Here is a 41,758-nt window from a genome sequence, read left to right on the forward strand (position 1 = left end):
CGCCGGATCAGTTCCTCGAAGATGTACCCCATCTGGTGGTTGGAGACGATGACCTTCGGCTGGCCATCGTCGCCGAGCACCGGCTTGCCGTCCTTGAGCTCGATCGGCCGCAAGTCAAGGTCGGCAAACCGGCCGACGACCTGGTGGAGCAGGTTGGCGTTATCAAGGCGCCGGATCTGCTGGGGAAAATCGTACTTGTCCAGCACCTCTTGGGCGTTGTCAGAGAAGGCGCCGATGTACGCGAGGAGGTGTTTGGCGGTCTGGCCCGAGTCCTTCGTGATCGCTTCGAGTGTGTAGCCGCTGGTGTTGTAGAAGCTGCGGCCAGCCGCGCGGCGTAGCCACCGGGCCGCGTCAGGGTTCCCCTCACGCCGCAGCCGTTCGTATTCCGCGACGACCTTTGCCTTCGTGGGCTCGAGGACGCATTCCAGGCGCCGGAGCACCGTGAACGGCAGGATGACCTTGCCGTAGTCGGACTGCTTATAGTCGCCGCGCAGGAGGTCGGCCACCGACCAGGCGTGGTTCGCCAGTTCGGTGTGTTTGTTGCTGTTCAACGGGTTCCTTCCGTCAATACCAGAGCCGTAGGTTTCGGTCATCGGTGGTGCTCAGGTAGCGATGTCGGGTGGGAGTAGCGCTCCCTCGGTGAGGCCAGCGCTCAGGACACGGGCGGTTTCATCGGCGAGCCGGTTCGTGAGGTCGGCGGCGACGCGCAGCGTGTGCAGGCGGCGGAACGCCAGCGCGTATCGGTGCTGCTCTGCCAGTGGGAGCAGCGGTATCCGCAGGCGGCGCACGTCGACCCGGATGACGCTGGTGCCGCTCGCCGCGGCGTTGAGGTTGCCCTCGGCGGCGAGGAACCCGGCGAGAAACCACGGATCGAATCGGGCGGCATCTGGGCGCAGTAGATACAGCAGGCGGCCTAGGAGGTGACCGGCGTCGGTGGCGTCGGCGACTCGGGCGACGCTGGTGCCGGAGTGCAACATCTCAGGCAAGATGACATCGCCCACCTCGATGGTCAGTTCCTCGACTGTGTGTTCAGGCGGTCCCGAGGGCGGTCGACGGGTGAGCACGTCCTGGACGGTCAGCGTTCTGGCAGATGTCGTGTCGTCGATGTCCACGTCAGCTCGCCGATTGAGCATCGGGGCGCGGACCAGGTCCAGTGCGTCGCCACGTAGCAGATCGGCGACGGTGGCGTGCCGCCATGAACGGGCCTCGGCGCCGGCGGGTGGCCAGGGCTCGCCGCCGCTGAGTGCGGTCAACCCGGCAGCCGCTCGCCGCAACCGGTCGCGTACCGCGTGTGCGGTGGCAGCCAACTCGTCAGGTTGGGCGGGTGCCGGAGTCACTCGGACGTGGCGTGCCGGAGTGAGGTCCACGGCGTCGTCGAGCAGGTCGACAACCGAGATTGTGCTGGCCGTACCGGGGATGGTGTCGAACGCGTCGGGATGAAGGTCGTAGTCGTTCCAGACTTTGAGCACCACGTCGCGGAGGGCATCCCAATCTACGGCTGAGCGCCGGGTCGGTGTCCCTTTCGTGCGGTGAGTATCGATGCCGGCCATGTCGACGAACAGGACATGTTGCGATGGACTCGGCTGCTCGTGTTGAAGTAGCCAGAGGTGCAGCCCGATGTGCAGCGGTGGCGCGGCCCCGACCGGTAGGGCGATCACGGCACGTAGTGTGCCGCTTCGGACCAGGTCTGCTCGGATGCGGCGACCGGCGAGTCGCTCGGCGGTGGCCGGTGGCATGAGCATGACGACCCATCCGCCCTGCTTCGTGTGGCTTAGACAGTGCTGCACCCAGGCCAGTTCCGATTCGCTCTTCGGGGGCAGCGCGAACATCCACCGCGGATCGTAGGCGAGCTCTTCATGACCCCAGTCCCGGTCCCCGTACGGCGGCGCGCACAGCACCGCATCGGCCAGCAATCCGGGGAACGCGTCGGAGCGCAGGCTGTCGCCGGTGCGCACGGTCACCTGCGCCTCCGTAGTCATGACCGTGATGCGGACTGCTGCCTGGGCGGCCTGGCCGAGGACGACGTCCTGGCCGTAAAGCTTGGTCGAACCACGGCGGCTGGCTGCGACCAAGAAGCCGCCGCTGCCACACGCCGGGTCGAAGACAGTAGTGGGGTGGGGCTTGCCGGGGGCGGACAGCAGGTCAGCCATCAGCTCAGCCAATGGGACGGGAGTCTGATAGTTGCCGCTGGCGGTGTCGTCCAGGTCACCTTCGGTCAAGATTCCGGCGGTCGCCACGGCTCCCGCCTCGGCGACGGAGCGCAGCAGCGTGCGTAACGAGTCGGCGCTCATGTCGTCGTAGCGTGGGTTTCCGGCTCCCGGTACGACTTCGCGGTATGGCTTGATCGCTGACACCAGGCGGGGGACGAGCAAATCGTCGGGCAAGGCGATCAGGTCTTTGAGTTGGCTGGCGTCCATCCTCCCGGCGGCGATGACCAAGGTGAGCAACTCCAGCGGTGCCGAGGCCATTCGGTCGCTGCGCAATGCCGCGCGTAGATCCTCGGTTGCGGAGACGGCTGGGAGTTGGCCGCGGGCGGCCAGCCAGGCGCGCACCGCAGTTAGGTCGTACGCCGGGCTGGCCTCCGTCCCGCCGGAGGGCGTGGGGAAGTCCGCGTGTCGCCGGCGCCAGTTGCTTACCGTCGCCCGCGTGACCCCGGCCAGCCGGGAGATCTCGGCTGCGGTGATCAGGGCGAGGTCCGGCATGTGAGGTCCTGTCGGTCGGTACGGGGGAGGTTTCACCACGCACCTTACACGATGGGATGAGCATGTAAACGGTTTGACAGTGCTTTCATTGACGCGCATGCTACGGTCGCTTTCAGTTCGAGACGGCGTGCTGCCGTCAAGCTCCACCGAACCCCGGGTCGGCCAGGTCGCCCGGAGGGCGCCCCTCCCATTCGTACCTTTCACAGTGGAAAGTGGAGAATGTTCGTCGAGAAGCTCGTTGTGGAGAACTTTCAGTGTTTTGGGCCGTCGCGTACCACGATCAACTTGGGCCCGGACCTGACCGCCTTCATCGGCACCAACGGCACCGGCAAGACCGCCGCCTGCCAGGCGCTGCTGCGCCTGTTCGGGATCACCGGGCCCGAGCGCGCGGTGCGCGCGTCGGACTTTCACGTTCCGGTCGACGAGACTGAGGTTCCGGCCAGCCGGCACCTGACGATCGAGGCGGTGATCGCCTTTCCGGAACTCGATGAAGACGACCATCTTGTCGCTGGCGTCGGAGTCGCCGACGTCGGCGGTCAGGGCGCGGAGGGCCCGGCCTCGCGACGGCAGATCGGTCACCGGCGGGTGGTGCCTGAGTTCTTCATTCGGATGGCCGCAGGCGATGACGGCGACCTGAAGGTCCGGATCGTACTGAAAGCCACCTGGGAGGACGACGGCACCATCGACGGCGCGATCACGGACACCCGCATCGTGGTCCGCACGCTGGCCGAGGCGTACGACGACGGGGACTACATCTTGCTCCCGGCGGCCGAGCGTGGCCGCATCCAGGTGGTCTACCTTCCGGCTTCGCGTGACGGTGCCCGCGAGCTGACCGGCTTCTTGCGCAGCCGACTGTGGCGGGCCGCGAGGTGGTCACCGGATCTCCGCGAGCTGGTCAGCAAGAACGCCGCCGGCATCGCGTCGCAGTTCTCCGGTGAGCCGGCGGTTCGAGCCATTGAGGGAACTCTGAGCAGGCGGTGGCGGGAACTGCACGACGCGGGGACCAACGCCACCCCGAAGCTGCGCCTGCTCGACGACGACTTAGACGAGCTCGTACGGGAGACCGAACTGGTTTTCGAGCCGGATCCCACGGGTCGTGCCCGGCCTGCCCGCCAGCTCAGCGATGGGCAGCGATCGCTGTTGCACCTGGCGCTGGTGGCCACGACCCTCGACGTCGAGGCCGCGGTCTACGACGAGCAGCACCAGACGGACTTCGTCCTGGACGCGGCCCAGTTGCCGAGTCTGACCCTGGTCCTGGTCGAAGAGCCCGAGAACAGTGTCTCGCCGTTCTACCTCTCCAGGATCGTCAACCAGCTGACGGAGCTCTCCAGGGATACGGCGGCCCAGGCGCTGCTGTCCAGCCACTGCGCCAGCGTGCTCACGCGCATCGAGCCCACGGATCTCCGGTACTTCCGGGTCAACCCGCGCACCGCCACCTCCTCGGTACGCGCGATCCTGCTCCCCGACAACGGAAGCGAAGCAGGCAAGTACGTTCGTGAAGCCGTCCAGGCCCATCCCGAGCTGTACTTCGCCAAGTTCGTCGTGCTTGGTGAAGGCGACACCGAACAACTGGTCATCCCACGCGTCGCCCAAGCCCGGGGCGTCGACCTCGACCCGTCCTTCGTGGCGGTCGTCCCGCTCGGCGGTCGGCACACCAACCACATGTGGCGGCTGCTCGACGACCTCGGCATCCCGCATGCGACCCTGCTGGACCTCGACTACGGCCGCGAAGGAGCCGGTCCGGCCCGGCTTCGCGATGCGTGCCGCCGACTCGGCAACATCAACGTTCTGGCGCTCGACGGCCTGGACGGCTACGCCGATGTGGACGACATTGTCAACGGGCACAAGCTCAACGAGCTGGAGCCGATCATTGAGCACCTGCGCCGGCATGGAGTTTTCTTCGCCGGGCCGCTCGACCTCGACTACGTCATGCTGTCGCACTTTCCCGACGCCTACACCCAGCTGGAACCGGGCGACCACGGTCCCAGGGAGGACGACGCACTGGTGTCCGTGATCGGCAAGAAGTGCACCGACGAGGCGTACTGGAACGAGCAGCCCCATCCCGAACTGCTGCGCTGGTACCGCTACCTGTTCCTAAACCGGTCGAAGCCGAGCAGTCATCTGCTGGCCCTCAGCCGTCTCACCGACGGCCAGCTACGGGCTCGCACGCCTGAGGTTCTCGCCGCGCTCATCGATCACATCCGCAAGCAGGTGGGACTGTGAGCCATTCAGACGCTACGTACGGATACCACACTCCTGCGTCCCGTCCACCCGCTTTGATTCGGCCCGAGGATTGGCGGCCCATCGGCGTCGAGGACCTCGAAGCGAACGCGTGGCGGGCGTTGCGTGACTCAGGGAACACCGCGGTTGTAGCCGGGCCGGGAGCCGGGAAAACCGAGTTCCTCGCCCAGCGGGCCAGCTACCTGCTGCAAACCGGCATCTGCCCATGGCCGCAGCGCATCCTGGCGATCTCGTTCAAGCGTGACGCTGCCGCCAACCTTGCCCGGAGGGTCAGCGACCGCGTCCCCGAACACGCCGACCGATTCGCGTCCATGACGTTCGACGCCTACACAAAAGGCCTGGTCGACCGGTTCGCCTCGGCCCTGCCGAAGGACTGGCAGATGGCCAACGGATACGACGTCAAATTCCCCTCGAAGCGTGACGTGGGGTCCTTCCTCGACTACATCATCGCCACCGCGCCCACCCCGTTCCGTCCCCAGGCCACGCGCTTTCGCGCAGACGCCTTCCTACCCGACACCGTCGGCGGTTGGAATCTTCCGATCAACCTTTCCTCCGACGGTCCGGACGACGCAACCGCCTACGCAGTCCTGCAATGGTGGCAGCGGCGCTACCTGCGGCCCGGCCCGGCGGAGGTCGACTTCGTCATGCTCAACCGGCTGGCCGAACTCCTCGTGCGCTCCGCACCGAAGCTGCGGCGAGCTCTCCGTCAGACCTACCCGTTCGTGTTCGTCGACGAGTTCCAGGACACCACCAGTGCCCAGTTCTCCCTACTCGCATCGGTGTTCACCGACGGGCCGACGGTCACTGCCGTCGGCGACAGCAAGCAGAACATCATGGGGTGGGCCGGCGCGATATCACAAGCCCTCGAACGCTTCACCGCCGCTTTCGGCGCGACCCGCTACGACTTAGAGCTGAACTTCCGCTCCAGCCCCAAGCTGACGCGTATGCAGCACGTCATCGCCACCCGGCTCGACCCGCGCGCGAGGCCCGCAGTCTCGAGGGTCGCCGCCACCAGCGACGACAACCCGGCCGAACTGTGGCAGTTCTCAAGCCCCGCTCGGGAAGCCACCGTCATTGCCCACCGCATCGCCCAGGACATCGCCACCTCCGGCCGGGTGCCGGCTAATTTCGCCCTCCTCGCCCGGCAGAAGGTCGGCGACTACGAAAGCCGGTTCAGCCAGGCACTGGCCCGATACGGCATCAAGGTACGCAACGACGACCAACTGGTCGGCGAGATGCGCCTACAGGACCTGCTCAAACACGAGATCGCCCGGCTGTTGCTCGGCCTGCTACAACTGGGGGACCAGCCGCGTGGCCTGCACCAGGTATGGCGCGAGGTCCAATCAACCCTCGCCCGGATCCACAGCGCCGCCGGCGATGACGTGGCACTGCGGCGCGTCGGGGACGACCTGTCCATACTGACCCGCGCCCTGCGCTCCTGGATGCGAGCCAATCCGCCGCACACCATCGCAGCCGGGGACTGCGTCGCACACCTGCTGGGACTGGTGGACGCCGAAGCCTTGCATCGATACATGAAGTCGGCGACACCAGGCGATCAGCTGGACCTGATCACCGAAGCGTTTCGGGTCCGGCTCGCTGCCGTCACTCCAGCGGACGCCAGTTGGACGAACGCGCTGGAGCGGTTCGAATGCGCCGACGCGGTCGCCCTGCTCACCGCGCATCGCAGCAAGGGTCTCGAGTATCACACGGTGTTCTTCCTCGGTCTCGACGACGAGCAATGGTGGGCGTACGACCGAGATCCCGTCGAGTCGACCTCAACGTTCTTCGTAGGGCTCTCCCGCGCCGCCCAACGCATCATCTTCACCACCACAAGCCCGAATGCTCGCCGGGGTCGAATCGCGGACTTCTTCACCATGCTCGACGAGGCCGGCGTACCCGAGATTAACCAAGGCTGATCGCATCGGTCGGGCGGTGACGACCATGCCCCGTTCGGGCGCGACAGCCAGCTCGCGCTCGGTGTTGCGTGTACCGCAAAGATCCGGCATGCCCGCGATCTGCTCCAGACAGCCGCCGAGTGTCAGAAGGGTTCAGTTCTCTCTGATTCGGCGGCCCCGGATTATTGGGAGTCGAGGAGCCCCCTCGCGCCAACGCTGCCGACCGTTGACAACGTCGAACAGGGCGACGACGCTTGCCCTCCCGGCGAACCTTCCAGTAGCCCCAGCCGTTCATGGTCGATTTGCCTGTCACCGCCGCACCCGCCGGTGACGGGGAGTCGAAGTGTGACGCCATCTTGGCCCTCTGGCCTGGTACTGCAGCCTCCGAGCAGGCAGGCGCCGAGCGCAAGCCAGGCTATTGGGCTGGCCGGCTCTTCCGTGAACTGGTCAAACGCCCTGATAGCGCTTCGCCGGTGACGATGGTCGGGCGGTTCGCATGGTGCAACGTCCGGCCCACGTTGATCTTGCGCGAACCGCTGGCCCTGATGTCGGGTCGGCGGTTCGTTGGTGTACGCACACTGCTGACACCTTGCTGGTTCCGCATGCCACGTGGCGCGGGCCGGCCCCCGTGAACCGGCCCGCACCAGCGGACCTGCACTGAACTGCCCAACACCCGTTTAGCGAAGGATGCGTGCTCTCAACGGGCGTTTCTCGGCGGGAGCGAGCATACCCCTGCTCTGAGTAACGGTGTCAACTATGCTTGTGAATGTGTTGCCGAGGCGGTGATGGTGCTTGCCGCAGGCAGGGGGAGGGGCGGGCAATGGTCTCGGATGGGCCGGGTGAGCACGATCTACCGCCGCTCGACACGCTCGCTGCCAGGCTGGAATACCTGTTCGACCACATCCGGCCGACGCCGGAAGAGCTCGGCGACGGCGACGAACCGGGCCGGAGGTACACCAACAAGGAGATCGCCGACAAGATCAATACCCTGTCGGCGCAGACCGGCGTCTCGATTAGCGCCGCCTACATCGGCGAGCTGCGCCGCGGTGTGGCCAGCGATCCCCGTACCTCCCATGTGCGCGCTCTGGCGCGGGCGTTCGACGTCAACACCGGATATTTCGTGGAGGACGACGCCGCGAGCCGGGTGATGGAGCAGATCGCGATTCTGAGTGAGCTTCGCCGCATCGATGTCAAACAGGTCGCGTTGCGCCAGGTTCTCGCCGACACCGGCTTGTCCGCCACCGACACCCTGCTTGTGGAGCAGATGGTTCTCCGGCTGCGCGAGGCGACCGAGTCGACGGCCCGTGCGGAAGCGAGAACCCCACCGCGCGGTCTCATTTAGAGGCGCCGGCAGTATGTAGGACGGGGGTCATGGCGTGCACGATGATCAATTACGGCGACGGTGTGAACAGCTCGTCGCCGAGATCGATGTGCCTGAGCCGTTCGACATCCACGAGCTGTGCCGGGTCCTCGGTGACCAGCGTCAGGGCCGTCCCATCGTGCTGATTCCGATCGCCCTGCCGGCCCGCACGGTGTGCGGGATGTATGTGCCGACGGGGAAGTTCGACGCGATCTTCTACGAGCAGGACACGTCACCCCTGCATCAGATGCTGATCATCGGGCACGAGATCGGTCACCTGCTCGCCGGCCACCGGGCCTCCGCGTCGCTCGATCCGGACACGTTCCGGCTGTTGCTGCCAGACCTGGACCCGCGACTCGTGCAGCGTTTCCTCGGCCGCAGCAACTATGACGCGGCCGAGGAGCGCGAGGCGGAGATGATCGGCTCGTTACTGCTGCGCCGCGCCCGTCGTGGTGGCGAGGAGCCGACCGGGCCGTTGGATGACCGCCAGGCGGAGCTGCGCCAGCGGCTGCGGCTGGCACTCGAAGATCCCACCAGCTGAAGGTCGTTGGTGGATACCGTCCTCTATGCAGCGTGCGCGGCCACCGGCTGGCTGACCTTCGGGTACATCCTTCGCCTTCAGCGCCGTCGCCCCAGCCCGGCCCGGCGCGCGGTCACGGTGACCTTCGGGGCGTTCGCCGCCGGCATCACGCTCGCCATCCCGCCGCTGGCGGCCGCCGTCGACGGCCTGACCGGCATGCCCAATCTGGCGAAAGTCTTCTCCCACGGCTGCGTGATGGCCATCGTCGTCGGCTCGGAGAGCTGGCTGCTGTTCCTCGCGCTACCGCCGGAACAGGCGGCCCGGCGGACCCTTCGGTGGATGCTGGTCACCGCCGGGGCGTACCTGGCGATGCTGGGACTGTTCGGCTACACCCTGGTCCGCGAGTCGCCGGTGCGGCTGACCGTGGAGTACGCCGACGATCCGATCGTGACCGCCTACCTGCTGATCTTCCTGGTGGTCGGCTTCTTCGCGTCCTTCATCGACATCGCTCGCCTCTGCTGGCAGTACGCCAGAGCGTGCGGCCGCACCTGGCTACGGCGTGGGCTTCGCACCACGGCTGTCGGTGCGGTCTTCGCTCTGCTCTACGCCCTCAACAAGATCATCTACCTGTTGGCGTACTGGTCCGGATCGCAGCCCGACGGCGAACGCCAGATCGCCGCGGTCCTGGTGACCCTCAGCGCGTTGCTCATGTCGATCGGCCTGACCATGCCGGCCTGGGGCCCTCGACTACCACGCTGGAGCGACCTGCGCTCCTACCGGCGTCTCGCGCCGCTGTGGCACGATCTCGTCACCGAGTTGCCCCACCTCGAGCTCGACCCGACACTGCGACGCGCCCGGACGGCGATCCGCGACCTCGACTACGCCCTGATCCGCCGACTGGCCGAGATCCGGGACGCACGTCTCGCTCTGCGACCGTTCATGGGCGCCCGGGTGACCGCCGTCGCCGAGCACCACGCCGACCTGGCCGGCCTGACCGGCGAGGCCCGCCAGGCCACCGTCGAAGCGGCCCAGCTGGCATATGCCATCCACATGCACCGTGCCGGGAACGTCGCCGACAACCCGCAGCCGGCCGACACTCTGCACCTGCCCGGCGACGGCTACGGCGGCGAGGTCGCCTGGCTGGTGGCGGTTGCCGGCGCCTACGCCGACTCGGAGGTGGTGGCTCGCACTCTCACCTCCGTCACAGCGCCCACCCACCCCTGACCCCTCGGGAGAAAATCGTCAATGACCGCCCGATACGACAACCTCACCCGGACTCGTTCGCTGGACCCGGAGCGCGACTACCTGTCCATCTACCAGACGATGTTGCGCTACGAGTTCCCGTGGGACATGAAGCTCGGCCTCAACCTGGCGTTCAACAGGTCCTTCTCGCTGCCGGAGATCGCCGCTGTGCACACCGCGACCGGCGAGCTGACCGAGCGCACCCAGAAACGCATCGACGACACCGGCCTGCTGATGTACGAGATGGTGCTCAACGGTTTCGACCAGGTCCGCGGGCGTGAGGCGCTGCGGCGGATCAACCAGATCCACCGGCCCTACGGCATCTCCAACGACCACTACCTGTACGTCCTGGCCTGTCTCGTGATCATTCCGACCAGGTGGCTGGACCGATACGCCTGGCGGCGGCTCTGCTGCCATGAGCGCCGCGCCACCTACCTGTTCTACCGCGAACTGGGCCAGCGCATGGCCATCACCGACATCCCTGGCTCCTACGACGAGCTCGAGGCCTGGTTCGACGCCTACGACGCCATTCACCTGCAGCCCAACGACGACGCCGCGGCCATCGAACGCGCCACCCGCCAGCTGATGCTCAACCGCATCCCACCCGTGCTCGCCCCACTGGGGAACACGCTCGTCAGTGCCATGTACGACGACACGCTCAGGGCCGCCACCCGGGCGACCCCGGCAGCATGGCCGGTGCGCGCCGGACTGCACGCCGGGCTCCGGACGAGGGCCCACCTGCTGCGCTGGTTCGGCAAGCCGCGGGCCACCCCGATGTTCAGCGACGGGCTCAAGGCCAAGACCTACCCCGACGGGTACGAGATCGGCGAACTCGGCCCGGAGCCGAGCGCCGCGCCCGGTCGCCCGAGCCCGGACACCGTGCCGCCCGATCCGCGTGGCGCGGGTGGCAGCCGCTGAGCACGCCGACGCTGTTGCGTCGAGCCATCGGGTGTCGTCTCGGCAAGACGAGATCAGGCGCGGTCGGGCGGTGAGGACCGCTGCCCGTGCCCGACGACCGGCACAGTTGCTCTCCAGCAGTCGGCGGGCGTTCGAGGCGGAACCGAGAACATGGCGTTCCACTCGTCGAGCGAAACCGTGACAACGGCCTTGCCATCGCTGCGGTGAGCAGGAGAGGGCCAGTGCCTTCGTGCTCACGGAGCAGGTCGAGGTGCCCTGGCGGAGGGCGACTATGCAGCGAGCCTGCGGCGTAAATTCCCCATCAAAACGGTATTCCCTACCAGCTGGTAAAGCTATATAACGGTGCCTGGCGCCGAAATGGCTCCCTGCTTGTTCTTAAGGGACTAGCAGGAGAGATCGGGCTTATGGGCTATTGGGTCACGGCGCTGCTGTGTGCGGGCACGCTTACCGGCGTTGCTGCTGTGTTGCGCGTGTATCTGATCTTCAAAGTGGCTGTCTGGTCCCTGACCGCTGACGACGCTGGTCGGCGGCACGCGCTGGCGCTGCTGCGAGCCCTACGACTCCACCTGTCCAAAGCCCCTGAGGTCATGGATCCGGCGAATGGAAGCGGGACTGCCGACAATTCGGATGGCCCGCCGTCGGTAACAGGCGCCTCCAACCCGTCGTAGTCCTCGCCGTGGCCAGGCTGTGAAGGGGCGGCGCGGGGTCTGACCCGCCGGGGCCTCTGCAAGGTGGCTGTGCAGCCTGTTTTCCGTTTCTTGCAGGGGGTCCTGGAATCCGTAGCTTGCAGATTGCGGATTCCGCGTTGGGGTCCTGCCGGGTCCGTGTGGGGCTCGCGCGGCGGATCAGGCGTGCGACGATCATTTCGGCGCCAGGGTGGCCGCCGGGACCAGGTAGGAAAGGTGTTTCATGCCGTTGATCTCCGTCCTCACGCCTGTTCATGCGGAGCGGGCGGAGTTTCTCGCTGCGGCTGGGGAAAGCCTTGCCGGGCAGCGGCTGCCGGCCGGGTGGGAGCTGGAATGGCTTGTTCAGGAGGATGGGCCCAGGTCGGCGGTTGCTGACGTGGCGGAGCGGTTCTCGTTCGTTCGGTATCAGGCCAACGGTGAGACGCTCGGGGTCAACATCGCCCGCAATGTTGCGCTGTCCCGGGCCGGTGGCTCGCTCGTGCACGTGCTCGACTCCGATGATCTGCTGCTGCCCGGCGCGTTGCGGACCGCGGTCGAGGCGTTCGACGCCCATCCGCGGATCCACTGGGTCACCGGGCAGGCGCACGATCTGCTGCCGGACGAGACCCGGCTGTCGTTCGCCTCGCCCCTCGAACCCGGAATGATCGAGCCTGGCGTGCTTACCCAGCTGATCCTCGACAGTGGCCGGCCGGCCGCGCCCTGCGCCGGGCTCACCGCCCGGACCGAGACGGTGCGTGCGTTCGGCGGCTGGGTGGCCACACCCCGCGGCGGTGATCTGGCGCTGGTCGTTGCGCTGGCCGAGACCACGCCCGGGTTTCTGCCGTCCGAGGTCACCTGGCTCTACCGGCGGCATCCCGGCCAGATCACCGGGCAGGCCGGCTGGACCCGGCTCCAGGACGAGTCGATGGCGCTGATCCGGCAGCGCATCGCGGCGTTGCGCCGGCTCGGGGTCCGCGTCGGCGCGGCCTGACGTCAGGCGTTTTGCGCTCCGCTACGGCGGGAGTCCACAATGTAACCGTCGGTCGGCGCGGGGTGGCTGAGATCGATGGCGTTGCACCCCGTAACGGGGAGGTGCTGGGCATGCTCGACGTCTTGGCTGACGAGGCGCTCAAAGCGTTGCAGATGGCCACCGAGGAGACGACGAAACTCGTGGTCCCAGCCGCGGTCGGCGCCGCCTTCGCCGGGGCGACCAGCCTGCGACAGCTGATGTTCCGGCGGATCACCACCCTTCCCAGGGATCCGGTCGCCCGTACCGCAAAGATCGTGAAGCTTTTGGAGAGCGACCCGGAGTTCCGGGCGGAGCTGTTCGCCGCCGTGGCCGAGATGCGCTCGACCGGCACGGACCTGGTGGCGCCGCCCGGCCCGGAAGGATTCCGGGACCGGGTCGCGGTGCTCGCCCGGCTGGGCGAGCCCGGGACGCGTGTCGTCGTCGGGCGTTCCGGGTGGGGCAAGACGTATGTGGTTCAGCAGGTCCGGCACCTTCGCGCCGAGGAGTATGCCGACGGGAACGCGGTCGTCGACTGTGCCCAGTTCCGGACCGGCGGCGCCCTGCGGTACACGGAGGTGTTCGACTCGGTCCTGCGGCAGGTCGGCCTGAGCATGGACGAGACCAGCGACGCGGCGGTGTTCGCGCGTTACGAGCGGGCCCTGCTGCACGGCCGGTTCCTGCTGGTCTTCGACAACGTCGAGAGCGCCGCCGAGGCACGTGTGCTGGCGCGCAACTGGCCGTTGAGTCTTGTGCTGCTGACCGTGCGGGAGCTCACCGACGATCTGGATGTGTGGTGCCCGACACCGCCGGTCATGCTCGGCGGGCTGGACGGCACGGCGGCCCGGGAACTGCTCGAACAGCAGGCCACCAGCGAGATCCTCGACGCCGAGCCGGACGCCACCGGGCAGCTTCTGGAGCTCTGCGACGACATTCCGGACTTCCTGCGCCGGGCCGGGGCGACACTCCGGCTGCGGCGCGCCGACGTCCGGCCGGTCGCCCGGCTCGTCGCGGAGCTCCGTGCCGGCCATGATCCGCGCGGGTTCGACGGGGTGCTCACCAGCCTCGGCCTGAGCAGCCTGCCGGAAGCAGTTGTCACCGACCTCGCGCTGCTCGCCGGGCATCCGGGCGGATCGTTCACCCGCGACAGCGCCGACTCGTTGCTCGCCCACCCGGCTGGCACCACGATCGACACGCTGCTGGGGGCCGGTCTCGCGGTCGACGGCGCGAACGGCCAGATCCGGCTGCTGCGCTTGGTGCGGCAGCGTGCCGTACCGTCGCCGGAAGATCTTGATCTTGCGTTGCGCCGGCTCCTAGCTGACGTGACCCGGTGCGCGATGGCGGCTGATCAGGTGCTCGAAGGGGACCGGCTGCGGCCCGCGGAACTGACCGGGGACCTCGGCTGGCGGCTCACGCATCTGAGCCCGATCGAATATCTGGACATGCACGCGATCCTGATCGTGGACCTCGTGCAGTTCGCCCATCACTCGGGGCTGCATGACCAGGCGATCCGGCTCTGCGGCGCGCTGGAGATCGTTCTGACCTATCGCGGGCGTCATCACCTGATCGCCACCGGGATCGGATGGGGTATCAAGAGCGCTCAGGCGCTCGGCGACGACCTGGCCTGCGCCCGCCTCCACAGCACCCGCGGGCGGATCGAGACGGCGCTGGCCGAGTTCGGCCGGGCGGAGACCAGCCTCCAGATCGCCGGGGAACACGCGGCCCGGGTTTGTTATCCGCGGCTCGACTCGTCGCTGCTCGAGTTCCGGTCCCGGCTGGCACGGGAACGGGTCCGGCACGACATCGACCTCGGCGGCGAGGAGACGAAGGACTCGTTCCGGCAGGCGGCTGACCTGGTCCGGCAGGCTCTGGAAATCGATCGGGCGCACGGCCTCGGCCGGGCCCGTGGCATCCACGCCCGCGAGTTGGCCAACCTGGAGGTTCGCGCCGGCCGGCCCGACCGGGCGATGGCCCTGCTCGACGAGGCGGCCGAGTTCACCGACCCCACCCGCCCGCGGAACGTGTCGCGTAATCACCTGGTCCGCGCCCGGGTCCATGACCTGCTCGGGGAGTGGGCGCAGACCGACGCGGAGATCGCCCGGGTCCGCGAGCTCGCCGGCACGAGCGGCGCCACCACCTACGACCTGGAGATCGACGACCTGGCGGCGGAGAGCGCCTGGCGTCGCGGTGACGTCGAGGCTGCGCGCCGAGGCTGGGACCGGCTCGCCGAGACGTGCTACGCCCTCGCACATCCGCGCTACGACAGGTACAAGAGCAGACTCAACGCGCTTCCGCGCGAACCTCGATGATTCGTTCGCCGAGCCGCAGGCGATCCTGCGCCGGGATCCGGTGGTCCCGATGGATTCGGGTGTACGCCCACGACGCCAGCACCGTCACATCCAGCCCCGGATGATCCGGTGCGGCGTGCAGGACGAACTCGGCCGTCCGGGTGCGGAGCCGGCAGGTGTACGGGCCGGCGCGCGCCGTTATCAGTTCGATGTGCGGCCGCCTGTCGAAGTGGCCGGCCGTCTCCGCCAGATCCTCGGGGTGCACGATCAGGATGTCCGCGGCGCTCACCTGGTCCAGACGGGCGCGATCCTGGTCCACCACCAGATGCCGGAAATGGCGCCCGCCCGGCTCGGCGATGCCCGGGTGGCGGGTCACCGTCACCAGCGAATCCGAGATGTCGGCGCTCGCCAGCATCGCCGCCGGGCCCTCGGGCTGCGGCGCCGGCACCGGAACCGGCGGGAACTCGGCGGCGTGCGCCGGCTCGGCCAGCCGCATCCGTTCGTAGAGCAGCGCGCGCAGACGCTCGGCGGCCCGCCACGGCGCATGAACCGCCGACGCGGACAACCGGTCGTACCGGCCGGGCTCGTGCGCGTGGATCACCGCGTCGATCTGGGCCCGTAACGGCTTCTCCGGGTCGATCCGCGGCGACTCGCGCGCCAGCTCCCCGGCTGGCGAATCCGGCACCGTCGTCGAGCTGTTCCGGTCGGACAGCAGCACCGGCTTGTCCAGGGCTGCGGCGTACAGCCCCAGAGAACCGAAATCGGTCATCACACAGGAGGCGCCGAGTAGGGCTGCCTGCCAGCCGGACTGTGGTGGGAGGATTCGCAGGCCGTACTCGGCGGCACGAGACCACCAGGCGCGGACCTGCCACGGGCCGTGCGCCCAGATGCCCGGGTGAAGGACCGCGACGACTCGGTACTCGTCCACCGGAAGCTCGGCCAGCAGACGCTCCGGCAGGTCGGGCCATGATCCCAGCAGGGAATCCGGGCCCCAGGTCGACGCCAGCACCACCAGGGCACGGCCGGCGGCGTCCAGGCCCCGCCGATAGGAGGACGCCCGATGGCTGCTCGCCAGCATCCGGCCGAGAGCCGGATCGCCCACCACCCGGGCGTTGCCGGCGGCCGGTTCGGAGATCGCGGCGAGCCGGCGGATCTGATCAGGATGGGACAGCGCAAAGGTGGTACGGGTACCCAGGTCGCGTATCCGGGCCGGAGTCAGACCGGACACCGTGGACGTGCCCGGGTAGAACTTCAGGTGGCCCACACCGTGTGGCAGGAACACCACCGGCGCGTCGACGCCGCTCAGGTCGTCGTTCTCACTGGCCGTCAGCACCAGGTCGAACGTTCCGCCAGTCGCCTCCGCCCACGGGATCACCGTCGCCTCCAGCGCGGCCAGGACCTCCCGCATGCCGGCGGCCAGGATCGCGCCGTTGCCGTCATCGGCGGTGAAGACGACCTCGATCCGCCGCTCCGACATGATCAGCGCGGCCACGTCCAGTAACCGGGTCAGGGTCGCGGTCGTCCGGACCACTACCAGGACGCGGCGTTCGGTCGAAAGTGTCCGCCAGCCGGGCCTCAACTCCCGGCTCCCGGCTCCCGGCTCCCGGCTCCCGGCTCCCGGCTCCCGGCGCAACGATCGATCGTGGTTGCCGGCTATGGGGTAACCCGAAGCCTGTTCGTCATCGCCACCGCCGACATGGAGCATCGCACGAAGCTAGTCGATCGCTACTCGTCCGCATTGTCGGGGCCTCGTTCCGGTTGATGTACATGGTGAAGCGTTCGCCCCCTGGCGGAGACCGGGCAGCCGTAACCGATCGTCGATGCCCCGGGCGCAGCCGCCGACTCGGCTGGTCAGCGCCTGATCAGGGAGGTGAGGTCGACTTCTATATCGATTCCGTCGATGGTGACGACCACCCGTGGGCGGTCGCCGGCCGCAGCGAGATAGCTGGCCAGCGTCGACAGCAGCATGTCCGGGCGGCTCTCGATGCGGCTGATCTCCGACTGTGCGACGCCCATGGCCCTGGCCAGTTCGACCTGTGTCAGATCGGCCGCTTTGCGGACTGCCGCAAGGTTCTCGGCGTAGATGCGATCGGCTTCTGCCATCTCGGCGCGGATCTCAGCGACGTGCTCCGCAGCCCCCGGTCGTGACCGCAGGCGGGCGATGCGCTCCTGTGCGGCCTCCGTTCCGACAAAGGTGGTTGGCTCGGGCTGATGCGGTTGGCTGGTCATCGTCGCCTCCGTCGGTGAGTCTTAGGTAGGTCGCGATCACCTGGTCGGCGCGGCTGCCGACGCTGTTGTAGAAGACATCGCCCATCTGGGCCTTGCCGTTGCCGAACAATACGATCAACGGCGGCTCGTCAGGCGGAAACCAGACAATCAGTCGGACGGCGATGCCGTCTCGGAACGGGTGTGAGACCCGCCAGACCTGGTGCCTGCGGGATTGCCGCACGCGCTTCAGGGTAGGTGTGTCTTCGGTTGGGGTTCCTTGAGCTCCTGTAAATACCCCAGCATCGCGCTGACGAGGTTGAGTTGCTCGGTCGCTCGGCCGCGCCCTTCGGCTGCTTGCGCTCGAGCTCGGTCAGCCACCTGTCGAACTCGCTCGACCAGTCGATCAGCACTTCTAAAATATAGCATCAACAGCATATTGCTTCTTCCGGCTGTTGTGGGTGCCGTGTTGTGGATGGCGCGTCGGCGGCGGCATTCGCGCCCTTCCCGGGGTGGTTCGGCGGGGATAGCGTGGGCTGGTGGCAGTGAACGATGTCGATGCGGCTGAGGAGTGGCTCGACTCCTGGGCGTCGCAGGTGGATGCCCGCGCCCAGCGTGCTGTCGAGCTGTCCCGGCGGGTCGCATCGCTGACCGGGGTGGCCGACGGGCAGGACGGCGCGATCCGGGTGCGGGTCGGGTCGTCGGGGCAGGTGGAGTCGCTCGAACTCGACGACCGTGTGCAGGAGATCTCCGGTCCGCGGCTGGCGCGCGAGATCATGGCGGTGATCAGGCGGGCGCAGGCCGAGCTGTCGGCGCGGGTGGCCGAGCAGGTGCGGGCTACCGTCGGCGCCGACAGTGAGGCGGGGCGGGCCGTCATCGACTCGTTCGAGACCAGGTTTCCGGCACCGGGCGAACGATGATGCAATTCCCGGCCGAGGCGGTACGACAGCACGCGAACACGGTCGGCGCGGCCGCCGAGCAGATGGCCCTGGCCCGGTCGGCGATCCGTGCGGTCGGGATGGACCGGCAGGCGTACGGGCAGATCTGCCAGTTCCTGCCCGCCCTGCTGGATCCGCTGTTCGACAGCGCCGTGGACGTTCTGAGCGCCGCCGTCGACTCGCTTTCCGAGACGTCGTACCGGCTGCGGGCGACCGCCGAGGCGATCGAGGCGACCGATGTGGACAGCGCGCAGCGGATCGCCGATGTCCAGCCGTCATGAGCAATCCGCTGGTGGCGCGGGCACAGGACGCCACCGACTGGTCGACCGGGCTGGGCCTGGTCGAGGACGCCCGGCAGATCAGCGCCGGCATCCGCGACGACAGCTGGGTCGACGCCACCCTCGGCGGAGTCGGCGGGAGCCTGAACGCCCTGGCGGTGGCGGTGGACCCGCTCGGCACCCTGTTCGCCTGGGGCGTCGGCTGGCTGATGGAACATGTCCAGCCACTCCGTGACGCTCTCGATTGGCTGGCCGGCAAGCCTGACGAAATCGCCGCGCACGCGGCGACCTGGCGGAATGTCTCGGCCGCGGCCATGGAGACCCATCAGCGGTACGCGTCAGCGATCCGCACCCAGACCGCCGGCTGGCAGGGCGCCTCGGGCGACGCCTATCGAACCCACGCCGGCCGGCAACTGGCCGCGATCGACGGGATCGCGACGGCCACCAACGCCATCTCGTACGCGATCGAGGGCGCTGGACTACTCGTCGCCCTGGTCCGGGAGATCGTCCGGGACCTGATCGCCCAGTTCGTCGCGACGCTCGCCGTGCGGTTGCCGCAGTGGCTGGCCGCCGAGGGTGTGACGCTGGGCCTGGCCACACCGGTGGTGGCCGGACAGGTGGCCACCCTGGTCTCCCAGTGGGCCAACCGGATCCAGCACTTCATCCGGGCCCTGCTGAACAGCCTCCGCCACCTGAACACCAGACTCGCCGACCTCACCACCGTCCTGGCTCGTTTGAAGCAACTGCTCGGCCGCGATGCGGGCGCCGCGGACGGAGTGGCGCACGGTCTGTTCCGGGAGGGCGACGGAATCATCCGTAACGGCAGGAAGATCTTGATGAGTACGGACAACGTCCTGGCGATCGCGGACAAGTTCGGCATCGACATGCGTGGTGTCCAGTTCGATCTGGACAAGATCCGCCGAGGGAGCGGGCCGGGCCGGGAGTTCTTCGGAGTGACGATGCCGAACGGTTTGATCAAGCTTGCCCGCGACGCGTTCATGAGCGAGGAGCAGTTGGCCCGGACGCTGGCGCATGAGCGATTTCACCTCGATGAGCTGCGCGGTGGCATGAAGTATCCGTGGAGCGAGGCGGATCGCGCGGCTTCTGAGATCCGTGCCTACGCCCATGAGGAACAGTGGTGGCAGTCCAAGAAGCACTTACTCGATCCGGAGTAGATCTGACGATGCGTGAAATGACGGAGTCGAATCGCCGTTGGGAGGCGTGGTTCGACGCTTTTACGAGGATGAGGGACGCCTGGCCGGACCGGATCGAGGAGCTGTGCCCGGACGGTGACCAGGGGCGAATGCACATCACCTACACCGGAAGCCCGGAGACCAGGGTGGGATTCGCGACGATGTGGTGCGATGTCGGCCGCCACGGCATCTTCCTTCCTCGGGTCGGTATCCCCGAGGGTGCCGAGATGCTCGGCTTCGACGCGACGCCGGAACAGCGAGCCGCGGTCATTCCGAATATCACCCTGATCCCGACGGACCCCTACAGTCCGGATGACGAGTGAGGTCAGGTCTGGAAGGTCAGTGGTAGCACGTCCGGGCCGTGGGTGCCGATCGCCGGGCGCCAGGTCACCTTGCCGGTGATGGCCGGCGGGCCGAACCGGCGGGTCAGGATCGGGAGGGCCTCCTCCAGCTGGGCGTGGGCCAAGGCCGCGCCCAGGCAGTAGTGCGGTCCCGCCCCGAACTGGAGCAGCGGCGCGTCCCGTACCGCGGTGATGTCGAAGGCTCGCCCGCCCGGATAGGCCCGCGGATCGCGCTGGGCGGTCTGCACCGCCACCGTGACGAAAGCGCCCGCGGCGATCGGCTGGTCCCGGTAGGTGAAGTCCGTGATGGCCCGCCGGAAGACGCTGTTCGCGGACGGCCGCCACCGCATCGTCTCGGTGACCGCACGCCCGGCCAGGTCCGGCCGGTCCCGGAGCAGCGTCCACTGTGCCGGGTGTTCGGTGAACGAGACGAGCGCGTTCGAGATCTGGTGCCGGGTGTTGTCGTGTGCGCCGAAGACCAGCGTGACCAGCAGATTGCGCAGCTCCGGGCGGGAGACGGTCTCGTCGTCGCGCCAGGCGGCGACCATTCGCGAGATCAGGTCGTCGGCCGGGTGCTCGGCCTTCGTGTCGATCAGCCCGTCGATGTAGCCGTCGAGGCCGGCGACGGCCCGTTCGACCCGGTCCGCTGTGGCGCCGTCCGCGGCCAGCGAGAAGATCAGGCCGATGTCGCTGGACCAGACACTGAAGACGTCGTGGTCGGCGGCCGGCACCCCGAGCAGTTCGCTCATGACGGCGAGCGGCAGCCGGTTGGCGAAGGCGTCGACGAACTCGGTCTCGTCGGTGATCCCGTCCGCCAGCTCCTCGGTGGCCGCCCGGATGAACGGCCGCAGCAGGTCGACGGTCCGAGGTGTGAAGGACCGCCCGACCAGGCCACGGAGCCGTCTGTGGTCGGCGCCGTCCTGGTTGACGATCATCGGCACCCACCAGTCGTGGATCGGCCCGGCGGTGATGCCACTGCGTCGCAGATAGTCGTCGCCGCCGTGGTCGAGCCGGCGGTCGCGAAGCAGTTCCTGCGCCTCCGCGTGGCGCAGCACGAGCATTCCGAGTGGACTGTCGGCGAACCAGTCGGCGTCCTGGGCCGCGAACACTTCCGGTGCGGTGAAGGAGAAGTCCCCGTCGATGACATCGAGGTACGGCATTCACTGAGTGTGCCGTGCCGGTCACCAAGAGCGGAATGCCCGACGGGTCCCGGTACGTATCGGTGAACGTCGAACGTTCGGATGAGATCCGGTGCACATCGGGACCGCTAGTGTCTGGCCCGTGACGCGGAGCACGCTTGGTTCGACCACTTACGTACGGGCCACCGCCGCGGTCGCCGCGCTCGGCACCGTCTGGTGTGTGGCCTTCCTGACCGTCGGCGCCGGCCTCGAAGCGATCGCGTACGTCTTCGTGCCGATAGGTGGCGCGCTCGCCGCTGCCTCCGTCCGTCCACTGACGACAGCCGTGGATCCGGTGGCCAGACGGTTCTGGCGGGGCGTCCTGATCGCCGTCGCCCTGATCACCGCCGGTTACGGCTGGCTGGCCGTGGACATGCTCACCCACGCCGAACAGGCCCGGACCCGCAGCATGTCGGCCCCGGCGGCGGCCCTCACCGCGATCGGTTTCCTGGTCGCGTTCGTGGCGCTGGCCCGGGTGCCGGTCGCCGCGTCGGGTGGCGCCGAGCGGTGGCGGATGACCCTGGACCGGATGATCGCGTTCCTCGGCTGCGCGGCAGTGCTCTGGTACGTCGGCCTGGCCCCGATGCTGTCCGCCCGTGAACCGTGGAGCCGGCAGGCGATGCTGCTGGTCGGACTGGGTCTGCTGGTCGCGGTGGGCGCGGCGACGAAGGTGTCGTACATCGTCGGCGGCCCGGTCGACCGGGTGGCGATCCGGCTGGTCGCGGCCGGTGGCGGGGTCCCGGCCGGCGCGGTGTCGGTGCTGGCCGTGCAGTTCGGATACATCGCGAGCGTCCCGGCCCAGGCGATCGTGATGCCGCTGGCGCCGGTGCTGGTCACGCTGGGCGTCGCCGCTCAGGGACGGGCCGACCGGGCGCCGCGTCGCTACCCGGCCCGGCACGGTGTGCTGCTGCCGTACCTCGCCATGATCCTGGTCGATGTGCCGCTCGTCGCGGTCGCCTTCGGCGCGCCGCTGCGCTGGCCGGTGCGGGTGGTCCTGATCGCCGCGGTCGTGGTGACCGCGCTGGTCATGGTCCGGCAGTACCTCGCCTCCCGGGAGAACGCCCGGCTGCTGCGGACCGCGCGGACGCAGGAGGAACGCCTTCAGCACGAGGTCAGCCACGACGGGCTGACCGGGCTGGCGAACCGGGCGCTGTTCCGTGACCGGCTCACCGCCGCGCTCTCCGCGGACCGGCCCGCGGCGGTGCTGCTGATCGACCTCGACGATTTCAAAACCGTCAACGACCTGCTCGGCCACGGCGTCGGAGACAGGCTTCTGGTCGCGGTCGCGGATCGGCTGCGGGCCGCGGTCGGCGACGAGCATCTGGCGGTACGGGTGGGCGGCGACGAGTTCGCTGTGCTCCTGACCGGGGCCGGCGCCGTGCCCGAGGAACTGGCCCGTAGCCTGCTGGCCGTGTTCGCCGAGCCGATCAGCGAGCACCGCCTGCTGGTGCAGGCCAGCATCGGCGCCGCGGTGGCCGCGCCCGGCTCCACCGTGGACTCGGTGCTGCGGGACGCCGACGTCGCCGTGTTCACCGCCAAGCAGCGGGGCAAGGCCGGGTTCGTGCGCTATGTGGACGGCATGGGCGAGCCGGTCCTGGCTCACATGCAGCTCGGCGGCGAGTTGCGGCGGGCGCTGGACCAGAACGAGTTCCGGGTCGTCTACCAGCCGATCGTGCGGCTGGACTGCAACCGGGTGATCGGCGTCGAGGCCCTGGTCCGCTGGCACCACCCGGTCCGCGGGCTGGTCAGCCCGGCCGATTTCATCCCGGCCGCCGAACGGACCGGCCTGATCGTGCCGCTGGGCCGGTTCGTGCTGCGCGAGACCTGTCGGCAGGCGGCCGCGTGGCTCGCCGAGTTCGGACCGGACGGGCTGGCCGAGACCGGACTGAACGTGTCGGCCCGCCAGCTCCATGACCCCGACTTCGTGGCGGATGTGGCGGCCGCGCTCTCCGACAGTGGTCTGCCCTGTGAACGGCTGGTCCTCGAAGTGACCGAGTCGGCGGTGCTGCGCGGCCAGCAGGTGTCCCGGGCGCTCTACGACCTGGACCGGATGGGCATCCGGCTGGCTCTCGACGACTTCGGCACCGGCGAGTCGTCGCTGAGCCTGCTGCGCGCCTTCCCGGCGGCGATCGTCAAGCTGGACAAGTCCTTCGTGGACGGCATCGAGATCGACGACGGCCATCCGGCGGCGGCCGACGCCAGGCAGGCGGTGGCCCGCGCGGTGATCCAGCTCGCGCGGGCGCTCGGCCTGGACACGGTCGCCGAGGGGATCGAGAGCCCGGAACAGGTGGCCGCCCTCCTCGATCTCGGTTACACCGTGGGCCAGGGCTACTACCTGGGCGAGCCGATGACCGCCGACGCCGTGTCGGGCCTGCTGGCGGTCCAGGTGCGGGCGGCCGAGGAGGCCCGGGAGATCAGCCCGGCCCGGGAGATCAGCCCGGGCCGGGAGGCCAGAGCCGCCCGGCCGGCCGGTTGACGACGGCGGCGGTCATCCGAACGGGGTCCCGGGGCGCCTCGATGGTCCCGGGTCTCATACGGTTTGCGGCGTGCATCCAGTCAACTCTCTCGCCGCCCATCTGCGGACCCTCGGTCAGGACCAGCTCACCGCCCTGGTGACGATCCGGCGGGACGTGACGATCGACCCACCGCCGAAGACCGCCGCGGAGGTCGCCGGCCGGCTGCTGCAACCGTCGTCGCTGACGGTCGCCTGCTCGCTGCTGACATTGCCGCAGCTCCAGGTGGCCGAGGTCGCCGCGGCACTGGACCACTCGTGTGACACCGCTCGAATCGCGGCGCTGGTGGGCGTACCGGATGATGATGTTGATCTTCTTGCGGCGCTGGACCGGCTCACCGGCCTCGCCCTGCTGTGGCCGGAAGCCGGCGGTCTCGCCGCCGGGCATCTCTCCGAGGTCTTCCCGGCCCCGCTGGATCTCGGGCCCGGCGCCGCCCAGCTGTACGGCACGCTCCCCCTGCCCGAACTGCGCCGGCTCGCCAAGCTCCACGGCCTTTCGACCACCAACCTGGGCAAAGTCGAACTCGTCGAGAGGCTGGCCCGCAAGGTCGCGAAGCCGGAGACCGTCCGCCGGATCGCCGCGGCGGCGCCGCCCGACGTCCGTGAGCGGCTCGCCGAGCTGGCCCGGCAGCCGACGTCGCTGCTCGACCGGGGCGGGATCAGCTTCGGCGTGCCGGGGCCGCCCCTGCCGTGGGCGATCGAGCGCGGTCTCGTCGTCCAGTCGATGTGGGGCGGCAGCCTGATGCCACGTGAGGTGGCGCTCGCCCTGCGCGGCGACGGCACGGCCCCGTTCGACGCGCGCCCGCCCGGACTCGTGCTCACCCCGATCGCCGCCGAAACCGTCGCGCGGGAGGCGGCCGCCGCCGCGGCACAGACCCTGGCCGCGGTCAGCGCGGTCGTCGAGTGCCTGAGCAGCGGCCCGGTCCCGCTGCTCAAGTCCGGTGGTCTGGGCGTGCGGGAGCTGCGCAAGATCGCCCGGGCCGCCGGGCAGGACGAGGACCGGGCCCGCCTCACCCTCGAACTGGTCACCGCCGGTGGGCTCGTCGAAGCCTCCGACGCCGGGCTCACCCCGGGTGCCGCCTACGACGAGTTCGCCGCCGGTGACCCCGCCGGCCAGTTGCTCGAGCTCGTCGACGACTGGCTGACCATGCCGGCCTGCCCGCTCGCCCCGCCCGAGGACGCCGGCCCGCCGGCACGGCTCCTCTACTGGAATGAGCACGAGGAATATGTCCTGGCCTCGTTGCGGGGGCTGTTCCTGCGTACCGTCGTCGACGCCGTGCCCGCCGGCCGGGCCGCCGCGCCCGCCGCGCTCGCCGAACGGATCGCCTGGCAGGGGCCGTTCATCAGTGCCCAGGCCGGTGACGAGCTGGAACGGTATGTCACCGGGATCTGGCAGGAGGCGCACCGGCTCGGCCTGCTCGCCCACGGCGCCCCCTCGGACCTGTGCCGGGCCCGGCTGTCCGGCGGCGGCGTCGACGCCACCCGCCCGGAGGCCGAGGCGATGGTGCCGCGGGCCCTCGACGCGGTCCTGCTCCAGAACGACCTGACCGCCGTCGTCACCGGCACACCGTCGGCCGCGCTGCTCGCCCTGCTCGACGGCGTCGCCACCCCGGAATCCCGCAGCGGGGCCTGGATCTGGCGGTTCTCCCCGGGCAGTGTGCGCGCGGCCTTCGACGCCGGGCACAGCGCGGAGGGCATCCTCGCCCGGCTCACCGAGGTGGCCGAGGGCGGGCGGGTGCCGCAGACCCTCGGCTACCTGATCGACGACGTCGCCCGCCGGTACGGGCACGTCCAGGTCCGCCCGGCCGGCTGCTGCCTGTGCAGCGAGGACGAGACGCTGCTCACCGAGATCCTCAACACCCGTGCGCTGAGGACTCTCGCACTGGCCCGGCTCGCCCCGACCGTCCTGGTCAGCGCGAAACCGCCGGCTGAGACGCTGGCTGCGTTGCGGGCCGCCGGATACGCCCCGGCGAGCCTGAGCTCCGACGGCAGCCCGGCCATCGAGATCCGCCAGCGGCGGCGGGCCGCCCCGGCACCCGACGATTACGTCGACGACTTCCCGACCCTGCACGACCCGGCGGCCATCGCCCGCACCGCGCTCGGCGGCCGCTGATGTCATACCGGCGCGGCCTGGGATGACGGGACTCGGTGGAACTGCACCTTCTGCGCCTGGCCGGTGACCGGTATGTGCCGGTTGTGGTCGCCGGGCCCGGTCAGGAGCTGATCTCGGAGGAGCCGTTCCCGTTCACGCTGGAGGTCGCGTCCCTCCTGGGACGTCGTCGCCGCTGACAGGCGTGCGCCAGCGGTCCAGGACCCGGTCGATGGCGGGGCGGATCCGGAGGCGGGCCTCGTCCCGGGGGACTCCGGACATCAGCAGGTCGTCGTAGTCGGTGTCCTCGTGGCGGATCGAGGCGATCACCGCGCGGGTCACCGCGTCCGGGTCGAAGGCCCGCCCGGCGGCGCTGCGGCCGACCCGGCCGCTGCCCCGGATGCTGGTGTGGCGGCTGATCTCGTCGGCTCGGGCCGCCGGGCAGCCGGGGAACAGTTCGGCGATCTGCCCGGCCAGCCGCTCCTGGAACACCTCGTCGGCGGCCTCACGCCGGACCCGGTCGCGTTCGCGGCGGCGGGCCCGGACCTCCTCGTCGGACAGGCACTGCTGTTCGGCCTGTTCGACGGCGGACTGTTCGACCAGCAGCCCCTGACGTTCGTGCCGGCCGCGGGAGCGGTTGAACCGGACCACCACGGCGGACAGCCGGCTGGCCTGCTTGGCGCGCCTGGTGAGGGCCGCGTCGCCGGACGGCAGGAACACCAGGTGGTCGAGATCGGCGCAGGTCAGGCAGTGCGGCCCGGCATCCTCCATGATCAGCATGCCGTCGTCGTCGGTGGCGCAGCCGGCGCAGGTGAACGGCTTGGCCGGCATCACCACGACCAGGTCCGGGGGTTTGCTCTGCCGGGTGGTCAGCCGGGCCCGCTGGCTGTCGGTGAGGTCGGCGGCCAGCCAGTGGGTGCGGTACGCCGTCTCGCGCTCCGGGTCGCCGCCGGCGGTGAACCGGAGCGGCCGCCGATCACGGGTGGCGGACACGTAGTCGATCTCGCCGGGGCGCAGGCCACGGCTGTCCACCCAGCGGCGGAACACCTCCAGCGCGTCGGCGATCCGGTCCGGCGCGACGACCGCGACCGACTCCAGGTCCGGTACGCGGCCCTGCCGCCACTCGGTGACCCGGCCGGGTGGCAGCCAGCCCATCCCGGTCAGCACGTCGAGCACGCTGACCTGACGCTGCCGGGTCAGCGCCTCCTCGGCCGCGGCGACCACCCGTCGTTCCAGTTTGGTGACGACCTGCATGGCCGGATGTTATCCGCCCAGCCGGCGCACCGTGGTGAGCAGCAGGCGCCAGAAGGCGTCCACGTCGAGGCCGACCGCGACGTCCACGTTCGACGGCCGGCCGGTGCGGCGGTGCAGGTCGACGACGGTGGCGCCCCGGGTGTACGCCCCGGCCAGCTCCACCGAGACGGGCGCGGCGACGGTCCGCACGATCGACGGCTCGAGCACCCGGGCCACCGCGATCGGGTCGTGCACGGGCGGATGCTCGAACCCGAACACCCGGTGGTACGTGGCGGCGAAGAACGTCATCAGCTCCGCGCAGATCCCGCCGAGCCGGGTGCCCATCGCCCGGAACCCGTCGATGACCTCGCCGGTGGCCAGCGCCTGGTGGGTGACGTTCAGGCCGATCATGGTCAGCGGCAGCCCGGACCGGAGCACGATGTCGGCCGCCTCCGGGTCGGTGACGATGTTGAACTCCCCGTACGGCGTGGTGTTGCCCCGCTCGGTGGAACCGCCCATGAAGACGATCCGCCGGATCCCGGGCGACACCTCGGGGTGGCGGCGCAGCAGCAGCGCCACGTTGGTCAGCGGCCCGGTCGCGACCACGGTGACCGGGCCGTCGGCGCCGGTGATCAGCCGCCGCATCAGCTCGACCGCGTGCACCCCCACCGGCTCGGCGACCGGTCCGTCCAGGTCGGGCCCGTCGAGACCGGAGGCGCCGTGGATGTCCTCGGCCACGTTCAGCTCACCGACCAGGGGCCGGTCACATCCGGCGGCGACCGGCACGTCGTGGGCCCCGGCCAGCGCGAGGACCCGCAGCGCGTTCCGGGTCGTCTTCTCCAGGGTCTGGTTGCCGGCGACCGTGGTGACGCCGAGCAGCCGGGCCCGCGGGTCGCCGGCCGCCAGCAGCAGCGCCAGCGCGTCGTCGTGTCCCGGGTCGCAGTCGACGATCATCCGGCCGGGCGGTGCTCGATCAGCCCGACCAGGTTGCCTTCGGTGTCGCGTACGAAGGCGTGCACCTCCTCGGCGCCGGCCGGCCCGAGCCGGTCGTCCTGATGCGTGAAGATCACGTGCGGTTCGCTCTCGATCGTCGTGCCGTCCGCCCGCAGCCGTTCGACCGTGGCCGCGACATCGTCGACCAGGTAGTAGTGCAGGGCCGGCGGGGCGCCCCGGTCGAGGAGCAGGCGCAGCCCGTCCAGGTCGAAGAAGACCAGCCCCGGCGGGTCGAACGACGCGACCGGCGGCGCGCCGAGGAGGTCGGTGTAGAAGGCGGTGGCGCGCGGCAGGTCCGCGGCGTGCTGGGCGATCTGTACGGCTCGCACGATCGGATGACTCCCTCGTCGGACGGCGGTGGCTAGGGTGGCGCGGTGACGTCATGGAGCGCACCCTCAGCCTCGCACGCACCGCTGGAATGGACACCTGACGACACCGATCCCGGTGATCACCGGGACGGTCTGATCGTCACCGGATGGCTGCGTTCGGTGCTGCCTCCGCGGCGTGGCGGGCTCCGCACCCCGATCCGGCCGCTGCCCGGCGTCGACGAGGCGTGGGCCGGGCTGCGGCACGCGATCTGGGCGCAGGACCGGGCGATCCGCGACAAGTCGAACGAGCCGTCCCGGGTGTGGGAGTTCGTCACCTCCAGCACCGCGGCGGACCGGACGCTCGGCGGGCGGCTGCTCGACCCGGCGACCCGGATCGGTTCGGAGGCCGACGACATCGCGCTGGTCCGGGCGGTCCGTGAGCGGTTCCAGTACCTCGACGAGAACATCGACGACCGGCTGGCCGATTTCCTGGTCGCCGCGCACGGGCTGGCCGAGGCGTGCCGGCGGGCCGTCCTCGGGTTCCACACCGACCTGCCGTACGTCGGCGCCGGGCTCTTCGGGCGGCTCCGGGAGCTGCTGGTGGCCGCCGACGACACGACCTACGCGCAGGCCCGGGACGTGCTGCTGGACGTCCGGGACCGGATGGCCGAGCAGCTCAGCGGCAACACCCGGGCCGATCTGTTCTGGGCGGTCAGTTTCCTGCTGCCGGTCGGGCCGCAGTCCGGCGACGTGGAGCGCGCCGCCCACGCCGAGGCGATGCGGAACGTCGGCGAGTTCGGCAACTTCAACGTGCACGCGTCCGGGCTGGCGTCCGGCGGCCTGGACACCCTGGACCGGTTCCTGCACACCAACCGGAAGGTGCGGCACGAGTTCTTCGGCGCCACCGGCCCGCGGCTCTACCTGGCCGGGATGCTGGACATCGCGGGCGCCGAGGTGGGGCCGGTGCTGAGCCGGATGCGGCCGGCCTACCCGTTCCACGACGACGCCTACTACAACGGGCTGTGGTGCACCCTGCTCGCGCACGTCGACCACGACGCGGCCCGGGCGGCGCTGGCCGAGGAACGGGACGCCGGTCACGCGTGGGCGACCGGCTTCACCGAGGTCAAGGAACGGGAGCTGCCGGGCGTACCGGATGGATCGCCCTGTGCTTATCAGCCGCCGGAGGCGGCGCGGCCGACGTGGCTGGACGTGGCCGTGCCGGTCGAACCGGTCCTGCGCTTCCGGGACGCCGAGCGCGAGGCCGCCGAGCAGGCCGGCGTCTACGAGGACGCCATCCAGTGGGACGGCGTGCCGATCAGCCGCTGCGACACCGCCGCCGTGACCGCCTGGCTGGAGCACCGGGAGCACTTCGCGATCCCGACGCCGCTGACCGCGCTCGCCCTCGCGCCGGAGTGGACGCACGAGCGGCTGATGGCGCTCGGCTTCTCGAACTTCCACTACTGGGTGAGCCGGCTGGCCCCGATGCTGCTGCTCCGGCACGGGATGAGCCACGTCGCGCCGCTGCTCGGCGCGTTCGAGGACCGCAACAGCGTCGAAGCCGCGCTGGAGGCCGCGCAGCCGGTCGGGCACCCGTCGCTGGCCGCGCCGATCGCCCGCGCCTTCGCCGGCAAGAAGCAGCGCCGCCCGGCCCGGTCCTGGCTGCTGCGGCACCCGGAGCACGCGGCGGCCGGAACCGTCGCGCTGTGGACCGCCGACCCGGACGACGACGCGACCGGGCGGGTGCTGCGCTACCTCGACACGCAGGGTCACCGTGCGCTGCTGCTCACCCAGGCCGGCGACCGCGCCGCCGAACTGACCGCGTTCCTCGACCGCGACCCGCTCGACGCCCCGAAGGCGAAGAAGCCGAAGATCCCCCGATACCTCACCGCCCAGCCGCTGCCGCCGCTGACCAGTGCCTCCGGCGGTCAGGCCACCCCCGACGATCAAGACCATTTTCTGGTACGGCTGGCAAGCTGCAACACCGATGAGGTCCATCCGGCGGTGCTCGCCGCACGGAACCGCTGGACCGCGTCGTCACGGGCGGTGTTCGCCGACGCGCTGTTCGACCGCTGGGTGGCCGCCGGCGCGCCCGCCGCCGAAGGCTGGTGCATGCAGGCCGTCGGCCTGATCGGCGACGACGCCGGCGCCCGCCGCATCGCGACCCATGCCCGCCAGTGGGCCGGCACCCCGGCCGCCGCCCGCGCCCAGGCGGCCCTCGACGCGCTGCGGCACCGGGGCACCGACGCGGCCCTGATAGAGCTGAGCCTGCTCGCTGAACGGTCCCGGTTCCCGGTGTTCAAGAGTGTCGCCAGGGGCCACATCGAGGCGATCGCCGACCTGCGCGGCCTCACCTCGGACGAGCTCGCCGACCGGCTCGTGCCGCTGCTCGGCCTCGACGACGAGGGCGGCGACCGGGTCGAGGTCGACGCCGGGACCTTCCGGATCGCCTTCGACGAACGCCTCCTGCCGGTGCTCCGCGACGAGACCGGCCGGATCCTCGCCGACCTGCCGAAACCGGGCCGTGGCGCGGACAAGGTCAAGCAGAAAGCGGCCAAGGACCGGCTGACCGCCCTGCGCAAGGAGGCCCGCTCGTCGGCGTCGCTGCACGTGGCCCGCCTGGAACGGGCGATGTGCGCGCAGCGGCGGATCCCGGCCGAGATCTTCCTCGACCGGTTCGCCGGCCACCCGTGGATGACCCACCTGGCCCAGCGCCTGGTCTGGGGCGTCCACTCTTCGGACACTCTCGCCGGCACCGTTCGAGTCGCCGAGGACGGCACTCTCGCGGACGCCGCCGACGAGCCGGTGACCCTCGCCGACGGGACGAGCGTGAGCGTCCTGCATCCGCTCGACTTCCCGGCCGGCGCGCTGGCCGAATGGGCCGGGGTGTTCGCCGACTACCAGCTGCTCCAGCCGTTCGCGCAGCTCGACCGCCCGGTCTACCGGGACGTCACCGACCTGGACCGGTTCGAGGGCCGCAAGACCACCTACGCGGTCCTGCGTGGTCTCGAACGGCACGGCTGGACCCGCTGGTACGACGCAGCCGTGCAGATGGCCAAACCGCTCGCCGGCGGCGCCTGGGCGATCCTCGACACCGACCCCGGCTGGCACGCCTCCGACACCGTCGACTCGGCGCTGCCGCAGACCGTCACCGGGGTCACCCTGTTCCGCTCCGGCGTCACCCTCGGCGACCTGCCGGCTGTGGTCTTCTCCGAGCTGGTCCACGATCTGCGCGTGCTGGACTGAGCAGCACCCGCAGCAGCCGGCCCGGCGCCAGCAGGTGACCGGGCCCGGCCAGCATGTTCGACACCCGCAGGAACGCCGCCCCGAGATCGGCATCGTGGACGGCGGCGGCCCGGTAACGCTGGAGGTAGGCGTTCAACGGCCGGTCGAGGGCCCGGCGCGGGCCCTCGACCTGCGGGAACCGGAGATCGGTGGCGGTCGCCATCGACCACGGGACGTCCACCAGGCGGGCCGCGCGGGTGAACCACCGGCCCGCCCCGGCCGTCCGGGCCAGCGCGGCCGCCTGCAACGCGGCGACGGTGATCCCCTGGCCGTAGATCGGGTTGAAACTGCACATCGCGTCACCGAGCGTGACCAGCCCGTCCGGGAGCCGGCGCATCCGCTCGTAGTGGCGCCGCACGCTGGCCGGGAACCGCATCCGCACCGGATCGTCGAGCGGTTCCGCGACCCGCAGGAAGTCCCTGATCTCCGGCCCCGGCAGCGACTCGGCGAACGCGGTCACCCCGGCGTCGTCGGCCGGCGGCTCGGCGCCGAGGATCCCACCGAGGAACAGCACCACCCGGTCACCCTCCTGCCGGATCGTGACGCCGGTGCGCGGCATCCCCGGGTACGGCGCGTTGATCACGGCGAACGGGAGGAGATCCGGCTCGTACCGGAAATGGCGGGTCGTGTAGACCACGTCGGTGCGCACCGACGTGACCGGCACCGCGCCGTACCCCAGTTCGTGCAGCCAGTGCGGCAGGCGGCTGGCCCGGCCCCCGGCGTCGACGACCAGGCCGGCCCCGATCGTGCCGTCCCCGGTCCGGACGCCGCACACCCGCCCGCCGCGCAGCAGCAGCCCGGTCACCTCGGCGGCGCCGGCGAGCGTCACGTTCGGCAGCGCCCGTACCCGCTCCCGGACCAGGTGCTCCAGCAGCGGCCGGGTCACCCCGTAGACGGGCATCGACGACGGCGCCCGGCGCATCTGGCGCCCGTCCAGATACCAGTGACAGTCGTCCTGGAGGTCGCCGGCCGGCACTCCGGCCCGCAGCATCTCCGCCACGAACCCGGGGAACAACTCGTCCAGGACCATGCTGCCCCGGGCGAGCAGCGCATGCGCCTGCCGGCTCTGCGGAACCCCGCGCCGAGCCGCCGCACCCTCCGGGAGCCGATCCCGTTCGAGCACGGTGACCTGCTCGAACGCCTCACTGAGAGCCCGCGCCGCAAGCAGCCCGCCGACGCTGCCCCCGATGACCACCGCATGTTCCACTCCCCGGATGATCCCGGCGCCCCCGCACTCCGGCGCCCGTTTCCCCCACCGGTCAGGCTCCCGGCTGAATCTCCGCCGGCGGGCATCCTTGCCGATCTTGGGCCGACCGGCTCTCGCCGCTGTCCCGGCATGCGTGAGAAAGCGGTGAGAGCCGGTTTGCGAGATCTGTGAGGGCTGGTGTCCGGCGGCGGCTTCGAAGATGCGGCCGTTTTGCCGGCTTATGCGGCGGTTGGGTTTCGGGTGGTCCGTGCGGTTCCGGTGTTTCCCTTCGAAGTGCCGCGGATCTTGCACGGTTTTGCCCGCCCGCGGCGATCTTGCACGGTTCTTCAGGTCCTGGGGTGGGTCTTCGTGCAAGGTCCACATCCTGGCGTGGACCTTGCGCGAGTTTCCCCGCCGGGGCGTGGAGATGTCTGCAAGATCGGCCCTGGGGTGCAGATTCGTGCAAGATCGACCCGGGTGTGTCCTCGTGCGGGATCGGCCGGAGATGCGTGCTCGTGCAAGATCGGCTCATAGGGCAGGTCGGTACCCGAGCGGTCAGCCCTCCGGAGTGACCCTGATGGTTGCTTAAGACAACCTCGCTACCAGCGTAAACGTGTGCCCTCTGTCGCCATCGCGCGGCGTTGTCTCGAGGTCTTCGTTGGCGGAGACGCCCGGGAGGCGGCCTGTTGTGCCGCTGAGCGCCTGGCTGTGGCCGGGAAGGGGCGCTCGACGTGTCCGGGCCGAGGAAGTCGACTTGGCCGGGAAGGTGTCTCTTTGCGTACAGCAACCCCTGTTCTTGATGGGGCTCGATAGCATCTCTGGTTCTACGGCAACGGATGAGGGGGGACCGTGGCGCGTCTCCAGCAGGGATTACGCAAGGCGGCCAGTGCTGTCGCGGAGGGGGCGGATCCCCGGGCGGTGGCGGTCGAGGAGGCACGCCGGCTCGGCAAGGCGGTGGCCTCGGGGCAGCTGGATCTCGGGGTGGACCCGGTCGATTTCCCGGCGGCCCGCGATCTCGGCGGCAGCATCGACACCGTCATGGAGCAGCGGATGGTTCCGCTCGACGAGGCGGGGGAGGTGCTCAACCGCAGCGAGCTGCGCCGGCAGGACGGCGAGCAGGTGCACGTCATCTGCCCGATGGTGATCCCGCGCGGGCGGTCGCTGGTGACCATGCTGCCGGTGCTGCTGCTCCCGGTGATCGGGGTGGCGGCGGCCGCGGCGATCGGCGTGGCCGGCGGTGACGTGCTGACCAACCCGTATTTCGGCGTGCACTACTGGGTGCTGTCGCTGCTGGCGGTGGGCTTCGTCTGGTGGCGGCAGGGGATGGTGATGGTGCCGGACGGCTGTGCCGCGCTGATCACCCGGTTCGGCAAGCTGGAGCAGGTGGTCGGCCCGGGCCGGATCATCCTGCTGAACCCGTGGAAGCGGGTGTCGTACATCCTGAACACCACCCGGGAGTACCCGTTCAACGCCCCGGTCCGGGAGGCGCCGACGAAGGGCGGGGTGAAGGCGTCGATCGACCTGTTCATCCAGTTCCGGATCAGTGACCCGGTGGAGTTCGTCTACACGCTCGGCGCGGTCCGCGGTTTCGAGGAGAAACTCGGCAACGCGGTCAGCGAGACGATCCGCAGCCTGATCTACGAGCAGTCGGCGGCGGACATCTACAACATGGTCGGCGAGGAGACGGGCCGGCTGCTGGACCAGCTGAACCAGCAGTTCCGTCCGGCGGTGGAGCTGACCAACGCGAACATCACGCACGCCGAGCCGTCCGATCGCAAGTACCGGATGGACCTGGCCGCGCCGGAGATGGTGCGGGTGGCGAAGGACGCCTACACCCACGAGTACGCGTTGCAGCTACGCAAGGAGCAGGACGAGGGCGACCTGATCAAGGAGCTGGCCAGCCTGCAGGAGACGCTGTCGGCGATCCAGGCGGACATCGCGCAGTACCAGGCGCAGATGGACACCGCCCTGGAACGGGAGACGAACCGGGCCGAGGCGGTGGCCCGGCAGCGCTACATCCTGGCCGAGTCGGAGGCGAAGGCGAACGCCGCGCTGCTGGAGGCGCAGGCCCTGGACATCCGGGCGGTGACGGTGGCCGAGGCGCCGGAGATCCTGGAGTACCGCTACCAGCGTGAGGTGCTGGACCGCCTGGAGGAGGTGGCCGGGCACCTGCCGCGGCTGGTCCGGATCGGCGGTTCGGCCGACCCGAACGGCTCGGTCGGCATCGACCTGCTTCAGCTGGCCCGGGAGATGGTCGGCGAGCGGGGCAGCGAGCTGTTCACCGAGGCCGACATGGCGGCCATGCGCACCCGGCTGGCCGAGGTCGCGCAGCGGATCGCCGATCGCGAGGAAGAGATCAACGCGTTGCGGCACACCGACCAGCCGGCCGTCGCGGTGGTTGCGGTCGAGGACCAGGAGGACCAGGCATGAGTACGGCTACCAAAGGCCGTAGTTCGACCATCTCCGAGGTGGTCGCGCCGTGGAGCGACGTGGCCCGGCTGCTGCGCGGCGGCGAGGCCGGCACCCTGGTCCCGGTCGTCATCCCGAAGCATCGCCGCCGCCTCGGCTGGCTCGCCCCGCTCTGGCTCGGGCTGCTCGCGCTGCTGTCCGGGGTGATGTTCTCGATCAACGGCGACGCCGGTTTCTTCGGCGTCCTGGCGTACCTCTCCGGCGGCCTGTTCCTGCTGATCGGCGCGCTGTGGTGGTGGCGCAGCTCGATCGTGGAGATCGAGCAGGGCACGAACGGGGTGCTGACCAGGTACGGCGCGGTCAGCCGCACCCTGGACCCGGGCCGGCACTACCTGTGGCACCCGTGGTCGCGGGTCGCGTTCGTGGTGGACGTGGCGACCGAGATCCCGTATTCGGCGCCGGTGATGGCCTGCCCGACCCGGGAGAACGTGCCGCTGCGTTCGATCGAGTTCTTCCTGAAGCTGCGGATCACCGACGCCGTCCTGTTCGTGCGGACGATCGGCGCCGGCAACTTCGACCTGGTGCTGTCCAGCGCCGTGCAGGACGCGATCCGGCAGCGGGCCCGGATGGTGCAGACCGAGCGGGCGTACGACCTGCGCGGCTCGGACGTGGCCGACATGCAGGATCTGCTGAACCGGCAGCTGGACCGGTATGGCGTACGGATCACCGGTTGCAACATCCCGGACGTGCAGCTGCCCGCCCAGTACCAGCAGCACATCGCCACCCGGGAGCGGGTCGCGAAGGAGAGCACCGCCTACGAGCAGGAGTGGGGCCTGACCCGCAAGCGCCGGATCGACCAGTTGCAGATGGACATCGAGCGGGCGAAGAAGGTGCGTGACGCCCGGATCGTCGAGGTCAAGGCGTCTCTGAACAAGGCCCGGGAGCAGGTCGCCCAGCTGCTGGAGGAGCAGGAGACGAACGCGCAGCGGGTGAAGTTCGAGATCGAGACGCGGGGCCGCAGCGGCCTGATCGCGGCCGAGAACGAGGCGAAGGCGCAGCGCCGGCTGGCCCAGGCCTACCGGGACAACCGGGCCGTCCTCCAGTACGAGCTGGCGCTGCGCCGGCTCGAGGTGGGCGCCGAGCTGGCCGGGCAGGCGCCGCAGCCACTGGTGGTGCGTACCGACGGCGCCGGTGGCGCGGACACCTCGGCGCTGGCCACTCTGCTGGCCGCCCAGATGCTGCCGCGCCCGGGCGCGCTGCCCGCAGCGGAACGCCCGGCCGGACCGGTTGGCAACGACGCCGCTTGATGCGATTGTCGACCGATGATCGACGATGCGTATCTCTGGCTGGAATCTCTCGACGAGCCCGAGGCGGCCCGGTGGGTCGCGGAGCGCAACGGCGAGACACTGGCCGCCTTCGCGGACGAGGAGTTCGTGCGCACCCGGGACGAGATCCGGGAGGTCCTGGACAGCCGGGACCGGATCTCGTTCCCGGGCTGGCGCGGTGACGGCTTCTACTACTCGTTCTGGCAGGACGCCGACCACCCGCGGGGCCTGTGGCGGCGGACCACCGCCGAGCAGTACAGGCTGGACGAGCCGGAGTGGGACGTTCTGCTCGACGTCGACGCCCTGAACGAGCTGGAGGGCGAGAACTGGACGTGGAGCGACGTCACGGTGCTGCGCCCCGGGAACGAGCGCTGCCTGATCAGCCTGGCCCGGGGCGGCTCGGACGCCTCGGTGGTCCGCGAGTTCGACCTGGTCCGCCGGGTCTTCGTGGCGGACGGGTTCACCCTGCCGGAGGCGAAGAGCGACGTCGACTGGATCGACGCGGACCATATCTTCGTCGGCACCGACTTCGGGCCGGGGTCGCTGACGTCGTCCGGTTATCCGCGGATCGCGAAGCGGTGGCGGCGCGGCACCCCGCTGTCCGAGGCGGAGACCGTCTTTGAGGGGGCGGCCGACGACATCCTGGTGCGGGCCTACCACGACACGACCGAGGGGTTCGAACGCGACCTGGTGATCAGGTGGCCGACCTTCTTCACCCGCGAGTACCACGTCCGGGTGCCGGGCGGCCAGCTGGAGCGGATCGACGTGCCCGAGGACGCCGACTGCGAGGTGCACCGGGAGTGGATGCTGGTCCGGGTCCGGTCGCCGTGGACGGTCGGCGGGGTGACCCATCCGGCCGGGGCGCTGCTGGCTGCCAGGTTCGGCCGGCGTGACTTCACCGTGCTGTTCCGGCCGGACGAGCGCACCTCCCTCAACGGCTGGTCGTGGACCCGTAACCACCTGCTGCTGGTCACCATGACCGACGTCCGGACCGAGGCGCACGTGCTCACCCCGGGCGATCCGGGGTGGACCCGGCAGGCGCTGCCGGCGGCCGGCGAGTTCGCCCAGACGTGGATCGTCGAGACCGATCCGGATCGCGATGACTCGTACCTGATCGCGGCCGAGGGTTTTCTGCTGCCGACGACGCTGAGCCTGGGCACGGTCGGCGGCCCGGTCGAGGTCCTCAAACGGCAGCCGGCCTTCTTCGACACGAGCGGGCTGGAGGTGCGGCAGTTCTTCGCGGTCTCGGCCGACGGCACGCGGGTGCCGTACTTCGTGGCCGGTGGTGAGAAACCCGGTCCGGCGCTGCTCAGTGGCTACGGCGGGTTCGAGGTCCCGCTGACGCCCGGCTACGACGCGGTGATCGGGCGGGGCTGGCTGGCCCGGGGTGGCGCCTACGCGGTCGCCAACATCCGGGGCGGCGGCGAGTACGGCCCGGCCTGGCACCGGGCCGCGTTGCGGGAGAACCGGCTGCGGGCCTACGAGGACTTCGCCGCGGTCGCCGCCGACCTGGTGGCGCGCGGGATCACCACCCCGGAGCAGCTCGGCATCAAGGGCGGCAGCAACGGCGGCCTGCTGATGGGCGTGATGCTGACCCGCTATCCGGAGCTGTTCGGCGCGGTGGTGGCCACCGTGCCGTTGCTCGACATGCGGCGCTACACCAGGCTGCTGGCCGGAAAATCCTGGATCGCGGAGTACGGGGACCCGGACGTCGCCGCCGACTGGGAGTTCCTGCGCGAGTACTCGCCGTACCAGAACGTCCGGCCCGACGGCGTGTACCCGCCGGTGCTGTTCTCCACCTCGACCCGCGACGACCGGGTGCATCCGGGGCACGCCCGAAAGATGGCGGCCCTGATGCGCGAGCACGGGCACGAGGTCGCCTACCACGAGAACGTGGAGGGTGGGCATGCCGGCGCGGCCGACAATGATCAGGCCGCGACGATCCGGGCGCTGATGCTGGAGTTCCTCTGGCGCAAGCTGGCCCGCTGACCGTGCGGCTGCTGACCTTCAACACGCTGTTCCGCGGTGACGTCCGGCCCCGGCTGCGGGTGCTCGGCCCGCGCCTGGACCGGGGCGGCTATGACGTGGTCTGTCTGCAGGAGGTGATGTACCGGCGGAACGCGAACCTGATCCGCGACCTGGCCCCGGGCCTGCGGCACTCCGCGTACTCCGGATCGGTCCTGCTCGAGGGTGGTCTGGTGGTGCTTTCCCGGTGGCCGATCGTGACCAGCGAGTTCGTGCGCTACCCGAGGACCGGCCCGGCCCGCCCGGAGTTCCTGATGCGCAAGGGCGCGCTGATCACCACGATCGCCACCGGCGACGGCGAGGTCGTCGTGGTGGACACGCATCTGTCGGCGCGCCTCGACGACCGCTTCACCGCCGTGCTCCGGTCCGAATTCGATCATCTCGCTGGGCGGCTCGCGGCGATCGACCCGGCGACGCCGCTGGTGGTGGCCGGCGACCTGAACGTGTCCCGGACGTCGTCGCTGCTCACCGGCTTCCTGACGGCGGCCGGGCTGCGCGACGTGCTGGCCGGCGACCCCCGGCCGACCTTCCGGCCGGCGCCTGACTGGCCGTCGCCGACCGCGCTCGACCACGTTCTGGTCCGGGCGGTGCCGCGGGCCGGGGCCCGGCTGGTCTTCGACGAGGAGGTACGCCTGGCCGACGGCCGCCCCGCGTATCTCTCCGACCACTACGCGGTCGAGGCGGACCTCACGTGGTGAACAGCACCGCCCGGGCGTCCACGTTGACGATGTGACCGCCGCCGAGCGGCGCGACCGGGCGGCGCCAGTGCACGTGCCCGCACAGGGTCAGCGCCGGTGGGCGGCGTTCCAGCAGGTCGCGTAGCGCGGGCCGGCCGGGCTGGTCGGGGCCGGTGCCACGCGGGCCCTCGTGCAGGAGCAGCACGTCCGGCGGGGGCGTGGTGATCGCCTCCACCGTGCTCAGGAACGCTTCCTCCGTACGGCGGAAAGGTTTTGCAGGGTCTCCGATGACCCCGCTGACACCCGCGACGGTGAGGTCGCCGTGACCGTGCCGGGCGCCGTCGAGCAGGGCGACGCCGGGGCCGAGCCGGTTCACGCCGCCGGTGACCAGGTCGTGGTTTCCGGCGATGCCGAGGACCGCCGGGCTGCCGGCGGCGAAGGCCGCCCACACCTCGTGCACGTCGCCCGATGCGCCGCGCAGGTCGGCGTTCGGCGCCGAATAGAGATCGCCGGTGAGCAGCACAGTCAGGTCGCCGGGTGGCGGCAGCAGGCCGCTGCCGGCCCAGAGCCGCAGGTAGGCGGCGAGGGCGACGCCGAGCAGCACGGGTTTCCCGTCATCCGGCGAGACGGCGATGCCCTGGAGATCGCCGGTGGCGAGCAGCCCCGCGCAACCGGTGGGCAGAGCGTCGACGCGGAGGCTCTCGACGGCGAGTTGAAGGGTCCGGGTGGTCCCGCCCGGGCCGGCCGCCCGGTAGGGGATCGTCGCGAGCCGCTTCAGCGGGTCGTCCAGCAGGCGCATGTCGCTCTTTCCGTCGGCTGATCAGGTCGACAGTCATCGAATCGTGGTTTGTGGATCACTGCAACCGATCTGGCCGCCCGGCGCCTCCGCGGGGTGAAAAACGCCCTCGCCACAGGCGGGCCCGCGGGCGGCCGGTCGATCCTGGACGGGGCCACCGAGTTTGCGCGGCAACCGGACGGCAACGCCGGACCCGGCCCGGGCGGAGGGGGAGTACGGGAACCGGGCCGGCCGGCAACCCGCTCGCAACGTCCGAAGTGGGGGGCACCCGGTTTGCAACCACCTTGCCATCAGCCGGAAGCTCCAGGAACCGACGCCGGAGCCGAATGAGAGGTCACCCCCGAAAAGCAACCCTGCGAGAGGCATCGATCCCCCCATGAGCAGCTTCCGCGTTCGCGCCGCAGTCTTTGCCTCCTCCGTTCTGATGAGCCTCGGTCTTGCCGAAGCGCCCGCGTTCGCGGCGGGGGAGGCTCCCACCATGACGGACCGGATGACCGCGGTGCAGAGCGCGAAGTCGCTCAACTACTACCCGTCGGACGCCGGCTGGTCGGCGATGTGGACCGGGTTCGACCCCGTCCGGATCGACGCCGACCTGGCCAAGGTCGCCGCGCTGGGCGCCGACAACGTCCGGGTGATCGTCTTCCCGCAGGCGTTCGGCTGGCCCGCCCCGAAGCCGGAGTACGCCGAGAAGCTGCGCAAGTTCGTCAGCATCGCCGACGCGCACGGCCTCACCGTCAAGGTCACCCTGTTCGACTGGTGGTCCGGCTACAACGAGGTCGGCAACAGCGTCAACTGGGCCAAGTCGGTCCTCGGGCCGTACGTGGACGACCCCCGCGTCATCGCCGTCGAGCTGAAGAACGAGTTCCAGCCCGGCGACACCGCCGCGGTCAACTGGGTCAAGCAGGTCATCCCGGCGATCCGCGGGTGGGCCCCGAACCTGCCGCTCACCCTCTCGGTCGACGGCGGCACCGGCGCGACCGGCATGTCGCAGATCAAGTCGTCGCTGACCGCCACCCCGCTCGACTACTACGACTTCCACTTCTACGGCTCCTCGGAGCGGGCGCTCGCCGAGATCCGCAAGGCGCAGGCCGCTGTCGCCCCGTCGCCGGTCGTGATCGGCGAGACGGGCATCAGCAGCGCCGTGGTCAGCGAGGGCGAGCAGGGCGCCTACCTGGCCCGGGTGTTCCGGGCCGCGGCCCAGGCCGGTGTCGGCTCGGTGTCGCCGTGGACGCTCAACGACTTCGCGAGCGGCGCCATCCCGCCCAACTCGCAGGTCTCGACGATGCCGGCGCAGTACAAGTTCGGCCTCTACCGGGCCGACGGCACCGCGAAGTTCGCCGCCTCGGTGGTGAGCAACTGGTGGAACAACGGCGTGGTCCCGAACAGCCTGCTCAACCTCGGTTTCGAGGCGGCCGCGAGCGACTCGCCGTGGCGGCTCGCCAACGCCGACGCGGGCGCCCCGGTGATCGTCACCGACGTGGCCCGCTCCGGTGCGAAGTCGGCCCGCTTCGCCGGCACCACCCGTACCGCGGCCGGCCTGCCGTCGATGGTCACCTCGCCGATCACGCCCGTCCAGGCCGGCTACCGCTGGCGCGCCGAGGCGTACGCCCGTGGCGTGAACGCGACCGGCATCACCGAGATCGCGCTGAGCTGGTTCGACGTCAACGGCAAGTGGATCAGCCAGAACACCTCGAACCGTCTGCCGGCCGGCAACTCGTCCTGGACCAAGCTGGTCGTCGAGGCGGCCGCCCCGGCCGGGGCCACGAGCGTCCAGCTGCACCTCAAGTCGGGTGACAACACCGGCACCGTCTGGTTCGACGACGTGGCCGTCTCCTGACCCCTGGGGAAGGGAACACGGGCGGGGGGGGGGGCGGGGCCCGCCCCCCCCCGCCGGGCCGGCCCGCGCCACCCCACCCCCCGGGGGCCCCCCAGGGCCCCCCCCCACCCGGAGGG

The 41,758-nt window shown here is 70.2% G+C and carries 31 protein-coding genes (1 of these 31 cut by a window edge); 21 read left to right on the forward strand and 10 right to left on the reverse strand.

The window, feature by feature from the left end; genetic code table 11:
* Both AB0E94_RS32390 and AB0E94_RS32395 read right to left on the reverse strand, forming a co-directional pair.
* Positions 1 to 593, reverse strand: the 5' portion of a protein-coding gene (locus AB0E94_RS32390) for a class I SAM-dependent DNA methyltransferase (protein WP_360334113.1). 1,495 nt of this gene lie to the left of the window's left edge; the window shows 593 of its 2,088 coding nt (coding positions 1-593); the start codon lies at positions 591 to 593; the stop codon falls past the left edge of the window.
* Positions 594 to 602: 9 nt separating this feature from the next.
* Positions 603 to 2,702 (reverse strand): N-6 DNA methylase, encoded by a 2,100-nt coding sequence (locus AB0E94_RS32395; protein WP_360334116.1) that lies wholly within the window; start codon positions 2,700 to 2,702, stop codon positions 603 to 605.
* A gap of 219 nt (positions 2,703 to 2,921) precedes the next feature.
* On the opposite strand from AB0E94_RS32395, the gene AB0E94_RS32400 reads away from it, so the two are divergent.
* From AB0E94_RS32400 to AB0E94_RS32435, 8 genes are all read left to right on the forward strand, one after another.
* Positions 2,922 to 4,925, forward strand: coding sequence for an AAA family ATPase (locus tag AB0E94_RS32400; RefSeq protein WP_360334119.1), 2,004 nt, complete (start codon positions 2,922 to 2,924; stop codon positions 4,923 to 4,925).
* A 53-nt stretch (positions 4,926 to 4,978) separates the two neighbouring features.
* The gene (locus tag AB0E94_RS32405; RefSeq protein ID WP_360334122.1) at positions 4,979 to 6,859 is read left to right on the forward strand and encodes an ATP-dependent helicase; all 1,881 of its coding nucleotides are present in this window, start codon (positions 4,979 to 4,981) and stop codon (positions 6,857 to 6,859) included.
* Between the two features lie 799 nt (positions 6,860 to 7,658).
* Complete coding sequence (locus AB0E94_RS32410; protein WP_360334125.1) at positions 7,659 to 8,180, forward strand: hypothetical protein; 522 nt, start codon at positions 7,659 to 7,661, stop codon at positions 8,178 to 8,180.
* An 88-nt stretch (positions 8,181 to 8,268) separates the two neighbouring features.
* Positions 8,269 to 8,739, forward strand: a complete 471-nt coding sequence (locus AB0E94_RS32415; protein WP_360334128.1) for a hypothetical protein — start codon at positions 8,269 to 8,271, stop codon at positions 8,737 to 8,739.
* 9 nt (positions 8,740 to 8,748) lie between these two features.
* Positions 8,749 to 9,942, forward strand: coding sequence for an MAB_1171c family putative transporter (locus AB0E94_RS32420; protein ID WP_360334131.1), 1,194 nt, complete (start codon positions 8,749 to 8,751; stop codon positions 9,940 to 9,942).
* Positions 9,943 to 9,963: 21 nt separating this feature from the next.
* Positions 9,964 to 10,878 carry an oxygenase MpaB family protein gene (locus tag AB0E94_RS32425; RefSeq protein WP_360334134.1) on the forward strand — a complete coding sequence of 305 codons (915 nt, stop codon included), beginning with the start codon at positions 9,964 to 9,966 and terminating at the stop codon, positions 10,876 to 10,878.
* A gap of 909 nt (positions 10,879 to 11,787) precedes the next feature.
* Entirely contained in the window at positions 11,788 to 12,534 is a 747-nt protein-coding gene (locus AB0E94_RS32430; RefSeq protein WP_360334137.1) for a glycosyltransferase, read from the forward strand.
* A 110-nt stretch (positions 12,535 to 12,644) separates the two neighbouring features.
* Positions 12,645 to 14,858 (forward strand): hypothetical protein, encoded by a 2,214-nt coding sequence (locus tag AB0E94_RS32435; RefSeq protein ID WP_360334140.1) that lies wholly within the window; start codon positions 12,645 to 12,647, stop codon positions 14,856 to 14,858.
* On the opposite strand, the gene AB0E94_RS32440 is transcribed toward AB0E94_RS32435, so the two are convergent.
* Entirely contained in the window at positions 14,830 to 16,368 is a 1,539-nt protein-coding gene (locus AB0E94_RS32440) for a hypothetical protein (protein ID WP_360334143.1), read from the reverse strand. The two genes, AB0E94_RS32435 and AB0E94_RS32440, sit on opposite strands and share 29 nt — an antisense overlap.
* Before the next feature lie 320 nt (positions 16,369 to 16,688).
* Positions 16,689 to 17,066, reverse strand: a complete 378-nt coding sequence (locus AB0E94_RS32445; protein ID WP_360334146.1) for a helix-turn-helix transcriptional regulator — start codon at positions 17,064 to 17,066, stop codon at positions 16,689 to 16,691.
* A gap of 515 nt (positions 17,067 to 17,581) precedes the next feature.
* Here AB0E94_RS32445 and AB0E94_RS32450 point away from each other — a divergent pair.
* Genes AB0E94_RS32450 through AB0E94_RS32465 form a run of 4 tightly spaced genes read left to right on the forward strand, consistent with a single transcriptional unit; the run spans position 17,582 to position 19,774 of the window.
* Entirely contained in the window at positions 17,582 to 17,962 is a 381-nt protein-coding gene (locus tag AB0E94_RS32450; RefSeq protein WP_360334149.1) for a YbaB/EbfC family nucleoid-associated protein, read from the forward strand.
* Positions 17,959 to 18,261: a type VII secretion target gene (locus tag AB0E94_RS32455; protein ID WP_360334152.1), complete on the forward strand. Its 303-nt coding sequence runs from the start codon at positions 17,959 to 17,961 to the stop codon at positions 18,259 to 18,261. The genes AB0E94_RS32450 and AB0E94_RS32455 overlap by 4 nt, the downstream gene beginning before the upstream one ends.
* Positions 18,258 to 19,433 (forward strand): hypothetical protein, encoded by a 1,176-nt coding sequence (locus AB0E94_RS32460; RefSeq protein WP_360334155.1) that lies wholly within the window; start codon positions 18,258 to 18,260, stop codon positions 19,431 to 19,433. Before AB0E94_RS32455 ends, AB0E94_RS32460 begins: the two co-directional genes overlap by 4 nt.
* A 17-nt stretch (positions 19,434 to 19,450) precedes the next feature.
* Positions 19,451 to 19,774 (forward strand): hypothetical protein, encoded by a 324-nt coding sequence (locus AB0E94_RS32465; RefSeq protein WP_360334158.1) that lies wholly within the window; start codon positions 19,451 to 19,453, stop codon positions 19,772 to 19,774.
* 2 nt (positions 19,775 to 19,776) lie between these two features.
* Here the strand turns inward: AB0E94_RS32465 and AB0E94_RS32470 are convergent, their stop codons facing one another.
* A complete protein-coding gene (locus AB0E94_RS32470; protein WP_360334161.1) occupies positions 19,777 to 20,952 on the reverse strand; it encodes a cytochrome P450 in 1,176 nt (391 codons plus the stop codon).
* A gap of 121 nt (positions 20,953 to 21,073) precedes the next feature.
* On the opposite strand from AB0E94_RS32470, the gene AB0E94_RS32475 reads away from it, so the two are divergent.
* From AB0E94_RS32475 to AB0E94_RS32485, 3 genes are all read left to right on the forward strand, one after another.
* Positions 21,074 to 23,446 (forward strand): bifunctional diguanylate cyclase/phosphodiesterase, encoded by a 2,373-nt coding sequence (locus tag AB0E94_RS32475; RefSeq protein ID WP_360334164.1) that lies wholly within the window; start codon positions 21,074 to 21,076, stop codon positions 23,444 to 23,446.
* A 70-nt stretch (positions 23,447 to 23,516) separates the two neighbouring features.
* On the forward strand, positions 23,517 to 25,595 hold the full coding sequence (locus AB0E94_RS32480) for a helicase-associated domain-containing protein (protein WP_360334167.1): 2,079 nt from the start codon (positions 23,517 to 23,519) through the stop codon (positions 25,593 to 25,595).
* A 35-nt stretch (positions 25,596 to 25,630) separates the two neighbouring features.
* Positions 25,631 to 25,771, forward strand: a complete 141-nt coding sequence (locus tag AB0E94_RS32485; RefSeq protein ID WP_360334170.1) for a hypothetical protein — start codon at positions 25,631 to 25,633, stop codon at positions 25,769 to 25,771.
* Here AB0E94_RS32485 and AB0E94_RS32490 read toward each other — a convergent pair.
* Genes AB0E94_RS32490 through AB0E94_RS32500 form a run of 3 tightly spaced genes read right to left on the reverse strand, consistent with a single transcriptional unit; the run spans position 25,728 to position 28,126 of the window.
* Entirely contained in the window at positions 25,728 to 26,825 is a 1,098-nt protein-coding gene (locus tag AB0E94_RS32490) for a DUF2293 domain-containing protein (protein ID WP_360334173.1), read from the reverse strand. The genes AB0E94_RS32485 and AB0E94_RS32490 overlap by 44 nt on opposite strands.
* 9 nt (positions 26,826 to 26,834) lie before the next feature.
* Positions 26,835 to 27,758 carry a nucleoside hydrolase gene (locus AB0E94_RS32495; protein WP_360334176.1) on the reverse strand — a complete coding sequence of 308 codons (924 nt, stop codon included), beginning with the start codon at positions 27,756 to 27,758 and terminating at the stop codon, positions 26,835 to 26,837.
* Positions 27,755 to 28,126 carry a VOC family protein gene (locus tag AB0E94_RS32500; protein ID WP_360334179.1) on the reverse strand — a complete coding sequence of 124 codons (372 nt, stop codon included), beginning with the start codon at positions 28,124 to 28,126 and terminating at the stop codon, positions 27,755 to 27,757. The genes AB0E94_RS32495 and AB0E94_RS32500 overlap by 4 nt, the downstream gene beginning before the upstream one ends.
* 45 nt (positions 28,127 to 28,171) lie before the next feature.
* On the opposite strand from AB0E94_RS32500, the gene AB0E94_RS32505 reads away from it, so the two are divergent.
* Positions 28,172 to 31,348, forward strand: a complete 3,177-nt coding sequence (locus AB0E94_RS32505) for a DUF4132 domain-containing protein (protein ID WP_360334182.1) — start codon at positions 28,172 to 28,174, stop codon at positions 31,346 to 31,348.
* Here the strand turns inward: AB0E94_RS32505 and AB0E94_RS32510 are convergent.
* A complete protein-coding gene (locus AB0E94_RS32510; RefSeq protein WP_360334184.1) occupies positions 31,281 to 32,594 on the reverse strand; it encodes a squalene monooxygenase in 1,314 nt (437 codons plus the stop codon). The two genes, AB0E94_RS32505 and AB0E94_RS32510, sit on opposite strands and share 68 nt — an antisense overlap.
* Before the next feature lie 828 nt (positions 32,595 to 33,422).
* Between AB0E94_RS32510 and AB0E94_RS32515 the strand changes: the two genes are divergently transcribed.
* From AB0E94_RS32515 to AB0E94_RS32530, 4 genes are read left to right on the forward strand one after another with little or no spacing between them, the layout of a single operon-like run.
* Positions 33,423 to 35,003, forward strand: coding sequence for an SPFH domain-containing protein (locus AB0E94_RS32515; RefSeq protein WP_360334187.1), 1,581 nt, complete (start codon positions 33,423 to 33,425; stop codon positions 35,001 to 35,003).
* Complete coding sequence (locus AB0E94_RS32520) at positions 35,000 to 36,289, forward strand: SPFH domain-containing protein (protein WP_360334190.1); 1,290 nt, start codon at positions 35,000 to 35,002, stop codon at positions 36,287 to 36,289. Before AB0E94_RS32515 ends, AB0E94_RS32520 begins: the two co-directional genes overlap by 4 nt.
* A gap of 15 nt (positions 36,290 to 36,304) precedes the next feature.
* The gene (locus AB0E94_RS32525) at positions 36,305 to 38,296 is read left to right on the forward strand and encodes a prolyl oligopeptidase family serine peptidase (RefSeq protein ID WP_360334193.1); all 1,992 of its coding nucleotides are present in this window, start codon (positions 36,305 to 36,307) and stop codon (positions 38,294 to 38,296) included.
* Between the two features lie 2 nt (positions 38,297 to 38,298).
* Complete coding sequence (locus AB0E94_RS32530) at positions 38,299 to 39,030, forward strand: endonuclease/exonuclease/phosphatase family protein (protein ID WP_360334196.1); 732 nt, start codon at positions 38,299 to 38,301, stop codon at positions 39,028 to 39,030.
* Here AB0E94_RS32530 and AB0E94_RS32535 read toward each other — a convergent pair.
* Positions 39,020 to 39,808: a metallophosphoesterase gene (locus AB0E94_RS32535; RefSeq protein WP_360334199.1), complete on the reverse strand. Its 789-nt coding sequence runs from the start codon at positions 39,806 to 39,808 to the stop codon at positions 39,020 to 39,022. The genes AB0E94_RS32530 and AB0E94_RS32535 overlap by 11 nt on opposite strands.
* Before the next feature lie 475 nt (positions 39,809 to 40,283).
* Between AB0E94_RS32535 and AB0E94_RS32540 the strand changes: the two genes are divergently transcribed.
* Positions 40,284 to 41,642: a glycosyl hydrolase gene (locus tag AB0E94_RS32540; protein WP_360334202.1), complete on the forward strand. Its 1,359-nt coding sequence runs from the start codon at positions 40,284 to 40,286 to the stop codon at positions 41,640 to 41,642.
* The last annotated feature ends 116 nt before the right edge of the window (positions 41,643 to 41,758 follow it).

This window comes from Actinoplanes sp. NPDC026670, assembly GCF_040638175.1.
GTDB lineage: Bacteria > Actinomycetota > Actinomycetes > Mycobacteriales > Micromonosporaceae > Actinoplanes.

Excerpts from the sequence above, each read along its gene's own strand:
- AB0E94_RS32395 (WP_360334116.1), bottom strand. The coding sequence starts at position 2,702 with ATGCCGGACCTCGCCCTGATCACCGCAGCCGAGATCTCCCGGCTGGCC.
- AB0E94_RS32400 (WP_360334119.1), top strand. The coding sequence starts at position 2,922 with ATGTTCGTCGAGAAGCTCGTTGTGGAGAACTTTCAGTGTTTTGGGCCG.
- AB0E94_RS32410 (WP_360334125.1), top strand. The coding sequence starts at position 7,659 with ATGGTCTCGGATGGGCCGGGTGAGCACGATCTACCGCCGCTCGACACG.
- AB0E94_RS32425 (WP_360334134.1), top strand. The coding sequence starts at position 9,964 with ATGACCGCCCGATACGACAACCTCACCCGGACTCGTTCGCTGGACCCG.
- AB0E94_RS32430 (WP_360334137.1), top strand. The coding sequence starts at position 11,788 with ATGCCGTTGATCTCCGTCCTCACGCCTGTTCATGCGGAGCGGGCGGAG.
- AB0E94_RS32435 (WP_360334140.1), top strand. The coding sequence starts at position 12,645 with ATGCTCGACGTCTTGGCTGACGAGGCGCTCAAAGCGTTGCAGATGGCC.
- AB0E94_RS32445 (WP_360334146.1), bottom strand. The coding sequence starts at position 17,066 with ATGACCAGCCAACCGCATCAGCCCGAGCCAACCACCTTTGTCGGAACG.
- AB0E94_RS32455 (WP_360334152.1), top strand. The coding sequence starts at position 17,959 with ATGATGCAATTCCCGGCCGAGGCGGTACGACAGCACGCGAACACGGTC.
- AB0E94_RS32460 (WP_360334155.1), top strand. The coding sequence starts at position 18,258 with ATGAGCAATCCGCTGGTGGCGCGGGCACAGGACGCCACCGACTGGTCG.
- AB0E94_RS32465 (WP_360334158.1), top strand. The coding sequence starts at position 19,451 with ATGACGGAGTCGAATCGCCGTTGGGAGGCGTGGTTCGACGCTTTTACG.
- AB0E94_RS32470 (WP_360334161.1), bottom strand. The coding sequence starts at position 20,952 with ATGCCGTACCTCGATGTCATCGACGGGGACTTCTCCTTCACCGCACCG.
- AB0E94_RS32490 (WP_360334173.1), bottom strand. The coding sequence starts at position 26,825 with ATGCAGGTCGTCACCAAACTGGAACGACGGGTGGTCGCCGCGGCCGAG.
- AB0E94_RS32495 (WP_360334176.1), bottom strand. The coding sequence starts at position 27,758 with ATGATCGTCGACTGCGACCCGGGACACGACGACGCGCTGGCGCTGCTG.
- AB0E94_RS32520 (WP_360334190.1), top strand. The coding sequence starts at position 35,000 with ATGAGTACGGCTACCAAAGGCCGTAGTTCGACCATCTCCGAGGTGGTC.
- AB0E94_RS32525 (WP_360334193.1), top strand. The coding sequence starts at position 36,305 with ATGATCGACGATGCGTATCTCTGGCTGGAATCTCTCGACGAGCCCGAG.
- AB0E94_RS32535 (WP_360334199.1), bottom strand. The coding sequence starts at position 39,808 with ATGCGCCTGCTGGACGACCCGCTGAAGCGGCTCGCGACGATCCCCTAC.
- AB0E94_RS32540 (WP_360334202.1), top strand. The coding sequence starts at position 40,284 with ATGACGGACCGGATGACCGCGGTGCAGAGCGCGAAGTCGCTCAACTAC.